The following is a 57671-nucleotide window of genomic DNA, read 5'->3' on the forward strand; positions in this document are numbered from 1 at the left end:
CATTGACTGTTGCCGTTACCGTGCTTGAACCCACTTGTGTACTTGTTAACGTCGTAGTAGCGACCCCGGAATTATCTGTCATCACTTTGCTATTAATCACTTTAGCGGTGTTATCAGCACTAAAGACGACCTCAACACCTGGTACTACGTTGCCATAAGCATCAGTGACTATTGCCTGAACTTTGTTGGTTTTAACACCATCAGCAACTGCACTATTGTTTACAACTGTTAACGCCTTGCTCGCTATTCCCGCAGTGCTGCTGTCAGGTATAAAGGTGATGTCAGCGGTGCTGCTCTTACCGTTGACCAATGCAGTAACTTCATAGCTGCCAGCTTTGGTACTAGTCATGGTGCTAGTCGCAATACCAGACTCGTTAGTGGTGGCTTCCGCCGTCCCTACTTTCACATCTTTAGACGTACTGAAGCTTACCGCAACATTTGGCACCGGATTTCCGTTGGCATCAGTCACAATGACCTGAACTGCATTGGTGGCAGTACCATTGGCAATTTCATTGTTGGTGGTAACCGTAAACGCGCCGCTGGCGATTTCCGCCGTGCTGCTGTCAGGCATAAAGGTAATATCAGCGGTGCTGCTCTTACCGTTGACCAACGCGGTAACTTCATAGCTGCCAGCTTTGGTACTAGTCATGGTGCTAGTCGCAATACCAGACTCGTTAGTGGTGGCTTCCGCCGTCCCTACTTTCACATCTTTAGACGTACTGAAGCTTACCGCAACATTTGGCACCGGATTTCCGTTGGCATCAGTCACAATGACCTGAACCTCATTGGGCGCTGAGCCATTGGCAGCGGCATCATTAGTTGTGACCGTAAACGCACCGCTGGCAATTTCCGCCGTACTGCTGTCAGGTATAAAGGTAATGTCAGCGGTGCTGCTCTTACCGTTGACCAATGCAGTGACTTCATAGCTGCCAGCTTTGGTACTACTCATGGTGCTAGTCGCAATACCAAACTCGTTAGTGGTGGCCTGCGCCGTACCTACTATCACATCTTTAGACGTACTGAAGCTTACCGCAACATTTGACACCGGATTTCCGTTGGCATCAGTCACGACAACCTGCACCTCATTGGTGGCAGTACCATTGGCAATTTCATTGTTGGTAGTCACCGTAAACGCGCCGCTGGCGATTTCCGCCGTGCTGCTGTCAGGTATAAAGGTAATATCAGCCGTGCTGTTCTTACCGTTGACCAACGCGGTGACTTCATAGCTGCCAGCTTTGGTACTAGTCATGGTGCTAGTCGCAATACCAGACTCGTTAGTGGTGGCTTCCGCCGTCCCTACTTTCACATCTTTAGACGTACTGAAGCTTACCGCAACATTTGGCACCGGATTTCCGTTGGCATCAGTCACAATGACCTGAACTGCATTGGTGGCAGTACCATTGGCAATTTCATTGTTGGTGGTAACCGTAAACGCACCGCTGGCGATTTCCGCCGTGCTGCTGTCAGGTATAAAGGTAATGTCAGCAGTGCTGCTCTTACCGTTGACCAACGCAGTGACTTCATAGCTGCCAGCTTTGGTAGTAGTCATGGTGCTAGTCGCAATACCAGACTCGTTAGTGGTGGCCTGCGCCGTACCTACCATCACATCTTTAGACGTAGTAAAGCTTACCGCAACATTCGGCACCGGATTTCCGTTGGCGTCGGTCACGATAACCTGCACCGCATTGGTTGCTGAGCCATTGGCAGCGGCATCATTAGTCGTGACCGTAAACGCGCCGCTGGCGATCTCCGCCGTGCTGCTGTCAGGCATAAAGGTCACCTCGGCTTTGCTGCTCTTACCGTTGACCTGCGCCATGATCTCATAGCTGCCCGACTTAGTGCTGCTCATGGTACTGGTCGCAATACCGGACTCGTTAGTGGTACCTGTTGCGGTGATCACTTTCACGTCTCCCGGGGCACTGAAGCTTACCACGGCATTCGGCACCGGGTTCCCGTTAGCATCGGTCACGATAACCTGTACCGTGTTAGTGGCTGACCCGTTGGCAACGGCATCGTTGCTGGTGACCGTGAAAGCACCACTGGCGATTTCTGCCGTGCTGCTGTCAGGCATAAAGGTAATATCAGCGGTGCTGCTCTTACCGTTGACCAACGCGGTAACTTCATAGCTGCCAGCTTTGGTACTAGTCATGGTGCTAGTCGCAATACCAGACTCGTTAGTGGTGGCTTCCGCCGTCCCTACTTTCACATCTTTAGACGTACTGAAGCTTACCGCAACATTTGGCACCGGATTTCCGTTGGCATCAGTCACAATGACCTGAACCTCATTGGGCGCTGAGCCATTGGCAGCGGCATCATTAGTTGTGACCGTAAACGCACCGCTGGCAATTTCCGCCGTACTGCTGTCAGGTATAAAGGTAATGTCAGCGGTGCTGCTCTTACCGTTGACCAATGCAGTGACTTCATAGCTGCCAGCTTTGGTACTACTCATGGTGCTAGTCGCAATACCGGACTCGTTAGTAGTCGTTGCTGTAGTGATCACTTTCACGCCTTCCGACGCACTGAACTTCACCGCGATATTTGGTACTGGATTTCCGTTGGCATCAGTCACGATGACCTGAACTGCATTGGTCGCTGAGCCATTGGCAGCAGAGTCATTAGTTGTGACCGTAAACGCGCCGCTGGCGATTTCCGCCGTGCTGCTGTCAGGCATAAAGGTAACATCGGCTTTGCTGCTCTTACCGTTGACCTGCGCCGTGACCTCATAGCTGCCCGACTTAGTGCTGCTCATGGTGCTGGTTGCAATACCGGACTCGTTAGTGGTGCCTGTTGCGGTGATCACCTTCACGTCTCCTGGGGCACTGAAGTTTACCGCGGCATTCGGCACCGGATTCCCGTTGGCATCGGTCACAATAACCTGCACGCCGTTGGTGGCCGTCCCGTTAGCGGGCGCATCGTTGGTGGTCACCGTAAACGCACCACTAGCGATCCCAGCCGTGTTGCTGTCAGGAATAAAGGTGATATCAGCTTTGCTGTTTGCACCGTTAACCTGAGCGCTCACCGTGTAACTACCGGCCTGAGTGCTAGTCATGGTGCTAACAGCAATGCCGGCCTCATTAGTAGTGGCTTCTGCAGTTCCGACCTTTACGGCTCCCGGTGCACTGAACTTCACCGCAACATTCGGCACTGGGTTTCCATTGGCGTCGGTCACGACGACCTGAACCGCATTAGTCGCTGAGCCATTGGCAGCTGCGTCATTAGTCGTGACTGTAAACGCGCCGCTGGCGATTTCTGCCGTACTGCTGTCAGGAATAAAGGTGATATCGGCAGTACTACTCACACCGTTCACCAAAGCGGTAACCGTGTAACTACCGGCCTGAGTGCTGGTCATGGTGCTTGTAGCAATACCAGTTTCGTTGGTCGTTGTTTCCAACGTACCGACCTTCACATCTCCCGGCGCACTGAACTTCACCGCGACATTCGGTACAGGATTCCCGTGAGCGTCGGTCACCACAACCTGCACCGCATTGGTGGCAGATCCATTGGCGGCCGCATCGTTAACGGTCACTTTAAATGCACCGTTAGCAATATTTGCCGTGCTGCTATCTGGTACAAAATTCACCTGAGTTGTCTGGCTGGTATTGTTGATAGTCGCCGTGACTGTTGAGCTACCAGACTTGGTACTACTTAACGTCGTCGTAGCGATACCATCCCCATTTGTAGTCGCTTGGATGGATGTAACAATGGCACCATTAGTAGCACTGAAGGTGACAATTTCATTAGCAACAGGTTTACCAAAAGCATTGGTCACAATCGCCTGAACTTCGTTAGTGGCAACACCATTAGCTACTGCATCATTGTTAATAGTGGTAAGAGCGCCTTTAGCAATCGTGGACATTTTCCCGATAATTGCTGTAGCTGGGGAGATTTTTACGTTTTGAATCATTGGCGTCAGTGAGAATACGCCAATTTGCGTGCCGGCGGTCAACGTGGCTAAATAGGTTCCAGGGTGCGCTGAGTCAGCTCTAAATGAGCTGACTTTCACATCCGGTAGTGAACGCGAGGATTGGGTGATATTCATGGTAATTTCATCCGCAACCCCCACTACCGGCTGACCTTTATTGTCTTGCAAAACAAGCGTTAACTGTGCCGTAGATTGACCATCATTAGGCAACACAATTTCAGTTGGTGTTAATAAGCTATTGATGGCACTTACCGCAGCTGACGCCACGATTACCACGCTTTCTGCTTTAGGTGATGCGTTACCCGATTTATCATAGGCAACACCGCTAACCACATAGCTGTTGTTCGCATCGCTGCCATATTGGTATTCAGGAATAATGATGTTGAACTGCTGCTCAGAAACCTGAACAATCTGCCCGCCCTGACTCAGCAGTTCAGGTGCTGTCCACTCAATGCGTTCAACCCCGTTGGTACTATTAACAGACACACCCAGCGATTTGCTTTCACCGCTGTAGCCGCTGATTTGCGAGGCCAACCGGAGGCTAATGGTGTCTTTTTTGCGGTATTCCAACACGATGTTGTTGTTACGATCGACGAAGTCATAGCGATTTGCAGCCAGACTGCGGCTTGCGGCGAGCATACCGCTATCCAACTGCTGGCTGAGCGGTGCGCCAAGGACGTAGTTCAGATCGATGCCAAAGCGGGTATCGTTTTGGTTGCTTTTGCCCATGCGGTGATCGATGTTGAACTTCATCAGCGGGAAAGGTGAATAGTTAACGCCAGCCGTTACCGCAACCGGATCTTTTTGCTGATTATCTTTGCCAAACAGTCCGACGCGGTCGCCATAATACTGTTCATACACCAGCTTGCCGCCGATGCCCGGATAGGCAGGTAAATAGCCTTCTGTACGAATATCCCAACCGTTAGCCGGGCGTTCTTCGTAGTTGTCAAAATCCGGTGAGTTTTTCCAGTTGGTCAGACGCATGTAAGCGTTAGCAGCCACTTTGAGGAAATCGCGCTGATATTCTGCGCCGAGGCCTAAACGCGAGTGACTACGCGACCAGTCGTGATCAAAAAAGGTATTCGCCCCCAACATATAGGTACCTTCAAAATAACGGTACCCCAGCCCTAAGTTAGACTGGTTTCGGCTGTCGGTATGATGCACGGAACCCTGGGTAAAGATCTGATGGGCATTGTTTTCCCACAGCGGATACAACACATCTAGCTCAGAATTTTTTAATGAGAAATCACGGTCGGCATCCAATTTTACCCGTGCTTTTCCCTTACCGTTCAGCCAACTGGCAACTTCTTGATTCGCTTTGCTGTTCGCTGCACCCAACGCTTGGCCGCGCGCCAAATCTTTCGCGCTGTCAGCGCTGTGGTTGTTTTGTAGAAAATTACCAGCTTGCTGGGCGCGTTGAGCCAGCTCGGCGCTATTATCACTGCCGGCATCAGTAGCAATACTTTTGGATTGAGCTGGAACGTCAATCTCATCCCCAGCGCTCACTGATTCAAAACCGTGGGCAAAGGTTCGATATTGATTCAGCGTTTTAAGCTGTGCCACGGTGAGATGATGCTTCTCAGCCACCAGCGCAAGCGTATCACCAGGCTGTAAAACATAAGGAATGGTTTTCGCTGCGGCGGCCGCAGTAAAAAACTTTTTTTCTCCGGTCTCGGCTCGAGCAACCATCATCGGGGTAAATGACAGGGCGAGTGGAAATACGATCTGCATTCCGATATTGAGATGCGCAATAGCGCGGATAAAACCTTGGGTCATTTTTATTTGACCGGTAGTTGGAGGCTTTTTGTTATTCATATATGGCTCTAATAAACAAATGAAAACATACGATGTTTTGATTACGTGGTTTTTGCTGCGATGGCATATAGCCATTGAAAATCAACACTCATCTTTCTGAATGCTTGTAAATAACATTATTAAATAAAACCTAAATACACTTTATATTTGGTATTAAACCTGTTTTTCATCACTCCATTAGAATGTTTAAGGATTAAATGAAAGAAAAATCTTTCGAATGACGAAGGTAACAATAGAAATTAATATATCGACCCACTTGTCAATAATTGAGAACGACTTTCATTTCTTAAATACACTAATTGTAAAAGCTGAATTTGCTTAACTAGAGACATAGGAAGAATCAACGATAGAGACTGTTGATCCGATAGCACAGCAATATAATTTCTAGGTATCGCTTACCGTTCTAGCGCACAGAAGTTTTTCAAAAACCCCATAAACACTTAAAAAAGGTGCTCAAAAAATCGCCACAACCGCAACATTCTCGCCTAAATTTCATCGTCAAACCCAGATTAATTAGATCATTATACCAATTTTGATAAAAACGCGATCATATAATCCAAATAAACATAAAAAACAGCATTAAATTCTAATTAGTTATTTTTTATTCAACTAGCAAGCGTTTTATATGAAAAAATAAGTAAGTTTTGGATTATTTATATCGAATTTATTTTTAACGCTATTTGTTTCACTTGCGTTTAGATTACTTAATTCCGTTTAAAAAAATCAAAACAGATTAAATAAAATGAGATAAAACAATACTGAAATTGATTTCGTTTAGTTTTCATTTAAAATAAAAGCATTTTAAAATGATGATAAACAATATCTCCACTGCAACTTTAATCATGCATACGTAATTAAAAAGATGTACTTTAAATACTGAGATAACATTCAACGCTAATTATTTAGTGCGTAACAAATAAGTTGACGAGTAAGATACAGGCAATTTCAACATCATTTATAGTATCCATTGCTATATTTAGAGTATATAGGACACTTCCTCAGCAAGTGGAGTCCAAAGCCTACACATGTAGGATTCCATCTATTATCTCAGACTTGATAATCACCGCCGTTAATATAGTAAGCAGCCCATTTTGTTTAACATAAATAGAAGATGGATATTTGTTTTTTAAAATAGAGTCAACGAGAAGATTCATCCCTAATACTAAACAGGAGGATAATTAGCGTGCGTGGAATTTCAATAAGATCGACAATTGGATAAGAACAATATTCTTGAATATCTGAGGGGGATGGTATGAGCCTCCCTCATCAGATAAGAGAGGCTAGAAAGGAGAATTGGCGGATTACTTGTAAATACGAACCTTGCAGTTTTTCCCTTTGATCTTGCCTTCCTGAAGCTGCTTATAGGCTTTCTTAGCTGATGCTTTGCGGATAGCTACGTAGGCATGAATCGGGAACATATCGATTTTACCCACATCGGCGGCGGTAAGGCCTGCGTCTCCGGTCAACGCGCCCAGAATATCGCCAGGGCGGATCTTGGCTTTACGACCACCGTCGATGCACAACGTCACCATTTCAGCTTCCAACGGCTGCATCGGTGATGCCATCATTTTATCCGCAGACAACCAAGTCGGTTTCAGGCCGATATAATCTTCCAGCGCATGAGCACGCACCATTTCTGATGGCGCCACAAAGCTCACGGCTAGGCCTTTCTGGCCTGCACGTGCGGTACGGCCAATACGGTGGACGTGAACTTCAGGATCGAAAGAAAGCTCGTAGTTCACAACCATTTCCAACTCTTTGATATCTAACCCACGCGCGGCGACGTCGGTTGCCACCAGCACGCGGCAGCTGCGATTGGAGAAACGTACCAGCACCTGATCGCGTTCACGCTGTTCTAAATCACCGTGCAGAGCCAGCACGCTAATATTCTGCCCAGACAACGCCTCGTAGACGTCTTGGCAATCGCGTTTGGTATTACAGAACACCACGCATGATGCCGGTTGCAGATTGCTCAGCAGCGCTTGGAGCAACGCTAATTTTTCACCGCGTGAGGTTTCATAAAACTGTTGCTCGATATCTGGCAGCGCAGAAACATCGCCGGTCTCAATATTCATAGGCTCACGTTGAATACGCGCGCTGATGCGTTCAATACCCTGCGGATAGGTCGCAGAGAATAAAAGAGTTTGGCGTGAAGTTGGGGTGTAGCTGATCACATCGTCAATCGCATCGGCAAAGCCCATGTCCAACATGCGGTCAGCTTCGTCCAACACCAGCACTTTCATCGCATCCAAACTAACGCTTTTCTTGCGCAAATGTTCCTGAATACGGCCCGGTGTACCCACCACAATATGTGGCGCATGTACCAAAGAATCCAACTGATGGCTAATTGGCTGGCCGCCACACAGTGTCAAAATTTTGATGTTCTGGGTGAAACGCGCTAAACGGCGCAGTTCTTTGCTGACCTGATCCGCCAGCTCGCGCGTTGGACACAGCACCAGCGCCTGAGTCGTAAACTGGGTAACGTCAATCTGCTGTAGCAGACCGATACCAAAAGCGGCTGTTTTACCGCTGCCGGTTTTGGCCTGCGCCCGAACGTCACGCCCTTCTAAAATGGCAGGCAATGCAGCAGCCTGCACAGGGGTCATTGAGGCATAGCCAAGTTCAGCGAGGTTTTCTAGCTGCGCCGCTGGCAGCGTCAGGGAAGCAAAAGATTGGGTCACAACGGTTACTCTAATCAGACAAAAAATAAGGGGGAGCAAGTTTGCTGTTGAACGCGATTATAGACTCGTAGCGCCAGCGGACTTGTACTCATAGGCGCACATAATAACAGAGAAGCGGTAGGTCGAGCAGAAGTAAAAATAGCCAACATGATGAGAGAAGAAATGCGGGGAAAATCCCCGCTTGATAATCCGCGTCGTACAGTCTTGGGCTATTTATATACTTCCGCAATAGCGCTAATTTTACCGTGTTCACGGCCAGCGATAATCACGTAATATTTACCGCCTTTCTCATCTGCCAGCTTAGACAAAACTTCTTTGGCATCCATTGGCGATGTGGTTTCTGCCGTGGTGCTTACGGTACCAATTTTCGTATATTTTGCGGCTTCTTCTTTAGTGATTTCCTCTGCTGCCAAAGCGCCAAAAGATACTGAACTCACCAGAATCGCTGCGGTAATAGCTTTAATTGCTTTCATAAATCACTCCTTGTTGTTTGTCATTGGATAGAACAACTACAGGATTAAAGGTAGTACAGATTCATGAACACCGCAGGAAATGCCATTTTTTTAGTCAGAATTAAGAAATATCTCCCCTAAAAGGGGAGATAAAAAGGGAGGAATAATCAGTCCAGCACTAGAGCTCATCACCGTTTGAGCGGATCACTTTTTGGTACCATTCAAAACTCAGCTTCTTCTTGCGCGCCAAGTTATTTTCACGGTCGATATACACAAAGCCGTACTGTTTTTGGTAGCCATTGAGCCAAGACAGCAAATCAATAAATGACCAAGGATAGAATCCACGCACATCGGCGCCCTGCTCAATAGCACGACCAACAGCGCGAATATGCTCACTTAGATAGTCAATGCGTGGCTGATCTAAAACCGCACCGTCAACAATCGGATCCTTCGCGCCTAAACCGTTTTCAGTAATATAAATAGGCACTTCACCGTAGCGATGACGAATGCGGCCAATCGCGTCGGTCAGGCCTTCTGGGTAGATTTCCCAATCCCAATCGGTGTACACGCCGTTTGGATTTTTTACGATCTTGAATAAGCCTTTGAAGCCCATTCCACCGCCGCTGCCTTTCTGACCCGAGGTGTTAAGATCGAAACCTTGTACGTCATCGTTACGTGCCACCATTTCACGTTTGTAGTAATTCAGGCCGATGAAATCTACGATGTTTTCTTTCAGTAATTCGGCATCACCAGGGTGGAACTCAGGTACGCCAAATGCGGCCTGTGCCATTTCGAGCATGTCGCGCGGATATTCGCCTTTTAGCACAGGATCATACAGCCAGTGGGTGTAAATCCCTTCGGCAATCTCCCACGCGCGCAGATCTTCTGGTTCTTGGCTGATCGGATCGTTAGGTTGCAGTACGTTAACAAAACCAATTTGGCCCTTGATCCCCATTTCACGAAAACTTTTCACCGCACGGGCATTGGACAAGAAAACATGATGGCAGGCCTGAATGCCCAACTTAGGATCTTTCAGCTTCGGTGGATGCTGGCCGGTGAAATACCCCATACCAATAAAAACGATGGTTTCGTTAAACGTTGACCACAGGTCAACGCGATCGCCGAAGCGTTGATAGCAAAGACGGGCATATTCATCAAAGGCATCAACGATTTCACGCCCTGCCCAACCGCCAAATTTATCCTGCAAAGCCTGAGGGAGATCCCAGTGATACAGCGTGATCATTGGGCGAATATTGTGGCGCAAAAGCTCATCGATCAAATCGCTATAAAATTTGATTCCGGCTTCGTTCACTTCACCGGTGCCGTTCGGCAACACGCGTGGCCACGAAATAGAAAAACGATATGAGGTCATCCCCAATTCGGCCATCAACGCCACATCTTCTTTAAAACGATGATAGTGATCGGCTGCGACGTCGCCGTTTGTTCCTTCGTGCGTGGTGCCCGGCAAATGAGAGAACACGTCCCAAACAGATAACCCTTTACCATCAGCGTCATGTGCACCTTCCACCTGATACGCTGCCGTTGCGGCTCCCCAGAGAAAATCTTTTGGAAACTGGCTCATATTTTATCGCTCCGTTCATTCTGCAAATTATGCGTGATATACAGAGTATAAGATGCCATTTTCATTTACTGCAACCGGTTTCAGTAACCGGTTTCATTATTAACTTAGAGTGTGAAGGCGATCGAAAAAATCGAAGAATACGCATGCTTAAATCACGCGCACCGAAGTTTCGTAACTGTTTTCCCAATATTGGTCATCAAGGCGGGAAGTCGTTACCCCCATACTCTTTGATGCATGGATGAACTGACCATTACCCACATACACCCCAACATGTCGCGTCTCCGGCGAGGTTTTAAAGAAAACCAAATCACCGATTTTAAGCTGCTGCTTAGCAATGTGGTTGCCTGAATGAATTTGCTCTGAGGTCGTTCGCGGCAGGTTAACCGAGAGTTCGCCGAGCACACGGCGCGTAAATGCAGAGCAATCGATGCCATACTTAGAATCGCCGCCCCAAAGATATTTCACCCCCTGCCAGCGCCGATAATCCTGCAAAATCACCTGTTTGATATTGGCCTGTTGAGGATCGTTAAGGCTTTTGCTGTTGAGTGCTCCCTGATAGGAAGCTCGGTAAGAAGAGAGCGCTGAGCGGTGTTTTGCATGCAGGTTTTCATTCATCTTATCGGATTTAAAATATGTGGGTAATTCAAACGCCGATGAAGGCTGAACCACAAACGCGCCGGAGCAAAATACAACAGCTGAGATAAGTTTTCGAAATAACATTTTGAGATCATCGTAGAGGGAAAAGAGCGTCCTTAAGAGGCATAGCGACTGGCCTCAACATCAAGGGCTTCACGCTGAATCACATCCATTGCAGGGTGAAAACTACACAGCTATTCGCCCAGTCTCCACTGAATCAATCTTGAAGTTATACTTACGAGTTAATTATATGTTTTATGAATTTATGTTTTGCTTGGTGAACCATAGCGTTAAAACCAGAAGGGAATGTTAATAAGAAAATTTGTCAGGAATAAAAATTAAAAAAACCGCCAAAGAATGGCGGTCTAGACCCAAAATAGTTCAGGGGGTTTGAAAGTGTGACGGGGGCTAAATCCGCTATTTTCCCTGCCCATAATAGGCCGTTGCACCGTGTTTACGCAGGTAGTGTTTATCCAATAAAGCACGCTGCATCGAGTCAATTTCTGGCATCAGTTGGCGGGAGAAAATGCCCATGTAAGCGCACTCTTCTAGCACCACGGCATTATGCACCGCATCTGCGGCATCACTGCCCCACGCAAAGGGCCCATGCGAATGCACTAACACGGCGGGAACCTGCATAGGGTCAATATCACGCTGGGTGAAGGTTTCAATAATCACTTCGCCGGTTTCATGCTCATAGTCGCCTTCAATTTCATCTTTATTCATCAGGCGCGTACACGGAATGGTGCCATAAAAATAGTCTGCGTGCGTGGTGCCCCAAGCAGGCAAATCGAGTCCAGCCTGTGACCAAATGGTGGCATGGCGCGAATGGGTATGAACAATGCCACCAATGTGCGGAAAAGCGCGATACAGCGCGAGATGGGTGGCCGTATCCGACGATGGCTTTTTATTTCCCTCCACCACATGGCCGCTGGCTAAATCTACCACCACCATATCTTCTGCCTGCATTCCGTCATATTCGACGCCAGAGGGCTTAATCACTACCCGCCCAGATTCACGATCGATCGCACTCACATTTCCCCAGGTAAACGTGACTAAGTGATGCTTAGGCAGAGCCAGATTGGCATCTAAAACCTGCTGTTTTAATTGCTCTAACATAACAAACCTCCTTCCAGCATCTTTGCTTCGATCCACTGCCGCGCTTTAATGATTTCCAACACCGGCTCCGGTGATTTTTCCGTCCACATTTCGATCAAGAATGAACCACGATAGTTCAGCCGTTTTAGCGTTTGGAACACGCCGACGAAATCGACGCAGCCATCACCGAATGGCACATCGCGAAACTGCCCTTGGCTGGTTGCCGTCACCGGATAGGTATCTTTCAAATGAATCGCCGCAATGCTATCGATACCAAGCTCCAGTTCGGCGGTCACATCATTGCCCCACGCGCTCAGATTTCCCACGTCGGGATAAACGCTAAACCACGGCGATGAAAGCAAACGATCCCATTTTTTCCACTTGGTAATGGAGTTCATGAATTCGGTATCCATAATCTCAACGGCCAGCATCACCTGCGCACCCGCGGCCTGCTCCACCGCCCACGCCAGACCCTCGGTAAAACGCCGCTGAGTTCCCTCATCTTGCTCTTCGTAATACACGTCGTAGCCCGCAAGCTGAATAGTTCTGATGCCTAAGTCGCGCGCCAGATGAATCGCTTTCGTCATAATGTTGCGCGCCTGCTGGCGCACATTTTCATCATGACTACCAAACGGAAAACGCCGATGCGCCGATAGGCACATAGAAGGAATAGAGACCCCACTTTCCAGCATTGCCCCCACCAGCGAGGTTCGCTGAGCAACGCTCCAGTCTAAACGGCTGAGCCTTTCGTCCGTTTCATCCACCGACATTTCAACAAAGTCGAACCCACAGCTCTTCGCCAACGCTAAGCGCTCTGGCCAGCTTAAGGTTTTTGGCAGGGCTTTTTCATAAATGCCAAGTGGATGACGTCGTTTGATGATATTCATCGTGATGCCCCCCAAATTTCATCGATCTGCTGATGAAAGGCCTGTGCAACCTCTTGCGAATGTTCTGCTTCAGACAATGCACGGCCAGCGATAAACGCTCTGACGGAGATATCTTTAAACAGCGCGAGATCCTGTGGCGTGATCCCTCCGGTGATCGACAGCTCCAACCCCAGGTCGGAAAGCTGCTTCATTCGATCCAGATCCTGCTGGCTCCAAGATTGCCCGCTAGCCTGAGCATCGCGCCCACGATGATAAATCGCCTGACGCACTCCGGCTGCTCGCCAGGCTTTCGCATCGTCGAGCGTCCAGTTACCAAATAGCTCAATTTGAATTTCACCACCGCGAGACTGAGCTACCTGATGCGCTTTTATCACCGTCGCCAACGGCGCTGCACAGATCACCGTCATCCAGTTCGCACCGGCATCGAAGGCCTCGGTTGCCAACGTTTCTCCGGCATCTGCCACCTTAAGGTCGGCAACAATAATGCTATCAGGGCACATCTGACGCAGCGCCCGCACGGCCTGCAATCCTTCACTGATACATAAAATCGTACCGGCTTCGATGATATCCACGTGGTTTCGCAGCGCACTCACGCTTTGCAAAGCCTGATTCAGGCTCGTGTGATCCAGCGCGAGCTGGAGCAAAGGTCGGTTCATAATGAATAGCTCCTCAAGACTTGGACAACGATGAGCAGCGCACGTGATAGCCATGCAATGCTTCAATCAAATATTGGTAACGGGTAAATTTATGCTGATAGGCAGACCACGCCGCGCTATCGGGTTCAATGCGTTGAATGGCGTGGTTAAGCTGGCACTGCGCCTGTTTGACGCTGGAGTACACACCGCTGCCTACCAGCGCCACCAAGGCCGCGCCCAAACAGCCCGTTTCTTCAACCTGTGGTAATTCAACGGGCAAGCCGCTGACATCAGCCAGCATTTGCATCCAGACTTTTGAGCGCCCAGGCCCGCCGGTAACGCGCAGTTTGCGTACCTGCGTAAAACGTTCACGCATACGGTTAAGATGAGTCATGTGGCTAAACACCACGCCTTCGTAAACCGCCTGTAAAAGATGCTCGCGCCGATGCAACGATTGCAGGCCATAAAAACCGGCGGTCATATCCAAACCGGCATTGCTGCCATACAGAAACGGCAAAAACATCACGTCGCTGCCGGCCTTCGGCAAGGCGCCTACCGACTGGTTAATCACATCAAAACTGATGCCGCCGCACTGTTGGGTCAGCCATTCCAAATTGGCGGAAGAGGTCGGGCTGGCCTCATGCACGATGTAATTATTCTCATCATCACTCGGCGTATTGGCATAACGCCCATAGACATAGGGATAGGGTTCGTTCGGGGAAATATTTTTGGCTACGCCGCTGGTTACCGCCCAGGTTCCCATCACGGCATTAAGCGTGAATTCATCCTGAAGGCCCGCACAGATCGCGGTGGAGACCACATCAAACAATCCTCCTACTACGGGCGTTCCCGCGCATAGCCCAGTAACTTCAGCCACCTCATGCGTTACTTTTCCGCAAATTTCAGTGGAGCCCACAATCGGTGGCAGAGCACCAGAAACCTCGGAAATCCCAAGCCACTGCGTGAGCTGGGGGTCATATTCGCCCTGCATCATGTTGTAGAGATTGGATTCAGAAATGTTCGTCTCTTCGCAACCGCGTTCTCCCGTCAGGCAGAAACGCAGATAGTCATGCGCCATCATCACGGAGCCAATTTTTTGATAACGTTCTGGCTGATGCTGTTTAACCCAGCGCAATAAAGACACCGGATGGCCAGTCCACAGAGTTTGTCGTGTGAGCGGATAGAGCATTTCAGGCAGCCCATCACGCTGCCACTGCGACACTACGTCAATCGCTCGCCGATCCGATGACAACATGGCATTGCCCAACGGCCTGTTTTCCTTATCCAAAAGAAACAGTCCCTTGCCCTGAGCCGATATCCCGATAGCCTGCACCTGCTGACCATTTACACCGCTTTGACGCAACAGCGTGGAGATTGTTTCTATGCAGGCTTTCCAGAGCAGAGACATGTCGCGTTCGGCCCAGCCCGGATGCTCGCTGATTACCGGCAACGCTTGGCGGCTAATACACAATTCCGCGCCCTGCCTATCGTATAGCCCAGCCTTGAGATAGGTGCCGCCGCAGTCGATACCCAGCCAATATTCCGTGGATGTCGTACTCATAGTCATTCCTGTTATTTGCATTGATTGCCCCACCAGTCCCCCTCCCAGCCTCCCCCTTGTCAGGGGGAGGAGCCTATCGAGATCCTCACAAACTACGCCGAACGGTTCCCTCCCCTGCGAAGGGGAGGGTTAGGGTGGGGTCTATTTACGCCGCCGTGCGTTTGCCTTCTGGCAGTTGCGCACCAGACTGCGTTGGCACATCACATTTGGCTGGCAGCAACAGCGCCAGCAGCGCAGCTATCGCCAGCGACAGCGCAAGGCAATAAACACCGGCATCTTTGTTGTAATAAGTAATCAGCAACCCAACGGCATACGGACCACAAAATCCGCCAAGATTACCGAGCGCGTTAATCACCCCACGCGCGCCTCCCGCCATTTCGGCACTGAATAGCTTGGCGGGAATGGTCCAAAATACGCCCGCGGCCGACTGTAGAAATACGCCACAGCCCACTAGCATCGCGTACGACCACCACACATGGTTTTTCAACGTCACAGACAGGAACATGCACGCGGCGAAACCCAGCAGCGGTAAGAACACGAACAGCTTGCGTTTGCCGGTGCGGTCAGAGAGTGAAGAAAAGAGGAACATGCCGGCCATCGCACCGACATAAGGGAGAATGGCCAACATGCCCACCTGACCCATCGAGGTATGCGTCAGCTCTTTGAGGATGGTCGGCAGCCATAGGGTGTAGCCGTAAATACCGGTTTGATAAAAGAAGTTCAGCGCGATCAACTGCCACATAGTTTTATCGGACAGCACCGCACTCAGAGAGGCGTTTTTCACCTCTTTTCCGGCAATCGCACGCTGCTCTTCGGCTAAGGTTGCGATCAGCCAGTTTTTCTCTTTTTCCGAGATCCAGCGCGCCTCTTGTGGTCGGTCACACACCGCCATAACCCACAGAACCAGCACCGCCACCGACATCAAACCTTCAATGATGAACAGCCAGCGCCAGTCAAGCGCAGTAATAATCCAGCCCGAAAGCGGTGCCGTGATAATGCCGGCAATCGGCACAAACATAATCACAATCGCATTGGCGCGTCCGCGTTCAGCGTCGGGAAACCAGTTGCTGATCATGGTGAGCACAACGGGCAGCATTCCTCCTTCCGCCACCCCAAGAGCAAAGCGCAGAAACAGGAGTTGATAATGATTCGTCACCAAGCCGGTTAAAATGGAAATCACTACCCACGCAACCAGTGACCAGCCAATGAATTTTTTCCCACTGCCATGCACGGCAATTTTTCCACCGGGAACTTGCAGGAATAAATAACCAATAAAGAAGATGCCGCCGGCTAAGCCTGCCATGGATGCCGTAATACCGAGATCCGCATCCATGCCTCCTGGCATCGCGAAGGCGATATTCACCCTATCCATATAGGAAATAATGCAGGCAATTAAGATCGGAGGAATTATTCTTAGCCACCGCTGGCGTGGAATATCATTCGGTATATTATTTTTATGTAGAGTATCAGAGTTAGAGTTCATAACTTCACGCCTTAATCATTATTGATACGGCCCGTACATTAGGATGCACAGATTTCCCCATTGATATGGGTTTATTTGGTGAAGACTTAATGCATTTAATCCATTAAATAATTTAAAGTATTACTACTAATCTCGTGTCGCGATATTTAAAGCATTAATTCCATCGCGCAATATATCAATACGATGTGCAACGCTAGCTTTAGGATCAATTTCTAATAATTTAATTCCAGCAAAACTTAATGATTCCAATGGCGCTAGCTTAAACATTTCAGACGCCAGTTCTACGGTCATTAAACTTTCAGCACAGTTAACCCGTGCGCTTGCGAACGGCGCAAAAGGCGCGTGTAAATCTTGCCAATCACCGTACGCGCCACCCGCCGCTGTACCAGAAAACATCAATGCCTTAAGCACTCCGGCCTGCTGGCTTTGTTGCAGATGCTGTAAGGGCAATGTCGTGTTGCGTCCTTCAATCGCTGAACGAGCCCAGTTAATGGCTATCCCAACGTCTTGTTCCAGCGCTTGTATCGCCGCAATTTCCTGCTCTAAAGGCAAAAAGCCTTTGCGTGAATCAGGTTTATTCATTGCGTCGCAGTGTTCAATTACCAGTTCGCACGGCCAGTCCCAGCGCGCAATCTGCTGCATTGACTCAGCAAAAAATTCTGCCGCCAGCGCAACATCATCAGAACCTGCCAATGGCGCAGATTGAATCTCCAAGGCGAGGATTTTCTTCATACCAAAGCGATCGTTGGCACGGTTAATTTTATTCAAAATATGGCGATAGTATTCAACGCAGGCCAAGCGCTGCTCTTTGTCTGCCGAAGCTAAGCCAAAGCCTCCATTCCCTGCACGACGGCGCATCGTTTCCATGACCGCGGTAACAACAATCTGCCAATCCGCAGGGATCTGCTGAAATAAATAGTCATCGCCGTATGGATGAAGGTTTTCCAAACAAGGCTGTTCAATTCCACTAATTCCCTCAACGTCCGCAAGGCCACGCCAGAACGCCGTCTCTTGATCGCGGTCGAGTTGATGAAATGAAGGTGCGCAGGGGTATGCCCCGACGATAAAGCCGTGATTACGATTCATTGAAAATTATCCCTTGGTGGTGGAAATAATTAAGGTTTTAAATAATCTCACTCAGCGCGACTTTTACGACTACTTTACGAATTGACGTCGCTTTATTTTTTATACATCCAGGGCGATGAACATCTTGTGGGAAGAAAATAGCATAGCTTCCCTCGGTCATCGTTAATTCTGATTCATCATTCACATCGTGATAAAAAATAATATCTCGCTCAGCTAACATTGATTCAGATATTTTATTACTTCCGCGTTCCGCCGCGACGAAGATAATTTCTTCACCTTTGGCTAAAAATTGAATATCAATATAGCGACGATGAACTTCTGGGCGATTATCTTTTTTAGGTCGAGTTGTCATATCAATAATCTGCGCATAGATATTGCGCCCATCGATTTCGACTTCCCCAACCTTTTGCTGGCTAAAATCCGTGGTACGTAAAAAATTAAGTGCTCTTTGGATCGCCGTTGGCAATACACACGGGTCTTCATTGCTAATATGGCCGAATATCATGATATTGCGTCCTTAAAGTGCCTGAATTTTTGCCCATACGCTGTCGTCAATGGTGATGCCATTGCGGCGATTTTCGGCCAGCAGTTGAGTAAACTCATGTCCCGGCAAGCGAATCGCCACCTCAGGATTAGCGCGCTCCGCCCCTTTCACATAATCCATAATGCGCTGTAGCTTGGCATCGCGAGTCGCACCTTCAATTAAGCGATCGACTTCAATGGCGATAAAAATTTGTGAAATCCCATATTCGTCAGAGTTGTCCTCTGTCACTTCAGCAACCGATGCACCATCCGACAACAGCGTCGCAATCATATCTAACACGATGGATAAGCCAGATCCTTTCCAGTATCCCATCGGTAAAATGCGGCGATTTTTCTCTATCACGCCCGGTTCACGAGTGAGATTACCCTCATCATCGAAGCCGCCGTCAACGGGCAATTCACGTCCTGCTAAGCGGTTCACCTCCAACATGCCGTAAGAGAACATCGACATCGACATATCTACCATGGTGATAGGGTTTCCCGGAATTGCCACGATCAACGGGTTCGTACCAATGCGGCACTCTTTCGCTCCCCACGGCGGCATAACGGCAATCGAATTCGTCCAGCAAATTCCAATATAGCCCTTCTCAGCGGCCTGCCATCCGTAACTTCCGCCACGCATCCAGTGGTTGGCGTTGCGCACCGCAATTAAGCCAATGCCGTGGTCTGAGGCCAAAGACATCGCGCGATCCATCATTTTTTTGGCCGTGAGATTGCCGATAGAACGCTGCGCATCCCATTGTTCAATCGCCCCCAATGCTAAAACGCGTTTTGCCTGTGCATCAGGAATAATATCTCCCGCCTCAAGCTGTTGGATAAAACGAGGAAAACGGTTCACCCCGTGAGAATACACGCCGGACTCCGTGGTTTGGGCAAACATGGTCGCGCACTCACTGGCGGTTTCAGCCTGAACGCCATGTGCCAATAGCACACGTTCAAACTCCTGTTTTAACTGGTCAAAACTCACTCGCATACCGCTCTCCTCGTGATTCAAACAATCTATCTGTTGGTTTTTAAATCTTTAAATTTCACTATGTGAAACCTGATTCCAAAAAATAATACCGCTCAAATTTTAACAAGTCAAAGCACTGACGTTTTTTAAAAATCATTAAAATCAATCAGTTGTTTTTTATCATTCAAGAACGTGACGTAAAACACACTTCGGGCAGGGAGAAGATTGGAAGGGAAATAATGCAAAGGAATAGCAAAAAATGGCGATAAATTGGGTTAACATCACTGCAGTGTGATTTGACTGGAAAGATTAAAGGCGAATGAAAACAAAAGAGAAAGAAACCGAGATCGAGCCAAGCAAAGAAAAACCAGTAGGAAGCCAAAGTCTGTTTCGCGGCCTTCAGCTTATTGAGATCCTGAGCAACTACCCTAACGGCTGCCCGTTAGCGCATCTTTCTGAGCTAGCACAATTAAACAAAAGCACCGTGCACCGCTTATTACAGGGCCTGCAATCCTGCGGCTATGTCACTCCGGCTCCGGCAGCAGGCAGCTATCGTTTAACCACCAAGTTTATTGCCGTTGGGCAAAAAGCACTGTCTTCGTTAAACATCATCCATGTGGCTGCCCCTCATTTAGAGGCGCTGAATATTGCCACCGGAGAAACCATTAACTTCTCCAGCCGCGAAGACGATCACGCTATTTTGATTTATAAATTAGAACCAACAACTGGCATGCTGCGAACACGCGCCTATATCGGCCAGCACATGCCTCTATATTGTTCAGCGATGGGGAAAATCTACATGGCCTATGGCCATCACGACTATGTAGAGCCTTACTGGAAGAGCCATCAAGATGAGATCCAGCCGCTTACGCGCAATACTATTATTCAGCTAGATCAGATGTACCAAGAGTTAGAGCAGATTCGCCAGCAGGGAATGGCGATGGACAGAGAAGAAAACGAGCTGGGCGTATCCTGTATTGCGGTCCCCGTCTTTGATATTCATCACCGCGTGAGTTATTCGGTCTCCATTTCCCTTTCAACCGCCAAGTTGGGCATGATTGGTGAGCAGAATTTGTTAAAGCCACTCAAAGAGACCGCAGCGGCGATATCGCGCGAGCTGGGTCTCAATACCTACGAATAAAACCGCTATTTTGCCTACCGTTGCCGCCTAAGCGGCAACGCCTTCGCTGGCTACTCTCGTCATTAATTCATCAAACATCTGCATAACGTTCAATAACTGCTGGCGCTGATCGTGATGCAGCTTTTGATAACGACGCTCCACTGGAACCTGACTAATCACCTCTGACGCCGCGTAGTGCTCGATTTCGAGCCACCACTGGCCTTGTTCCGCACGCAGATTCAGATGGCGAAAATGCAAGTTTTCCAGAGCAGCAAAAATATGCGGATAACAATTCAACACCGCTAACAAACGTTGGCTATCGTCATTTTTATCTTTGCAACGAAACTGCACGCCACCGCGCCCTAAAATATTGCCATTACGCGCCTTTAGCCTGACGGGCTGCTGCAATCCAGTCGTTCCCTGAAGATGAAAATGGCTACACACCACAAATGAGCGAAATAGCGCCGTCGCTTTTTCCCGTATTTCGATCGTTAATCCCTGCGGCAAAGCGACCGTTAAACTACACGGTGAGGTGCGCTCACAGGCATAAGGGCGAAAATCACGCGCCACCAGATTTAACATCTGCCCAGGTCGATAGCCCACAGGTTCACGCGACGTCATCAACCAATGCCACGCACGACTCAGTAACGGAACTGCGCTGTTCACCACTCACTCTCCATCGACAAGATTCATATTGTTGCGTTAGCCAAGCACGGCCAACAGGCGGCGTAATATACACAATCCGCAGACTGATGCAAAAGCACTCATGTGGATGAGGTTTAGAGAGTTTGGGGAGGGGTATTTTGATGTGAGATTACTATTTATTTACATTTTTGCAACTTAATCATAATTAAAATAATGCACACGCGACCGACCAAGCCACGTATGCATTGTTACATTACTTATTTAGGAAAACATTATCTCTATGAAACTCAAGATAAACGCTTTGCTCGTCGTTGAAGGAACCCACATTTTGCTCGCTGATATTTTTTAATCCTAGCTTGTTCAGCTCATCCTCAGACAGATTTGGAGATACTAAGACCTCACCAGAATCAGCAAAACTGATCAAACCTTTATCAAATAACCAGTCAATATGAGGGGCAAGCAATAAACCATTATTTCCATCGAGTCTTTCATTGCCACTTTCACAGCAGCGCCACGGTTTTATATGACTTGCAATGAGGAGACTAGGGGTATCAATTTGGGTGATGCGGCACGATGGCTCTACTTCCTGTAGATTACGACGAAAATCACCTTGGCCTCGTCTTGCTTTGATCAGTTGCTCTTTAATGGTGTCGTTTAAATCAACATCAGCAATAACTTGTTTTTCAACTTCATCATCAAGTTTCTTTCTCAGATCCGTCGGCTCTGTATCGATATCTTTAACCACCAAATGCTCTATGGTTTTGCCTGCGTTCACAACAATGTTAAAAACATCCTCACCGACTTCCGTTAGATAAATATGCTGATATCCATGAGCATTATCGGGTCGTATGGGGGAATGGATATTTGCTTTTGATAAATGCGGACGAAGGTCATCAAGAATATCGAACGGGCTTACAGGGTTGGAGAATTTCTGCCAATCGACGGGGAGTAACCAACCGTCATTACCCCACAGCTTACCCGCAGCCCCGAATTCTGGCTTTGACGCACTGATGGCAAAATCAGTCACTACGCCAACATAGGCAACTTTTTTATTCGCATAAGAAAGCACCTTATCGCCCGGTGCCGCAATACAGAGATTGTCATAATAGCGATTTTTAATATTTCCCTTTTTAGTCTTCGGAGACCACAGAAAACCGCCATTGACCTCATGCTTAACTGTTTGCTTATGGTTAACCCACCAATATCTCATCGCAGCCTCAAAGATGTCTTAATGATTTTTTATCTATCAATTAAAACAATCTAAAGAATAAGTTAATGGCTAACAATGATATTAGATAACTCACTAATAGCTAAATTTTTGCGAGGACGATTCCAATACCCGCTACAACTTAGATGTAAATATGCTTGGCCGCTTTTCTCCCGTCAAACTCAACGATATAGTCCTCATCGCTGCAATTTTACAGACGAAAATTGCAACCGGAATTGGCGTTCCGAAAATACCATGATAACAACCAGAGGTTTAAAACCGCTGAATTACCCATTTTTATCATGAGAAAACACAATGACCGACTACACCTCCACCCCAGCCAGCTCTATCACCATCTTCCGTGAACTTGTCTCCGAACTTGATAGCCAGCAATTGAGTGATATTCAACACATTGATTTATCTGCAGTCGCAGAGGAAACCATTGAAGGGTTGTGTCATGGATTGATGTTCATCAGCGAGGCTTTTATCAGCGATAGCACATTCACGAATGAAAGCCTTAAACAGGTCGGTGCATTTCTTAGCGCCGCAGCGCATCTGATCCCTGCATTGACCGTGCTTGGTGAATATCCACCAAGCGCGTACTGAGTCTCTATAAACAACAACCCCAACATCAAACTCATTCAATGTTGGGGTCGTAGATAAGGCTTAGATTTAGATAAAGAGGAATTAAGCCGCCACACCTTGCACCGTCACGCGATCCATCAGTTTTTGGAACATCTGCATCACGTCCAACATCAGATGACGCTGCGCGTAAGGTAAGCGTTGATAGCCGCTACATACCGGACGCGGGCCTACCAATTCGGTTGCGGCAAATAGCTCAATTTCAAGCTGCCACAGCCCTGCTTCAGAACGCAGATTCAAACGGCGGAAATTAAGGCAATCTAACGCATCAGTAATTTCAGGGTAGCAGTCCAACACGGCCATCAAACGACGGCTATCGTCATTGCTGGTTTTAGCACTAAAACGGGTATCTCCACGGCCAAGAATATCGGTGTTTTTGGCCTGAATGTGGATCGGTTGCTGCAAGCCCGTCTCGCCACGCAGATGGAAATGGCAGGTTATGCTATAGCTTCTGAAGCTGGTCACAACGCGCTCTTCAACTTCCACTTCCAATCCTTGCGGACACACAACGTGGAGCACGCGATCGGACAGGCGTTTGCATTCAAATGGCTGTAGGTTTTTTTCAACCAGATGCAATACTCTTCCTGGCTGATAACCGATAGGATCACGCTGGCCGCTCAACCAACGCCATAAATTATTCACGACCTGAACTTCACTGTTCATATCATTATCTCCCGTGCTCACAAAAATGAATCAAAACCAAACTTTGGCTGCTGTTGTTACGTTTTTATCCTGCTGTTAGGCCATTCATTACAGCACTATTAAGTTTGGATAAATCGTTATTGGCGTACTCTACTTCTCTCGGGCTCTTCTCGGATTTTTCTCTCTACTCTGAATTTAGAGTGAGGGGATCCACATAAATTTCGCATATGAATGCAATTGATTTATGTTTTAGTGAATAGCTGAGTGGGTAATCACGACCTTGTTATTCATAAATGCCAGCTTGCCGCGACAAATACAACAGAGATAATCATCTTTAATAGTGAGGTTATTGTCAGAAGTAATAGTAATAATTTCAGTGACTAATATAGTTAGGCAGAAATAAAGCCATTTTATTCATTTTTATATCGGCTATTTTTGCTGATAAAATCGCGCTACTGGGATACTGCCAAAACGAAATAAATTGCTACGCGAACAATAGGATACTTACCCATGGATACCGGCTGGTTAGAAGACTTTTTAGCACTGGCTGAATTGCGTAATTTCTCGCGAGCCGCGCAGTTACGCAACATCACTCAGCCCGCTTTTGGCCGTCATATACGCGCATTGGAAGAAAGTATCGGTCAGAAATTAGTCGACAGAAGTTCATCGCCGGTAACGCTCACGCCTGCTGGATATCAGTTTCGTTTAATTGCCCACAGCATGGTAAATCAGCTTAAAGAAGGTATTCAGAAGATAAATGGCTTACCGTCCGAGATGATTAATCCCGTTCGTTTTAGTGCTCCTCATTCTCTTTCATCCCCTTTTTTGCTCGATTTAATTGAACGCATTGATCCCACAACGCCATTTTCCGTTGATATTCTGCGCGTAGATTTTGCCGTTGAATCGTTAATTGAAGGCGCCAGCGATTTTCTTTTAGCCTTTGACACCCACGCCTTGCTTCAGCCGCCTTTCACCAATTTACTCTTAGGGAAAGGCAATCTTCTGCTGGTCAGCGCCGCAGATGAGCAAGGCCAGCCATTATTTATTCCTGACGAAAACCACCAGCAGCCAGTACCCTATTTACGTTATTCGCCGGACTCTTACAGCGCGAGGATGGTGGAGCGGCTCATGCCGCAGCAGCCTTTTGCCTGTCAGCCGGTGTTTGAATCTTCGCTGTGTGACTTGCATCGGCAAATGGCCTTGCGCGCTAAGGGATTGGCTTGGTTACCCGACTGCCAGATTGAAAACGAACTGGCAGAGGGTAAGCTGGTTGCCGTCAACCGCAGCCGCTGGCACATTCCCTATCAAATTCGCCTGTATCGCAATCAAGCGCAGCTTCACCAGCGTGCAGAAACATTCTGGCATTGCCTGTCTCAGCAAATAGCGCAGGGCATCTCTTATTGGCCGCCGACGCAAGACTAGGCGTCTCATACGAAATCACTCACCACTCACCATTCACATAGTGCCTAAACGTACCCGCCAATGCCGGAATAGCATTTCACCACTTCGGCCGCTTTATTTATGATGGCGTTTTCTTTTTTATCGATGAGCGCCGTTAATGATGCAGGATACGCAAACGATTACGTTGCCAGAGTTTTTCGCCACATTCCCTAAAGTGGATCTCCATTACCATCTGCTTGGCGGAGTTCGTCTCACCACCATGCTGGCGTTAGCAGAGAAATACGGGGTGCCGCTCACTGAATCCGAAGCTAAAAGTTACTATCGCCGTTATCAGCATGAAACCAGCGTAGTAAAAGGCGGGATTGCAGCGCTTAACTTTTTGTATCCGCTGATGCGCAGCGCCGAAGATTATTTCCGAGTGACCTATGAAGTCGCACAAGACGCCGCGGCAACCGGTATTCGCCATCTGGAGCTATTTTGGAATCCCTCTGATACCGAACTGTCCTATGTCGAAGTCACCGATGCGATGAGCAGCGCAATGGCGAAAGCAGCTGAGGAATGGGATATTCGTGCGCTCTTTATTCCCTCCATCAACCGTGAAAAATCGCCCGAAGAAGCCGTGGCGATGGTGGATGCCGTGCTGGATTATCCACACCCTTTAGTACCCGGGATTGGCATTGACTACAAAGAAAATGACGCTCCTATCGAGCATTTTTGGAAAGCCTATCGCAAAGCAAAACTCGGTGGATTACGCCTTACGGGGCACTGTTCAGAGTTTGGTTTGCATTGGCGTAACGTAGAAACGGGCTTAGATTTGATTCATCTGGAGCGTATCGATCACGGCTATACCGTATTGGATAACCCAGAACTTACCGCCCGCTGCGCCCGCGAAGGTATTCCATTCACCGTCGTACCCAGCAATACCTATTACCTCAAAAAATGGCCGGATGCAGACCAGTGGCGTAAGCATCATCCCATCCGCCAAATGGCGCTGGCAGGCATGAATATCATCCCAGCCACCGATGATTGGCACATGCACAACACCAACGGCGCCGAATGCTATCGCGTTATGGTGGAAGAATTCGGTTTCGATCTTGATGGCGTGCGCCAACTGATGCTCAACGGCATCAATGCCTGCTGGCAGCCTGAAGAAATCAAACAACAATGGCGACAGGCGTGGGCCGCCGAATTTGACGCTCTACGCAGCAAACTGGCGCACGAACCGCAGATCGATCCGGCTCAGCATATTTCCTATCATCGTTCCCAAACGGCATAGCATCGAGAACCCCATGTTGACCTTAACTCTTGGCGTAATAATTCTGCTGTTAACCATCATCCTGCTGATTAAAAAGCAGGACACCCGCACCGTTCTGCTGTTTTCCGGCATGTTGATGTGCCTAATCTCATTAGAACCGATGGCCGCGATGAACAGCTTTGCGGAAAAGATGGTGTCTGAAGGGCTGATCCAAGCCATTCTGTCGGCCATTGGATTTGCGACCGTCATGAAATTCACCGGCTGCGATCGTCATTTAGTCCGCCTATTAAGCGCCCCGCTTAAACACGTTGGGCTCTTTCTCATTCCGGGCACTATTTTGCTCACCACCTTCGTGCAATTGGCTCTGCCAAGCGCGGCAGGTGCTGCGGCAGCCGCGGGGATAACCATGATCCCATTACAGCTGGCTGCGGGGATCCATCCCGTGATGGCGGCAGCATCGGTATTAGCCGGAACCTTCGGCGCGAGCTTACTTAACCCAGGTAGCCCGCACATGGCGCTGGTGGCGAAAATCGTGGGTGGCGACGTCATGACAATCATCAGTGACCGCGTGATGACCGTCGTTTGGCTAGGTCTTATCATCATGATTGGCATGACGATCACCGCTGTGCTGCGTAAAGAACACAAAGGCTATCATTCACGCCTTGACGCTGAAGATCCGCAAGAAGGCCCGATCAATATTTTAGCCGCGCTGATGCCGCTGGTGCCTATTGCGCTGCTGATGCTGGGTGCATTTGGCGGCGTAAGCTGGTTAAAAATGGGTGTTCCCCAAGCCGTTATGTGGGGCGTTCTTGCCACACTCGCCGTCACCCGTACGCATCCCGGCAAAGTGGTTCCCGCCTTCTTTGACGGAATGGGCAAAGCCTACAGCGACGTATTCGGCATTATCATCTGCGCCGGTGTATTTGTGGCGGGGTTAACCTCGGTCGGGCTTATCGATGCGGCGAAAAGCGCACTGATTGATTTCCCTGAAGCCGCCCGTTTTGGCGGTACCGTAGGGCCATTTCTGATGGCCATCGTGATTGGTTCTGGCGATGCAACCGCCTATGCGTTCAATGAAGCCATCACGCCACATGCCGCTGAATTTGGCATGAACCCCACGAATCTTGGAACTGCCGCCGCTTTTGCCAGCTACTTAGGCCGAACGGCTTCCCCACTTTCGGCTGCGGCCATTGTGGTTGCGGGTATGGCCGGTGTTTCTCCTATCGACCTGATTAAACGAACCGCTCCCGTTATGCTGATTGGTTTAATTCTGCTGATTGTGCTTATTTAACTGACGTAGAATTACCCCTACAGAAAATATGTTTTGATTTATTAAAGCGTCCGATAAATATCGGACGCTTTAATTCTTTCTTTTATTCGCTGTTTTATTCATTATTTACACTGGCCGTTTAGATAACGTTCAGACTCAATCCGCTATAATCATCGGCGTTATAAATTGAATACCTACGTTATCTACACCAACCTAAGGAAATAGCATGGACAACGACAGACCGAGATCGCGTGTTTTTCTCAGCTGATCGCATGATGTGATAATGTCCCCCTTCACATCCTGCATAGACAAAGGATGTGGTGCTATTCTCCGTTTACCACCGCAGTTTCATTGTTAAGGCTTACGCTATTTAGCGTAAACAGCCTCGTTGAATTAACACGCCTCAATCTCACAATCATGTAGTTATTAATCAGATTTATTTCTGATGAATTGCTGCTATTTATTTTTCTGTTTATTCGCAACGGAAATAACGTTCTTCATCCTTTGTTGCGCCAGATATTGCGACAAATTAATGATGACGGAAGTTTCGTGGCATCGCCACGGGCAAAATATGCCTATTTTCGTTACTAAAAAGCAGAGCCCAATTTCTGAGGCTTATTACATGAACTTCACTCTGCATTACGAAACATTTTCTATTTTATTGGTCGCATTTTTACTCGGCGCCATCATTGGCTACGAGCGCCAATATCGCCAGCGTACTGCTGGACTGCGCACCAATACGCTGGTTGCCACCAGTGCCGCTATTTTTGTCCATTTGGCAATGAGCATCGATACGCCTAGCGGTGCTGTACGGGTGATCTCTTATGTGGTTTCTGGCGTCGGTTTTCTCGGCGCGGGAACCATCATGAAAGAAGGATTAAACATCCGCGGACTTAATACCGCAGCTACATTGTGGGGCTCCGCCGCCGTAGGTGCCTGCGCAGGTGCAGGAATGATTGCCGATGCCTGTATGGCGACGTTTTTTGTCGTGGCATCCAATACCTTGCTGCGCCCAATGGTCAACATTATCAACCGCCAGCCGCTCACCGACGAGCGTGGTGACGCCACTTACGAGATTTGCGTTATCGCGTTAGAAAACGATCAGCGCGAAGCGCTGACGCTGGTGAAACAAACGTTAAAAGCGGAAAACTGCTTTATGTCGCACCTCGACGTTGAGCCTTTCGGTGATGATGACGTGGAGATCACCGTCGCACTGATCCCTGCATCGGTTTCCGCCGATGATTTGGATAATCTGGTTAATGTGTTGCTCGATGAAAGCCTCGTCAAACAGGCCTACTACAGCCGAATTGGCGGCAGCTCGAGCTAGAGTGGGAATGATGAGGGCATCACTGCAACTCGACGCTAAGTGGTATAGGATGAAATATCGGTGCTTATCCTATACCCAATAACGAGCGAGCGACTATGAACAACAGCCCAACTCCCCTACAGCGCATCACGTCCCGTATTAAAGACGTTGGCGGGATCCCCGTTTCGCGCGCCATTCCGGTTAAGGAACGTCGTTTGATTGGCGCATGGTGTTTTCTCGATCACGCGGGTCCATCGGTGCTTAAGCAAGACAACGGTGGATTCCGTGTTGCCCCTCACCCACATACCTGTTTGCAGACGTTCACATGGATGCTAGAGGGCGAGGTTTTACATCGCGACAGCCTTGGTTACGAACAAATCATCCGTCCTGGTCAGGTGAATCTAATGACGGCCGGACACGGCATTGCTCATACCGAGGAGTCGGTGCCAGGTTTCCCTCGCCTCCACGCGGCTCAACTATGGATAGCCTTGCCCGCAGCGGTTAAAGATATGCCGCCGCGTTTTGATCACTATCCAACGCTGCCCGTTTGGGATGCTGATGGCATCCGCCACACGCTTCTAGCCGGAGATTACGCCAGCTACCATGCACCAACCCTGTGTTTCTCCGACTTACTGGGCGTCGATCTCTATACGCCCGATGGCTCAAACACCCAGTTAACGCTGCAACCCGATTTTGAATATGGCCTGTTTGTACTGGAAGGTGAGATCAATATTGAAGGCGAACGTTTTGCGGAAAATGAGCTGGCCTATATTGGCACGCAAAATACGCAACTCAACATCACGCTCGCACCTAAAACACGGGTGTTATTCCTCGGCGGTGAGCCTTTAGGTGAGCAGGTGCTGATGTGGTGGAATTTCGTGGGCCGCAGCAAAGAAGAATTACGCCAATCCATTGCCGATTGGAACCAAGACACGGGCCGCTTTGGCACCGTTCACGGCTTTAAAGGTGAACGCACACCGTCGCCAGAAATGCCATAGGCGTGTATGGCTTCGCCAAAACGGGAAGCCATTTGCTCGCATAGTACAATAGAATCAATGTGGGGTGTTTAGGACTCTTACAGGGATTTGATTTCTTATACCTTTCTTAAGGTAAGACGCTGACGACTTAAAATCATATAGTCTCCCAGTGACATTGACCGTAACTTCGCCCGACGCATCCCCCCATGTAAACCGATCGCTATTACTCACAATAAAGGGCTCTTCATGGCTTAATTGAATATCGATAGATCGCGGGTCGATTTCTTCCCCTATGTAGTACCGATAAGTCATTGGCACGGTTGCGCCGCCGTTATTTGTTTGAGTGACGTATAGATATAAATCATTACCAATAGGCTGTACTGCGGCAATCGTTACGTTCGGCACTGTGGGCTTTCCAACCGGAGAAAAGTATAGCGCTGCAAAAACAATAAGCCCGGCGATGATAACTGTACTAATAACCGTGCTTTTTCGCATAGTCGATTCCCTGCTTTATCCAGAATGGGTCATGCGGATCATCCCCGCATGAGAAGCCGCCGAAATAGTTGGTTCATTCTGAGAGAGACCTTTCTCGAGCTTTAATTTACCCGAGTAGTTGAATTAAACAGTGCTCAAAATATCAATATTAAGAAACTGATCCTAATCGGATAATACTATTCATTTAAGTCTGATTTTAGGGGGAGCACACCGATGGGGTCGTAGCGGCGTAAGCCGCCGGAGCGCCCCACGGTGTGGTAGACCCGTGTATCTCGCTCTCATAAACGATTGGCATCCCCACTAGGATGACTTTAAACAAAAGCTCACACCCCTAACCTAAGCCATCGAGCTAATGGTTTTACGGAATCGGCTCAGGGCAAAACCAAAGAACGCCATACCAATCACCAGCAACGTAGCAAACTGCGGCCATACGATGCTGAAATCGGCGCCCCGATACAGTATTGCCTGCGCAAGGCTGACAAAGTGCGTGGTTGGCATAGTTTGCATAATGTCCTGCACCAGCTGCGGCATGCTTTCTCGCGGAGTTGAGCCACCCGAAAGCATCTGCAACGGGATCAGCACCAGTATCATCAGCAGGCCAAGCTGCGGCATTGATCGGGCGATGGTGCCCATAAAAATCCCGATGGAGGTGGTGGCAAACAAACTAAGCGCCACGCCCAGCATAAACAGCGGAATCGAGCCTTCAATCGGCACATGCAGCACGCCCTGCACCATAAAGATCAGCGACAGCCCCGATGCTACCAGCACCACCAGCCCCATCGACCATACCTTCGCCAGCATGATTTCAAACGGCGTAATTGGCATCACCAGCAGGTGCTCAATGGTGCCGTGCTCGCGTTCACGGATCAGCGCCGAACCCGTCAGAATAATCGCCAGCATGGTGATATTGTTGATAATTGCCATCACCGCACCAAACCACGACTGATCGAGATTCGGGTTAAATCGCGCCCTAACTTCTAAATCAACGGGTAATGTACTCCCCGCCCGATAGCGCGCCATAAACTCGCTGACTTCGTCATTCACAATATTCTGAATATAGCTGTTACCCAGAAATGCCTGACTCATGCGCGTGGCGTCAACGTTGAGCTGGATCGCGGGCTGACGGCCAGCCAATACATCGCGCTGAAAATTCGGCGGAATATCCAAAGCGAAGGTGTAGGTTCCCGCATCCAACAGCGGATCGATTTGATTCGAATCGATCATCGCCGGAGGCATAAAATAGGGCGCGTAAAAACTATTCACGATACGGGTAGAAAGCTGGGATTGATCCTGATCGGCAATCGCAATCGGTGCCATGTGCAGAGAACCCGGCGTTACGGTTGCCGAGGAGTAGATCGATAGCGTGAACGAAAACACGATCAGCGCCAGCATGGCTTTGTCGCCGAGTAAGGTGCGTAGCTCTTTGATCCCCAAATTAAAGATATTGCGTAAGCTGCGCATTAGCCCTCCTGCTTTTTCAATAGAAGAACGCTGAGCCCAATAACCACCGGCACGGCAATCAGCAACGGGATAAACGAAGCTTGCAGATCAAACAGGTTGAGCGCCTTTGAGAAGGTGCCGCGAGTAATAGTTAAGAAATGGGAGGTTGGATAAATATTACCGATCCACCGTCCGATCCCTTCTAACGACGAAACCGGATCGATCATGCCGGAGAACTGCGTCGCGGGAATTAAGGTGATGATCGCAGTGCCGAAGATCGCGGCGATCTGGCTTTTCATAAAGGTCGAGATCAGCAGGCCCATTCCGGTGGCGATAATGATGTACAGCAGCGCCGCCAGCGTCAGCGTGAGGAAACTGCCCTTATGCTCAACACCAAACAAAAAGACCGATAACGCACACAGCAGTAAAAAGTTAAACATGCCCAATACGATATAAGGCAGTTGCTTGCCGATCAGGAATTCGGCTTTAGTTACCGGCGTCACATACAGATTAATGATTGAACCCAACTCTTTTTCACGCACCACGCTTAACGCACTAAGCATCGCGGGGATCATCATCAAAAGCAGCGGGATCACCGCAGGTACAATGGCAGGCAAGCTTTTTACATCAGGGTTGTAACGATAGCGGGTTTCAATATCCATCAGGATATTCCCCATATTGGCCGTTGGTTGGCGCGAGGCCATATCACTTAGCCACGCCAAGTGCATCGCCTGCACATAGCCACGCACGGTTTCAGCCCGATTCGGCATCGCCCCATCAACCCAAACACCAATTTTCACCGTATGCCCACGCGCAATATCACGGCCAAAGTTAGGCGGTATCTCAATTGCAACGGCGAGTTCACCATCACGCATTCGGCGTTCTAACTGCTGATAATCAGTAATCGGCGGCTGCTCGATAAAATAGCGCGAGCCCGACAGATTGAGCGTATAGGCTTGGCTGGTGCCGGTCTGATCGCGGTCTATCACCGCAAAACGCAGGTTTTCCACATCCATACTGATGCCGTAGCCCATGATGAACATCAGGATCACCGTCCCCAGCAAAGCCAAGGTCGAACGAATGGGATCGCGTCGCAGTTCCAACGCCTCTCGACGGCTATAGCTAAACATCCGCGTGAAGCTAAAGTGATTGCTAATGGCAGGCGTTGTCGTTTCGACCAGAGGCGTCTCGGGCATCTGCTCCGACGGAGCACCGCTATCACCAGAAGCTTCACTTAAGTAGGCAATAAACGTGGCCTCAAGCGTGCCTAAACCACGCTGCTTCACCAGCGCCTCAGGCGTATCGCTGGCCAGTATTTTTCCCGCATGCATCAGGGATATGCGGTCACAGCGCTCCGCTTCATTCATAAAATGCGTTGAAATAAAGATGGTCACGCCATCGCGCCGTGACAAATCCACCATCAAATTCCAAAACATATCGCGCGCGACCGGATCGACTCCCGACGTTGGCTCATCCAAGATAAGCATTTCAGGTTTATGAATCACCGCAACGGCAAGAGATAAACGCTGACGAATGCCCAACGGCAGCGCCTCTGGCAGCATATCTTCTACATCGCTCAGCATGAACCGCTGCTTCATCTCTTCAACGCGTGCAGGAATATCCTCTTCGGAAAGATGAAAAAGACGCGCGTGCAGTTCAAGGTTTTGCCGCACCGTAAGTTCGCTATACAACGAAAAAGCCTGCGACATATAGCCCACTCGACGGCGGGTTTCGATATCTTTGGGATCGACCTCCTGCCCAAATAACCATGCTTTCCCTTCGCTGGCGGGCAGTAATCCGGTCAGCATCTTCATGGTGGTCGATTTGCCGCAGCCGTTAGAACCGAGGAAACCAAAAATTTCGCCGCGTGGTATGCGTAAATTCACATCGTTAACGGCAACAAAATCGCCAAAGCGCATAGTCAGCCCCTGCGCTTCAATAGCTACCACGTCATCCTGCGAAGTATCACGCGGTGGAATAACCACCTTTTGATGCGCGTTGCGTTTCTCTTCCGGCAACAGGGCAATAAAAGCCTCCTCCAGCGTTGCGCTGCCGGTACTTTCACGTAGTTCCTGTCCGCTGCCGGTAGCGAGTACCTGTCCCGCATCCATCGCAACCAGCCAGTCAAAACGTTCGGCTTCTTCCATATAGGCGGTAGCCACCAACACGCTCATCTTGGTTTGCCGCTCACGAATACGATCGATCAGCTCCCAAAATTGGGCGCGAGACAGCGGATCGACGCCGGTCGTCGGTTCATCAAGGATCAACAGTTCAGGATCGTGGATCAGTGCGCAGCACAGACCCAGCTTCTGCTTCATACCGCCAGACAATTTGCCCGCCGGACGATCGCGAAACGGTGCTAATCCAGTGCTTTGCAGTAAGTCATTGATACGCTGCTCTCGTTCTTGGGCGCCTTGCCCAAACAGTCGGCCAAAGAAATCGACGTTTTCATAGACCGACAGCGTGTGATAGAGGTTTTTCCCCAAACCCTGCGGCATATAAGCCACCTTCGGGCATACCTTGCGTCGATGATCGGCGTTCGCCATATCACCACCCAGAACGTTAACGCTCCCCGACTGAATAACGCGCGCACCCGCAATCAACGATAACAGACTGGATTTTCCTACGCCGTCAGGCCCAATCAGCCCCACCATTTTTCGCGCCGGTATATCCAACGTTATCTGCTGTAATGCCTGAGTATCACCATAGTGCTGGCTAACCTGCTCAAGCCGAACGATGGGTGCCGCCAGCGGGTCTTTATTAGCACCTAATGGCCTCATTGCGGCAACCTCACATCCAGATCTTCTGGCCAGCTTTTATTGTTATCCAAACGCACATAGGCCATACCTGGCAGGCCTGTTTTTACATATTCGAGGTATTTTTCCAGCAGTTCAGGGGAAATTCGCGCTTTTACGCGGAACATCAGTTTAAGGCGCTCGTTATCGGTCTCGACCGTTTTTGGCGTGAACTGCGCCACGCTGGCCACAAAGGTGGCTTTTGCTGGAAGACGCAGCGTTGGCGCGGCATCAAGAACAACATGCACGTCGCTACCGATGGCTACCCTGCCCGCCTGTTCGGTTGGCAGGAAGAACGTCATGTAAACATCGCTGAGATCGACCATATTCAGCACGCGACCACCCGCGGCTAGAACCTCCCCCGGTTCAGCCACGCGATACTGGATCCGCCCATCACGCGGTGCTTTCAAGGCGCTGTCTTCAATGTCAGCGGTAATACGACGTTCGGTGGCTTTAGCCGCTTCCACGCGTGTATCAGCCTGAATGATGCCCGCCTGTGCGGATTCGATGGCCGCCTGCGCGGCTGAAACCTGAGCCTTAGCAGATTCCAACGCCGCGCGAGCGCTTTGTGCCGCTGCCATATCGTCATCAAGCTGCTGCGCCGACACCGCCCCGCGCTTAGACAGCGCTTGTGAACGGGCATAGCGTTTATTCGCCGAGTTCAATTCAGCTTCACGCTGTTTCACCACCGCCTGCGCCGCCAGTTTTTCACTTTGCCGCTGCGCCAGTAATGACTTCGCCGTAGCTACCGCGCTTTGTGTTTCGCGAATTTGCGCTTCGGCTTCGATACGCTGCTCGTTCAAAACGCGCGTATCCATGTGTGCTAGCACTTCACCCTGCTTCACAAAGTCGCCTTCGCGCACCACGATTTTATCGATACGCCCCGCCACTTTGGTCGAAATATCGATTTCCGTGGCTTCAATGCGCCCATTGCTGCTGGCGAATCCGTCAGGCAAACCGGGCGCACGCAGGCTCCACCACGCGGCAAAGGCCACCACGGCGGCGATGATAATGATTGAGTAAAAAGTGAGACGTTTTCTATTTTTGATATCCATAAATACTCGCTGTGTTCCATGCTAGTAAAAACAAAAAGCGCGGCACTCGGCTACAGACGCAGCTAATCCGCTCTGTGGTGAAGAGTTTGAGTCAATTGAACAAGGTAAAAATAGGGGAAAAAATGCGTGAAAACAGATATCTGCCGATCTAAATCGCAGACATCAACGCTGATTGGGGTAATGCCAAAAATGGATGTTTTCATAACAAGACGTCCTATCTTTGTATGAATGAAACAAACACATCAATAGCTTTTGCTTATATATACTAACATGAGTAACCCTATTGTCTACGTGACTATCCCCGCGGTAGAGAACCGTTTAAGCGCATTGCCCCCCTCTGTCATATCCCGCCAATCGAATGTCAGGCACAGCAAAAAGATAAAACTATCCTTGTTATAGACTCATGAGGTGATGACTGGTTTTGTCACTCCACGACAACGCCATTCTGCTAATCCATTTTTCGACCGACGGGAGGGCTTATGCCCGACAACACAGTAGCAATCCTCGACAGCGTTACGCGTTTTCTTGACCGTCAGCACGGACTTTATATTGATGGGAAATGGTGCGACTCCTCGTCGGATGCGCGCTTAGCAATTTATAACCCTGCGAACGGCGAACAGATCGCCTCTTCCGCTGACGCCAACCCCGAAGACGTTTCCCGCGCGGTCACGTCTGCTCATCAGGCTTTTTGTGCCGGTGTGTGGTCACAGCGTTTGCCCGCCGAGCGCGAGCGAATTTTGCTGCGCTACGCTGACCTCGTAGAACAACACGCAGAAGAACTGGCGCAGCTAGAAACCTTGGAACAAGGCAAATCGATTAATATTTCCCGCGCTTTCGAAGTGGGCTGTACGCTGAATTGGATGCGCTATACCGCCGGTCTCACCACCAAAATCACCGGGCAAACTATGGATGTATCGATACCGATGCCCGCCGGTGCGAAATATATGGCTTACACCCGCAAAGAACCGATCGGCGTAGTAGCCGGCATTGTGCCCTGGAACTTCCCGCTGATGATTGGGATTTGGAAGGTGATGCCAGCACTGGCGGCGGGATGTTCTATCGTTATCAAACCATCTGAAACTACGCCACTAACGCTGCTACGCATGGCCGAACTTGCCAGCGAGGCGGGAGTTCCCGATGGCGTATTTAATATCGTCACCGGCAAAGGCTCTGTATGCGGCAAAGCCTTAACTGAACATCCGCTGGTGGCGAAAGTCAGCTTTACCGGCTCAACGCCGGTCGGCAAGGGCATTGCCCGCGCCGCTGCCGACCGCTTAACGCGAATCACTCTGGAACTGGGCGGTAAAAATCCGGCCATCGTGCTGAAAGATGCCGATCAGCAACAGGTGATTGAAGGCCTGATGGCGGGAAGTTTCCTCAACCAAGGACAGGTCTGCGCCGCCAGCTCACGTATCTATATCGAAGCACCGATTTTCGACAATCTGGTGGCCGGTTTTGAACAAGCGGTAAAATCGCTTTCCGTCGGCCCTGGTATGGACGCCACTACCCAAATTAATCCACTCGTTTCACGCCAGCATCGCGACAAAGTCGCGTCTTATCTGCAAGATGCTAAAGCCAAAAATGCCGAGCTGATCAGCGGAGCCACAGGGCCTGATGCGCAGGGCTTTTATATTCCTCCGACGCTGGTGATTAACCCTGATGCGGCGCTGAATTTATCGCGGGAAGAAGTTTTCGGCCCCGTCGTTAACCTCATTCGGGTAAAAGACGCCGAAGATGCGCTGCATCAGGCCAACGATACTGATTTTGGCCTCACCGCCAGCCTATGGACCACCAGCCTGCAAACCGCGATGGCCTATACTCCGCGCATTCAAGCAGGCACCGTGTGGGTGAATAGTCATACGCTGATTGATGCGAATATGCCGTTTGGCGGCGTAAAACAGTCAGGAACCGGACGTGATTTTGGCACTGATTGGCTGGATGCGTATACCGAAACCAAAACGGTGTGCGTGCGGTATTAACAACGGCGTTTTCCTCAGCAACCCCCTCCCAGCCTCCCCCTTCGCAGGGGGAGGAGCAGCTCGAGCGCTTAATCAACATCAAAGCTCATTCGACTCCCTCCCCAGCGAGGGGGAGGGTTGGGGTGGGGGCAAAAAAGGTGAGGGGGTCACAGCCGAAGAATTAATTACTCCCCTACTCCCCCTTCTTCCCATTCAAATCCAACGTTGGCGTTTCACTGAAGAAGTTCCACGGTTTCAGCAATGCATGCACCCACTCCGTTGGCATAATCGGCCACTCTTCCGCGCGCGCCACGTGCGTGGTGCCTGTGGTCAGCCACACCACGTTATCCGTATTCTCAATCGACTGGTTGTCTGACGAATACTGCCCCAGACCGGTATCGTGAATAGAACGGTTTGGATATTTCCCCTCAGGATAGCGTTCTTCTGGGCTATAGCGCGTCACCCACAGCTGTTTGTCCATAAAGCTCAGGCGGTGATAAATCCACTCGTCTTTACCAAAATTTGCCCCTTTGGCAATGGGGTGAGTTCCGCCCGCGTAAGGGATCAACTGATAAGAAACCGGATTGCCCATTTTGTTGGTAATGTTAGCGTTGCTCAGCAAGCGGATAGTGGAAGGATCAAACTTCTGTGCAGCCTCTTTTTCGGTTTTCACATCGACCTGATCCACCTGCATGGTGCTGGTGCGTGGACCGCTACGATCGTTTGGCTTCACATCAGGATTCAGCTCAACCAAGCTATTGTTCTCACCGTCGATGTCCATATCCAAACGGAAATTGTAGATATGCTGATGCGTGGTTCCGACGATGTTGTGATCGATAAGGGTGCCGTATTTGGTATCTTCTTTGGCGGTTGGATCTTGCATGGTGCGCGCTTTCACGCCTTTCACCGCTTCGATCCCCGTTGCGCCCGCGTCGATGCCAATCGTACCGTTTTGATGGAATACCCAGTCAAAAATATAGTCATAGTTGCCCACGGTGCTGATCCAGCGCACCACCAGCTCACGGCGCTCGGCGCTCACGTTGGGCTGTCCCATTTCCTGATGCTTATATTCTGGCCCTGCGTAGCGTTCGAAGATGGCTATCGCACGCAGAATAGTCATCGGCTGGCCGGTGTAATCCGCGATCGTTTGATCGATCAGCACCGCATTCGACGGCGCATCTTTGCCACGGGCAATCGGCGAAGTTAACGTGCCCATGCCGTAATCGCCTGAATCAAGATAGGCTTTGAAGTACCAGCCAATATCCGGATCGCCATAAGGCACGATCATGCCGCCTAACGATCCTTCATACATGATCTTGCGCTTTTTACCCTGATCGTTGTAAGTCACCGTCGAAATGATCGGGCCAACGCGGGAGTTCAACCCCACGTGGAAATCCCAGTTTTGCCAGTGGATCGTATTGCCTGTAATAGTGTAGTTTTTTCCTTCCGGCTCAACGATTTCCAGCGGTTTAATGTCTGGCGCTTTACGGTCGCGCCCATCATACGGGCGCAGAGCCATCGGCACGGGGATCACTGGCCCCTCTTCTATTTTGATGATTTTTTTCTGTTCAAGATCGACCACTGCCACAAGGTTTTCGATCGGATGCGCCCAATAGTTGCCGTCACCCACGTCCAGATAGCTGATCACTTTGAGCAAGCGCTGATCCTGCGTTAGCCCATCTTTACCATCAAAATAACCCACGGTCAGCGGCGTGGTGATCACCTTGCTTGGATCGGTGATTCCACGCTTTTTCAGTACGGCGGCAAAATCTGTGCTGGCGCTGATCACCGACTGAACGGTGGCAAAATCATCTAATAGCACCATGCCCTGCGCATCTTTGATTGGGGTCCACGACACCACTTTTTTATCGGTTAAATCCACCACGCTTTCCACAACGTGCTTGCCATCCAACACGGTGACATTAGCCTGACGCGGCTGCTCAACGGTTTTTCCGCTCAACACAAACTGCCAAACCTCATCTTTTGGCGGCTCACGCAGAGAGATTTCCGTAAAGCGGAAATTATCGTGATAGTTATCTGAAGCCTTAATCGCCTCTACCGCCGTTTTGATTTCATCTGCGCTCAGCGGATTAAGCGGATGCGCGCGTTTTTCAACGGCGAAAGTCTGATCTAAGCCAGATTGAAAAACTTCATTGATAAAGTCTTCCGACATATAGGCAACTTTGTCGCGAAACACCACCGGCACCGCCAGTTTCAACGGCTTGCCATTCACGATGGCTTCGTTGGTATCAGGTTTAACCTTGATATAAGCGCCGTCTTTAGCAATGGTGAACATGCGGGCATAATCATCCCACTGCACATCCGCCCCAAATTCAGCCAGCGTTTTCTCCATCGGCACCATATGCGCCGCCGCACCATGTGCCTGCGCGCTGTTTTGCCAACCCGCAGACGTCAACAGCCCGAGCGCCAGCGCAATCGCAACCGGCAGGCGTTTTTTCATCATTGTTTTGCGAGTCAGTTTTTTATAGGACTGGGTGTTATGAAATAGGGTGTTATGAAACATGGTGTTATGAAACATAGCTTTATTACCTCACCGCTAAAAGTTGGCATTCATGTCAGTGAATCAGTGCGCGGGATAATCTCGACCTGGTATACGAGCGTGCTGTTGAAATCGGTTCCTCAAGAGATCTTTTAGAGACTTTTTTGGTGTCTTATTGTTGGTCTGCCGCCACGCGCTGCTACGGTTATGCAGGGCCAGTGTCGACTGACCCAGCTCAAACATAGCAATTCGTCGGGGGGATTAATTTGTTGTGTATGCCATCAGCTTTGTCGCAGGTGACAAACTCACGAAGATGAGACTAACGATACTGTTTGCGGTATTCGCCCGGCGTAATGCCGAAACGCGTTTTGAACGCGGTAGAGAAATGGCTGTGGTCGGCAAAGCCCCACGAGTAGCCAATATCTGACAGTTTTTGCCGCACTGGCGCACTGCGCAAAGCGTTAGCGCAGAGATCAAGGCGGCGATTTTTGATGTATTGCGCTACCACCAACCCTTTGCGCGCAAACATGCGATACAGGCTACGCACCGAAACGCCCACTTCGCTGGCAATCCACTCTGGCCGCAGCGATTCCGACTGAATGTGTTTATCGATAAAAGTCAGCGTGCGGCTAAATACTTTATCCTGTGGCGCATCGTCATCACGCGCAATCAGCGCCGGACGCAGCAAGGTAACCACCGCATCTAAAACCGCTTCACTTTCCTGCTGATCTAACGCGCTATTACGCATACTCTCTTGCACCAGCTGTTGGCTAAGCCGCACCATCGGCGCGCCCGCGGCCAATCGTTGCGCACAGCGCAAATCGGCAAACTGCAAATTACGTTCAAGATAGCCGCGCGGCAGCAGCAATGAAATTTGTCTAGAGGTGTCGCTGAAGGTAAAAGTGCTCGGTTTGGCGGCATCAATCAGGGTGATATCCCCCGCCGAAAGCAACGCTCGCTGCCCCTCTTGCTCCATTTCAGAATGACCACTGAGCTGAAATACGGTGTAAAAGTAAGAACCGTCGCTCTGGGCAATTTCCTTTGGCGTTCGGTAAAGCTTGGTTTGCGCAATATCTACCATGCTCAAACGCAGAGCACCGGTGCGAAACTCCTGCACCGAACCACTAAATCCTTCCCCCAGCGTTTTGGCAGCAAAACGCCCACAGGCCTGATTAATGCTGGCCAGCCAGCCTTCAAAATCAGCGTCTTTCAGCGGGTTGGATGTCGTCATGCTCTACCTCACACAGATATCTTGTTGCAAATCGACGGTGGTAAAAGCGTCCAATAATAGACGCCTTTTGACGATAACAATTGATTAACAGGTGAGCAACAAAGATAAGTGTAAGATGCGAAGCACCGCGCAATTATTAACGCGCCTTGGCCATGCACTTCTGCCAGCGCCCATCGACACGTTTGGCAAACCATGCGGTGGTCAGTTGGCGGGTAATCTTAGGGCTTTCCAACGTGATCCCCGGCAGGATCTCACGCGGCAGCTTTTTACCGCTCGATTTATCGGCCAGCGCATATACCTGTTTATAGAGCGACGTTTTCTCGAAATCGATGCTATCCCCTTTCTCTAACGCTCGGCGGATAGTGGAATCACTCATATCTAAACGCTTACCCAGCGAACGCACGGCCAGCTCAGTTGAACCGGGTTTATCAGTGCCGTAGTTAATCAAATCGCCATCCAGCGCGAGTTTAATTCCGCTTACACGGCTGACTGCGCTTTGAAACGCCGCATTCCGGCTGGCATACCATCCGGCATTGAAATCAGCAAAACGATAGATAGGCTGTGGGTAATTTGCCGGATATCCAAGCAAATGCAGGGTGCCGAAATAAACACCGCCGCGTCGGCTGAAGACTTCACGACGAATCGTCCCGTCGATTTTATACGGATAGTCTTTGGCGTGCGCTTCGGCAAACGCAATGCTGACCTGCATCGGGCCGCCGGTACGTACCGGATTCAAGCTGCCAAACAGTTTTTGCCCCATGGGCACCATATCGATAAAGTCATCAAAAATCGCGCTGAGCTCTTTCTCGCTGCGCACCTTATCTAAGCGTTCGCTATAGCTTTTCCCGTTGGGGGATTTGATCAACAACGCGGTGTGCACCAAAAAATTGGGGATGTGCATCTGATCGGCACGGCGATCGATCTCTTTCCATGCAATTTTCCCTAGCCCCGGCACCTGTGGATCGGCTTGAAAGGTCGACTCCTGCTCGGTCACGGCTAGCACCGAACACAAATTTTCTGCGGTTGGTGCAATATCCTGTGCGGTAAATGCGGCAGCAATATCCGTCGCCCAGCCCTGACGATCGCGCACGTTACTCGGCATCAGCTTAACCAACTGTGACTTCACATCGGCCGGTCGCGGCGCAGGTGTTTGGCTGGTTTTGGTTGAGCAGCCAGCCAAGACCAATAGGGCTAATAAACCGATGGGACGTAACGCTACAGCGTGAAAATTTGGCATTTTTCTCGAATTATCATAGGGACGGGAGATAAGGAACGGTAACGCAGATAGCAAGACGGGTCTAGGGTTTGCAACGGTGCATGGGTCATATCGGTCATTTATTCGAGGTGGATTCCAATTTAGAATCAGGCAAAGATATAGACTTTGTAAACCAATGCTTTTACGCCAAGCATACCGTCACCCACGCAGAGTATGACAAGCTAACGAGGCAATACCGGGAGATAAAAGAATGATTTTAGAACCGACCAAAGCGCTAGAGGCCGCAAAAGTATTGGCCGATGCCGTGCCTTTTTTAGGAGGTAATACGTCTGAGGAGGCCTATCGCGATGCGCTAGCTATGGTTGATTATCTTATCGAGCACGATGACGAAAGCCCGCTAATAGATTTTCTCGCGTTAAAAATTGCTGAATATGAAAATAACAATGAGCGATTTAAAGCCTTCAATCAGGCCGTGACTGATATGCCCACTGGCGTGGCCGCACTACGGGTTCTTATCGAACAACATCAGCTTTCCTACACAGATTTAGCCTCGGAAATCGGTTCAAAAAGCCTCGTCAGCATGATTTTATCCGGCAAGCGCTCATTAACCATTGAGCATATCAAAGCACTCTCCAAGCGCTTTAACGTTAGGCCAGATCTGTTTTTCTAATGCGATTCGGTCGGTATCAATATGTGTAAAAAAAGCCACGTTAAACGTGGCTTTTTATTCATGAATATCGGGTCAAATCTCCAACCTAAAAAATCCCTTTCTGACGAATTTTTTTCATTTTTTCGGTCGGTGGTGCGATGTCAGCCAGATCGACTTCTTCCGCGTTGCCGTTACGGATTGGCTCTACGGCAGCAGGGGCTCGCTGGCTAAGACGCAGCTGCTGGAGCTGTAAATTTTGCTGCTCGAGCAGTTTGCTCATCCTCGCAAGCTCGCTGCGCAGATGCGTAAACTCAGCCTGTTGCTCAGCGCTAATCCCTTCGGTTTGTAACGTTTCACTCACCGCGGAAGGCGCTGGCTCAGCGGTTTTGACTTCAGGGATCGACTGTTCAAACACCTGACGCAGTTGCTCTAGCTGCTGTGCCGAGAAATCATTATTTTGCGCTGAAGGCGCCGCCGGAATCTCTACCGGTAAAAGCTCGCAGCGCACCAGTTCTTCAGCCAGCTCGGGCAGCGTTAGGTGTTCACGGCCAATCGATTCTGCCACATGATGACAGAGCTGTGGGTTGAGCTGATGCAGCTGTAAACCCGCCAGATACACATTACGATGAAAAGTACGGGTTTCCATATTCACATCGTTGCGATCGCTACCGCTCTGTTTTAGCTGACGGTGCAGCTGTTGCAACACCGTCATGGTACGTAAATCGGCCTGAGACTGAGCGGGGCTGAGATAAAGCGAGAAGTTAACTCGGCTCGTCTGCCCTTTACTCATTTTCCTCTACCTCAAGCATCAAAGGCTCTGCCAGCGCATCGGCCCCAGACTCTGAATGATACAGGCAAATTTCACGCGACAGCGCGCTCTGCGGGTTATCAATAGTGATAATTCGATCGCCCAGCGTGGAATAGGCTTCACGGATCGCGTCTTCCACCAGCGTGGCGCCGCCGCCCACCAGATAAACGCGGTTCGGGTTTTTAGCAAACTTCTTCGCTTCATAAGCCACCTGATCGCCTAGCTCGCGAATCTTGGTTTCAATGCGCTGCAAGATGTCTGGAATACGTGTTTCGTCATTCACCACGCTACGCACGAAAGCCATATCGTGACGGCGTTTAATCAGCTCATTCGCCACTAAATAGCTTGAATCGCTGTCGGCAGAAGCCAGCGCTTTACGAATGGCATCCGTCACCATCGCCACACCGATTTCGTTATTGCCGTAAATCGCAGACACGTCGTCAAATTCACCGACGATGACGCCCATATCCAACGTTGTACCGCCGCAGTCGACGACTAAAGAACGGGTGAATTCGCTGGTTTCAGAATTCAATAAATGCGAAAGCACCGCTGGCAAACTTTCAGGCATCACCTCAACGCCAACGATTTTGAACAGCTCGCCTTTGTTCAGCGAGATTTCACGCATCAGGTTGCGGCGCTTGGCTTCAATTTTATCTTCGTTGCGCTGACAGTCATCTGGGTTATAGAACTGGGTAATTGGCAGCGTCACCACTACGTCAACTTCACACGGCTCAAGACCGCTTTGCAGCAGGGCATGGTGCACCGCCAGCAGGTTTAAATCGTCATACTGATATTCAATATGCGTGGTCGATAATGCTTTATCGGAGGTCGCATCGTAGGTGTATTTGGTGGTGCCAATGGTGTAGTTGAATACCTTTTGCCCGCGCAGCAGTGCCGCACTTTTCCAGTCTTTACGGAATGAGTTAGGGGAAACAACGGTTTTTAGCGTGCCGTTCTCAATCCAACTGATTTTGACGTTGGTAGAGCCATCATCGATGGCAAATTTCATGCGGGCTTGGGTGGTCATAGCGTTTGTCTCAATAGCATATTGTATGGGCAAAGCCAGCCATAGCAGAGCGCTTCGATGGGGCTTTGTCTAAAATTTTTAAAACCAATAAACAGGATATTGGGAGAGGGGATATCGACAGCGATATCTAAGCGAATACATCAATGCGAATGAATCAATGTGAATAAATCAATTGCAGAATATTGCTTCATCTCCCCGCCATCAGCAGAGATATCCTTAGAAGGTTAAGCGAATTGTATCTTATGCCAGCGACGTATTGAGGAAATGATAACCGCATTATGATGCATGTCAGAAAGGTGAGATCTTTAAAAAATAATATTTAAGTTCTGTATTTAGTGTGTCGCTATCGATCTTCTATTGCTTCAGCGGCATGTTTTATATAGCGTTCAAAATTAAAGCAGCGGCCATATTTCTGACCGCTTTGACAATCCTATCGCGCTGTTATCCCACGCATGAAGAGACATTTTTCTTGCACCTTGGGCACCACGTTTGGCACTGATTCAGCATGCTGTAAAGCTGGCCTCTAATTCGCTGTTGGCAGACCGGACACGTCACGTAGCGTGACCCCAGCAAACTTTGCATACCCGCATTGTTTGCTAAGTTGCTTGCTGAGTTGTTTGCTGTACCGGCACTCTGCTGCTGTCTCTCCGGCTTACACGCCATGAAACTAGCGCCCTTTCCAGACCGGTTCACGTTTTTCCGCAAAGGCGGTTGGCCCTTCCAGCGCATCTTCAGAATGCAATACCGATGGATAGTGTTTTAGCTTGCCGCTGCGTGCATGACGATAGCCTTCCTCAACCGCCAGCTCGCTGGTTTCACGATAAATTTCTTTAATCGCTGCAACGGCAAGCGGTGCATTAGCCGCAATTTGCGCCGCCAGTTCACGGGCATGTGGCATAAGCTGTTCGCTCTCCACCACCGCATTCACCACGCCCCAGCGCAGCGCTTCCTCCGCGTCCATGCTGCGACCCGTCATCATCATTTCCATCGCAATCGCTGGCGGCAGAATCTTCGGCAAACGCAGCATTCCACCGCTGTCTGGCACAATTCCTAACTTCGCTTCTGGCACCGAGAAGCTGGCATTGCGCGAGCAGATAATCATATCGGCAGCCAGCGCCAACTCGAACCCACCACCAAAGGCATAGCCATTGACCGCCGCGATCACCGGCTTATCCAAATTAAACAGCTCGGTGAGGCCAGCAAAACCGCCGGGGCCGAAATCAGCATCGGGCGCTTCACCCTCGGCGGCGGCTTTTAAATCCCAACCCGCAGAGAAGAAGCGCTCGCCCGCGCCGGTGATAATAGCGACACGTAGCTCAGGATCGTCACGAAAAGCGATAAAAGCTTCGCCCATCGCAAAACTTGTTTTGGCATCAATCGCATTGGCTTTCGGTCTGTCTAACGTAATTTCTAGAATGTAGCCATTACGCTTAATATGTAATTCACTCATGCTAAGACCTCATCTTAATAAGAAACTTCAACCAGGCTTTTTTTAATCACTTTTCCCGAGCAGCTTCTAGGTAGACTCGTTCTTATTTCAAAGAAAGAGGGAACCTTGAATTTTGCCATGTTATTTTCACAGAATTTGAAGAACTCTTTTTCCGTCATAAACTCACCGTCATTTAAAACGACAACGGCTTTTATCGCTTCATCTCGGATCGAGTCTTTTAAACCAATCACTGCCACGTCCATAATTTTTGGATGCGTAGAGATAATATTTTCTATTTCAACGCAGGAGATATTTTCCCCGCTGCGCTTAATCATGTTGCAGCTGCGCTCAACAAAATAGAAATACCCGTCATCATCCATATAGCCGTAATCACCGGTGCGCAGCCATCCGTCGGTGTTCAGGGTTCGCGCACTTTCCTGAGGCAGTTTGTAATACTCTTTGAACAGCGTTTTTCCCGGAATGCCTTTTATCCAAATTTCACCCGTTTGGCCCACCGGCATTTCATTGCCTTGTGCATCGCTGATTTGAGCTTCATAGCCCATACCAACCCGCCCAATCGACGGCCAGCGACGTTTATCTCCGGGTCTGTCGCCAATGGCGCCCACGATGGTTTCGGTCATGCCATACGATGTGAGTAACCGCACGCCAAAGCGCTGAATAAATTCGTCTTTTTCTTGCTCAGACAAATTAAGATAAAACAGCACCTCGCGCAGGTTATGCTGCTTTTCCCACGGCATAGGCGGCTGCATCATCAGCGTTTTTATCATCAGAGGAATACATTCCGTCACGGTGGCGCGGTATTGGCATACCTGCCCCCAAAAGGCTCGCGCGCTGTATTTTTCTAGCAGAATAAAGGTGGCTCCCGCCGTAAATGTCGGCATCGCGGCGGTACACTGACAGTCAATATGGAAGGCTGGCATCGGCGTTAAATAAACGTCATCTGCCCGCAATGCGCATTGCCAAGCCGTGTAGTAGCCCGCAAATAACAAATTGTGGTGGGTGATCACCACGCCTTTCGGGCTAGAGGTGGTTCCTGAGGTAAAAAGAATTTCAGCGACATCATCGCTATCAAGCTCAACCGAATAAATAAGCGTATCAGGTTGGGACTTTTGCAATGGGTGAAAATAAATAACGTCGCGGGAATTATGAGGCTCTACGTCACCATCAATTAATATAATGGGATACAAAGAAGACGAATTCTGTGACGTGAGGTCGGCGTAAATAGAATAAAATTCCGTGGAGGTCACCACCATTTTGGCCTCACACTGATGAATAATATACGCGCTTTCCTCACGTAATAGATTGGCATTGATAGGCACAACGATTGCACCGATTTTCGCTAAGCCGAACCAGCAAAATATAAATTCAGCACAGTTATTTAGATGCAGAGCAACTTTATCACCCTTACTCACACCCAATGAATGAAATAGATTAGCCGTACGATTAATTTCTTTATTTAACTCAATATAACTATATTGAGAAACCTGCCTTGCCTGATCTTCGAAGACAAGCGCCGTTTTATCGCCATGCATATCCGCTAAATCATCCCAAGCCTGACGCAAGCTTCGTTTGCCTATCATATCCATATCTATCTACCCAAATAATTACAGTGCCTAATCAGCCTTGGCTAAACCTTTAGCCACCAGCGTTTCAATGTCGGCATCAGAATAACCAATGCTGGCAAGAATGGCCGCGGTATCCATGCCATGCGTTGGCATTCCACGCCAAATTTGGCCTGGGTTATTCTTAAACTTCGGCATGACATTTGGCCCTTTGTAGGTGCGGCCATCGATGGTGTTCCACGTAGTGAGAGATTCGCGGGCGATATACTGTGGATTGCTTTCTAACTCAGGAATAGTCAGCACTTTTGCCGAGGCAATATTGAGTTCAGCAAAGCGCGCCAGTGCCTGTTCATACGGCTTCGTCGCCAAATATTCATCCAGCTTGGCTTCAACCAGTTCGCCAAACGGACATTCAACGCGATGGATTAACTGTGTGCCGACAGGGATTTCTGGCGTGCCCAGCAGGTGCGCAATGCCCATATCCTCAAACATTCCCTGCATTTGGTTAACGCCAACCAGTTCCATCACAATGTAACCATCTTGGCATTTGTACAGACCACAGCCCGCGTAGTACGGATCTTTGCCTTTGGTCATACGTGGGCACACTTCGCCACCGTTAAAGTAGTCCATCATGAAGTACTGCCCCATGCGCAGCATCACTTCATACATCGCCACATCAATACTTTCGCCCACGCCCGTTTGCTGCATTTTATACAATGCAGCCAGCGCCGAAGTGGTCGCCGTCAGGCCGGAGAAATAATCCGCGGTATATGGGAATGCAGGCATCGGCTGATCTTTATCACCGTTTTGGATGAGGTATCCGCTGAACGCCTGAGCAATAGTGTTGTAAGCCGCCAGATTGGTGTATTCCGGCGTGCCGTACTGACCAAAACCTGAAAGATGCACAATGATCAGCTTGGGATTTATTTCCCAAAGCACTTCATCGCTAATACCACGGCGCGCAAAGGCAGGGCCTTTACTGGCTTCAATAAATATATCGGTGGTTTCCATCAGCTTTAAGAAAGCTTCACGCCCTTCGTCTTTAAAGATATTCAGCGACAGCGCGTGTAAATTGCGGCGTGAAAGCTGAGGATAGTTTGGCTGAATGCGGATCGTATCGCCGTAGGCGACATTTTCGATCCAGATAACTTCAGCGCCCCACTCGGCAAACATTTGCCCTGCAAAAGGGCCTGCGATTTCAATTCCTGAAAAGACCACGCGTAAACCCGCCAGCGGGCCAAATGTTGGCATAGACATAAAATATTCCTTCACAATGAGAGATGGTGTAGTCACGACAACACCGCCTTTTAACCCGAGATACCCGGGCATAGCGCACCGCGGGGCGCTCCGGCGGGCAAGCCCGCTACGACCCCATCGGTACGCTCTCCCTAATATCTGACTTACTCTGTTGTCTATTACCGATACTGTTTCAGCACCGCACGACCCAGCGTTAGGATCTGCATTTCATCCGAACCACCGGAAACGCGATCCACGCGCAGATCGCGCCAGAAACGGGTGATGCGATGATCGCCTGCGATCCCCACTCCGCCGAGCACCTGCATCGCCGAGTCCACCACTTCAAAAGCGGCGTTAGCGCAGAAGTATTTGCACATCGCGGCATCGCCGGAGGTCATCAAACCGTTATCGCTTTTCCATGCTGCTTCAAACAGCATGTTTTTCATTGAATTCAGTTTGATAGCCATATGTGCAAACTTTTCTTGGATCAGTTGGAAACGCCCAATGGCCTCGCCAAACTGAACGCGCTGGTTGGCATAACGCGCGGCATCTTCAAAAGCACAGAATGCGGTGCCGTAGTTGGTCAGTGCGACGATGAAACGTTCATGATCGAACTCTTCTTTCACGCGATTGAAGCCGTTGCCTTCACGCCCGAACATGTCTTTTTCTTCGAGCTCAACGTTATCGAACAGGATCTCGCAGCAGCTATCCATGCGCAGGCCCAGTTTTTCCAGCTTGTTGACCTTCACGCCCGGTTTGCTCATATCGACAAACCATTCAGAGAAAATCGCTTTATCCGGTGACGCCGCATCACGCGCCATCACCACGATGTAAGGCGTATGCGCGCTGCTGGTGATGAAGCATTTGCTGCCGTTGAGGTAAACTTTACCGTTTTTACGGGTATACGACGTTTGCATGCTGCCCACGTCAGAACCCGCGCCAGGTTCAGTAATTGCTGAGTTCCACATCTGTTTGCCGGTGCCGCGGAAAGCCATAATCTTATCGATTTGCTCCGCCGTTCCTTCACGCAGCACCGTGTTAAATCCGCCCGGCAGCTGATACAGCACATAGGTTGGCGCACCAAGGCGTCCAAGCTCGGCCCACACGGCGGCTAAGGTGACAAAACCCGCATCCAGACCGCCGTGCTCTTCCGGCAACAGCAGGCTATCGATCCCCATGTCGGCCAGTTCTTTGACGAACCGCTCTGGATATTCGCTATTACGGTCACATTCCGCGAAGTACGCTTCCCAGTTTTCTTGCGCCATCAGGTCGCGGATACCGGAAACAAATAACTCTTGTTCGTCAGACAGTGCAAAATTCATAAATCAGGCCTCTTGGTGGTTAATATCGTTCGAATTCAAACAGGGTAAAACGCTTAGTATTTCCAGTGCGTAGCCTTGGCATCTTTTAAGAAAGATATGGTTATCAGTATGTTGACGAAGAAAAGTGGACATCCTCCGGCAATGATCGCGGTTTGAATCGGTTTCAGCCCACCGAGCGCCAGCAGAATGATGCCGATAACGCCCACCAGCACAGACCAGCCAACGCGAACCCAAATCGGCGGTTCGTCATAGCCGTTTGCGCCTTTACAGGTCGACATGGCCAGCGTGTAGGAACAGGCGTTAATGAGCGTTACAGTGGCGAGGAAACATAGAATAAAGAACGCCCACATCGTGATGGTGCTGAGCGGCAATGTGGCCCAGGTTTCAATGATGGCGCGCGCCACCCCATGTTGTTCGATGATCTGCGGGATGTTGATTTTGCCGTTGTTGATCAGCGAGAGCGTATTGCTGCCCAAGATGGTCCATAGCAACCACGTTGAAGCCGTTAACCCACCGACCATCCCCAAGCAGAGCTGACGAACGGTACGGCCTTTAGAAATACGTGCTAAGAAGATGCACATCTGGATGCCGTAAACGATCCACCATGCCCAATAGAACACCGTCCACGCCTGCGGGAATCCACTCTTGCCGACGGCGTCGGTGTAGAACAGCATACGGGTGAAGTTAGAGAGCAGAATGCCGACAGAATCAGTGAAATAGTTGATGGTGAAGCTGCTCGCGCCGATGATGAATACCCACGCCAGCAGGATCAGGCTGAGATAGTTTCGAACGTCGCTGGCAACCTTAACCCCGCGCTGCAAGCCAAAGGCAACGCACACGGCGTTAAACACCACCCAACAAGAGATAATCAGCGCATCCAGCTCTAACGTGTGCGGCACCCCGAACAGATACTGAATACATTCGGTCACCAGCGGCGTTGCTAGCCCAAGGCTGGTTCCCATCGCCAAAATCAGCGCCACCAAATACAGATTGTCGATGATGGTGCCAATAATTCCGTTGCAGCGCTTTTCACCAAAAAGCGGCACCAGCGTTCCGCTTGGACGCACCACGTCGATTTTCTTCACATACAGGAAGTAGCCGAACGCCACGGCGAGGAAGCTGTAGGTTGCCCACGGTAAAGGTCCCCAGTGAAACAGGCTATAAGCTAAGCCAAGATCTTTAGCTGGGTTTGAAAATGGCGTTAAGCCAAACGGCGGTGAGGAAACGTAGTAGTAGATCTCAATCGATCCCCAAAACAGCACAGCGGCTGAGGTACAGGAGGCGAACATCATGAAGATCCAGCTTACGGTACTGAATTCAGGGGCTTCTTCACCGAGACGTCGCTGGGCAAAAGGGCCAAAGATCAGCCAGAACCAACCCGCAAACATCACGACCATATACCACTCAAACGCCCATCCCCACTGCGTTGTGATGTAGTTGAATACCGAATTAATCACGATATTAGAGGCGTTCAGATCACGGATAGTTAAATAACAAAGTAGTGCGACAATTATCAATGACGGGAAAAAAACCTTCGGTTCTATCCCTATTTTCCGTTTGCTCGTTTCTGTCTTCATTTACACATTTCCCTCATGGAAAGGAGTTCCTTGCCATAACAACTTGAGATGCAATATTCAGAATAAACGTCAGAATTTCTGCTATGAAAAAGCAGAACACCAACACTAATTTTGCAGGTAAATTTTCAATTAATGGTAGATCTAGTTATTACGAGTTATTTAGCTTGCCAAAAACATCTGTTAAAAAGTCTGTTAAAAATAGTTAAAGGTATTTGATTGAATGTGTGTCGCCTTTACCGCTTAATGCCGAGATATAATGAGTTTTGACTGTTCAATAATCCGTGATCTTAATCAAACTATTTTCTGACACCCCATGCACGCCTTAGAGCCACGATCTTGAGAACGAAATTAAACCCTTTAAAATCATCAAAATAACAAAATTAAAACATTATTAGCGAAGGTTTTTTGCCCTTGAGTCGTTCAATATTGGTGATCTAGGTATTATTTTGGTCTGGTGAATCATGGTATTTCTATTATCGTGATAACAAGGCACGAATAACAACTTACAGGGATACCTTTATTAGATATCAATTATTTTATTCCATTCTTTATTATAGTAATTTTAATTACACCACTAATAGCGTTTAAACCAGCTATGGCGTGCACACATTTATATATATAGCGAACCTTCGCTTTCGTTATTTTTATTTATCTTTGCCTAGCATTTCTCGCTGCATAAATAATTACACCTGTCATTACGGGCATCATCTTATGTACAGGGTATTACGGATATTGTATTGCCTATCGAAATCGGAGAAGTGATGAAAATTATTGCATGTTACAAACTCATCCCCGAGGAGCAGGATATCACCGTCAATAGTGATGGCTCTCTGAATCTCAGCAAAGCGGATGCCAAAATTAGTCAATTCGATCTCAACGCAATCGAAGCGGCTATCGGCTTGAAATCGCTTAATGACACCATCCAGATTACGGCGATGAGCGTGGGTGGCGAAGCGCTGTCCAACGCTAAAGGCCGCAAAGACGTGCTGTCTCGCGGCCCCGATGAGTTAGTTGTCGTTTCCAGTGCAGGTTTGGAGAAGATGCTTCCTCACCAAACGTCTGCCCTGCTGGCGGCCGCGGCACGGAAAACCGGTTTTGATTTAATTCTTTGTGGTGACGGCTCAGCCGATCTTTATGCACAGCAGGTAGGCTTGCTGCTCGGCGAGGCGCTAGGCGTCGCATCCATCAACGGGGTGAGCCGGATCGTATCCCTCAGTGACGACAGCATTCAGGTTGAACGCACGCTAGAAGACGAAGTTGAAACCTTAACCATTCCGCTGCCTGCGGTGATTTCGGTATCCACTGATATCAATACGCCTCAAATCCCCTCCATGAAAGCCATTCTCGGCGCGGCTAAAAAGCCGGTAACCGCGTGGCAGCCTGTCGATCTTGAACTGCCAGAGATCACGCCATACACCGAGTTGCTGAGCGTACAGGCTCCACAGCAGAAAGCGCGTGGGCGGGTCATTATCGAAGGCGATAGCGACGATCAAATTTCAGAATTCGCAGAGCATCTGCGCAAAGTCATTAGCTAATTGGGGGCAATATGAGCAAGTTTGCAACAGTATGGGTGTTCAGTGACACCCACTCACATCTACCCGAGCTGATTGGCGGTGCACACGAGCTGGGTGAAATTATTCACGTCATCGGCCACAGCGCTGAGCAATCAGCCTTGGCTTTCCGCCTCGGCGCTAACGCCGTTTACCATATTGGCGAACAGCCCGCCGACCGTATCATTGAAGATTATGCCGATACTCTGGCTCAGGCGATCAAGGCACATAGCCATAGCTCGCGCGCTTTATTGCTGCTGCCCGCAACCCGTCGCGGCAAAACTTTGGCAGCACGCTTAGGCGCTCGCCTCAACGCTGGCGTAGTTAACGATGCCGCTGAGCTGAGCCTCGAAGAGGGTTACCCAGTTGCCACGCACATGGTTTACGGCGGTTTAGCCTTCGGTAAAGAGAAAATCACCACCGACTACGCCGTCATCACGCTCGCCAGCGGCGTATTCCCTGCCGTGTCAGAAGACAGTGCCTTAGTAGGCAATGCCGAAACGTTGGCCTTTATCCCACCCGCCCATGCGATTTCCTGCGTATCACGTCGAGCCAAGCAAGGCGAAAGCGTCGATCTGGGCAAAGCACGTTTGGTAGTGAGCGTTGGGCGCGGCATCGGTTCACAGGAAAACATTGCCATTGCGGCGGCGTTAAGCAATGCCATTGGCGCAGAGCTGGGATGTTCACGTCCAGTCGCCGAAAACGAAAAATGGATGGATCGTGAACGCTATGTGGGTATTTCGGGGATCATGATCAAACCAGAACTCTATCTGGCGCTGGGAATTTCTGGCCAGATCCAGCACATGGTGGGCGCCAACGGCGCACAGATCCTGATGGCCATCAACAAAGATAAAAACGCCCCGATCTTCCAATACGCGGATTACGGGATCGTCGGCGATCTGATGAAGATCGTCCCTGCTCTGACAGAAAAACTAAAACGATAAAATATCGGCGGAGTACGGATTAGCGTATGGCTTCCGTGCTCCATCGAATTTGGAGAGCCTATGTCTGAAGATGTCTTTGACGCCATTATTGTTGGCGCTGGCCTGTCTGGCTGCGTTGCGGCGCTGGTGCTCGCCCGAGAAGGCGCTAACGTATTGGTTATCGAGCGCGGTAATCATGCGGGAGCCAAAAACGTCACCGGTGGTCGCCTGTATGGGCACAGCTTAGAACGCATCATTCCTGATTTTGCGGCTCATGCGCCCGTTGAGCGCCGCATTACCCGCGAAAAAATATCGTTTCTTACCGACGACAGTGCGGTCACGTTAGATTACCACCACGCCAATGCGGCCGAACCGGCGCAGGATTCCTATTCAGTTTTGCGCAGTAAATTCGATCCTTGGTTGATGGAACAGGCTGAAGCCGCCGGTGCGCAATTCGTTCCTGGGATCCGCGTAGATAAGCTGATTCAGCGCGATGGCAAAGTGATCGGCGTTGAAGCCGATGGCGATATTTTAGAAGCCAACGTGGTGATCCTCGCCGAAGGGGTTAACGCGCTGTTGGCCGAACAGCTTGGCATGGTGCAGAAACAGGTTTCAGCCAAGCATGTGGCCGTTGGGGTGAAAGAGCTGATTGAACTGCCTCGTGAACTGCTCGAAGCGCGCTTTAGCCTAACCGAGAACGAAGGTGCCGCATGGCTGTTTGCCGGAACGCCGTCTAACGGCCTGATGGGCGGTGGCTTTTTGTATACCAACGGTGATTCATTGTCTTTAGGTATCGTTGTTGGCCTCAGTCATATTGCTGATGCGGGAAAATCGGTGCCGCAAATGCTGGAAGATTTCAAACAGCATCCAACCGTTCGCCCATTAATCGCCGGTGGCAAAACCGTGGAGTACGCCGCCCACGTAGTGCCTGAAGCCGGAATTAATATGCAGCCCAAACTGGTGGGTAACGGCGTGCTTATCGCCGGTGATGCCGCAGGCATGTGCATGAATCTGGGATTCACTATCCGTGGAATGGATATGGCTATTGCCTCTGGTGAAGCGGCCGCACGCGCCGTACTTCAGGCCAAAGAATCCAATAACTTCAGCGAGCAGGGATTGAACGGTTATCTCACGTTGCTAGAAGAATTACCGGTTATGAAGGATTTACGTCACTACCGCAAAGTCCCCGCCATGCTGGAAAACCCGCGCATGTTTACCCAATACCCACAGATGGTCGCCGACATCATGGCGGATATGTTTACCGTCAACGGCCAGCCGCCGCAGCCAATCCGCAAAATGGTGATGCGTCATTGCAAGAAAATTGGCTATCTGAACCTGTTGAAAGACGGCATTAAAGGAGTGACCGCGCTATGACTGAACCCGTCAAATCCGCCAATTCCCCCGTCAATGAGCCCGTTAACGTTGATGTGAAATTAGGCATTAACAAGTTTCACGTTGATGAAGGGCATCCTCATATCATCATTCGCGAACATCCTGATATGGAAGCGTTTCATACCCTCACGCTGGCCTGTCCGGCGGGGCTATACAAGCTTCAGCCTGATGGAACGATCCGCTTTGACTACGCGGGCTGTTTAGAATGCGGCACCTGCCGGATCCTGTGCCGCGATTCCGTTTTAGATGAGTGGAACTACCCGCGTGGCACCTTTGGCGTTGAATATCGCTACGGTTAAAACCGATATTCTGGCCTGCCCGTCTCTGTCACTTTTTTTACCCACTATAGCCACTTAGCTCTGCGATACATGTCAGAGCTAAGCAGCTATCAGGCTGATTAAAACCATCATTATGGAAAAATCCAAAAGGTTTGATGACATCAGTTTTACCCCGATCCACCGCAAAATCATGCTGTGGGGAAGCGGTGGCCCTTTTCTCGATGGCTACGTGCTGGTCATCATCGGTATTGCACTCGAACAGCTGACTCCAGTGTTACAGCTCGACGCTCGCTGGGTGGGGTTAGTCGGGATCGCAACGCTGGTTGGGCTGTTTATCGGCACGTCATTGTTTGGCTACATCGCCGATGTGCTTGGCCGCCGGTTGATGTTTCTGATTGATATTATTGCCATCGGCGTTATCTCAGCCGCGACCATGTTTGTTACATCGCCGCTGGAGCTGGTGATCCTGCGTTTTCTGATAGGCATTGTGATCGGCGCAGATTACCCCATCGCTACCTCGATGATTGCCGAATTTTCTACCACGCGTCAGCGCGCTTTCACCATGGGGTTTATCGCCGCGATGTGGTACATCGGTGCAACCGCCGCCGACGTTGTGGGCTATCTGTTATATGACGTCGAAAACGGCTGGCGCTGGATGTTAGGCAGCGCAGTTATTCCCTGCATTATCATTTTGTTAGGGCGTTTTGAACTGCCCGAATCTCCTCGCTGGCTGATTCGCAAAGGGCGTGTTGAAGAGTGCCGTGCGCTGATGTTTAAGCTGTTTGGCGAACACGTAGTATTCGATGACGAAGCCCCGCAGGAGACGCGTTATAGCCAGATTTTCACCCGCAGGCACCTAACATCGATTTTGTTTGTCGCCATCATTTGGACCTGTCAGGTGATACCGATGTTTGGCATCTATACCTTCGGCCCGCAAATCATCAGCCTGCTGGGGCTCAACGAAGGTAAAGAGGCCGTGCTCGGCAACGTGGTAATTAGCCTGTTCTTTTTGATTGGCTGCTTGCCAGCAATGTATTGGCTCAACAGCATCGGGCGCCGGCCGTTGTTAATCGGCAGCTTTGCCATTATGACGCTCGCGTTAGCGGTATTAGGGATTGTTCCAGATCCTAGCATTACGCTGATTGTGTCAGCCTTTGCGCTTTATGCATTTTTCTCGGGCGGCCCTGGCATTTTGCAATGGCTCTATCCAAACGAGCTTTTCCCCACTCACATTCGTGCTTCCGCCGTGGGCGCAGCGATGTCGCTCAGCCGAATCGGCACTGTGGTGTCAACGTATGCGCTTCCGCTGTTTATGCAACAGCATGGGATCGCAATGACCATGTTAGCCGGTGCGGGGATTTCACTTTTTGGCATGGTCGTATCGATATTCCTAGCGCCCGAAACACGCA

At 49.7% G+C, this 57671-nt stretch carries 44 protein-coding genes and 1 pseudogene (2 of these 45 cut by a window edge); 15 read left to right on the forward strand and 30 right to left on the reverse strand.

Going from position 1 to position 57671, the window contains the following annotated elements:
* The 13 genes from RSC70_RS11925 to yiaK form a co-directional block, all read right to left on the reverse strand.
* Positions 1–5737: the 5' portion of an Ig-like domain-containing protein gene (locus RSC70_RS11925; RefSeq protein ID WP_332542513.1), read on the reverse strand. 644 nt of this gene lie to the left of the window's left edge; 5737 of the gene's 6381 nt are visible here — the first part of the coding sequence; its start codon is at positions 5735–5737; the stop codon falls past the left edge of the window.
* Between the two features lie 1301 nt (positions 5738–7038).
* Complete coding sequence (gene dbpA, locus RSC70_RS11930) at positions 7039–8418, reverse strand: ATP-dependent RNA helicase DbpA (protein ID WP_432707154.1); 1380 nt, start codon at positions 8416–8418, stop codon at positions 7039–7041.
* 209 nt (positions 8419–8627) lie between these two features.
* Positions 8628–8891, reverse strand: a complete 264-nt coding sequence (locus RSC70_RS11935; protein WP_040046064.1) for a YdgH/BhsA/McbA-like domain containing protein — start codon at positions 8889–8891, stop codon at positions 8628–8630.
* Positions 8892–9048: 157 nt separating this feature from the next.
* Positions 9049–10452: a GH1 family beta-glucosidase gene (locus tag RSC70_RS11940; protein ID WP_130970226.1), complete on the reverse strand. Its 1404-nt coding sequence runs from the start codon at positions 10450–10452 to the stop codon at positions 9049–9051.
* A 147-nt stretch (positions 10453–10599) separates the two neighbouring features.
* Positions 10600–11172: a C40 family peptidase gene (locus tag RSC70_RS11945; protein ID WP_234619676.1), complete on the reverse strand. Its 573-nt coding sequence runs from the start codon at positions 11170–11172 to the stop codon at positions 10600–10602.
* Between the two features lie 333 nt (positions 11173–11505).
* The gene (gene araD, locus RSC70_RS11950) at positions 11506–12207 is read right to left on the reverse strand and encodes an L-ribulose-5-phosphate 4-epimerase (RefSeq protein WP_130998913.1); all 702 of its coding nucleotides are present in this window, start codon (positions 12205–12207) and stop codon (positions 11506–11508) included.
* Positions 12201–13073, reverse strand: coding sequence for an L-ribulose-5-phosphate 3-epimerase (locus RSC70_RS11955; RefSeq protein ID WP_130998920.1), 873 nt, complete (start codon positions 13071–13073; stop codon positions 12201–12203). Before RSC70_RS11955 ends, araD begins: the two co-directional genes overlap by 7 nt.
* Entirely contained in the window at positions 13070–13729 is a 660-nt protein-coding gene (gene ulaD, locus RSC70_RS11960; RefSeq protein ID WP_332542517.1) for a 3-keto-L-gulonate-6-phosphate decarboxylase UlaD, read from the reverse strand. Before ulaD ends, RSC70_RS11955 begins: the two co-directional genes overlap by 4 nt.
* Before the next feature lie 13 nt (positions 13730–13742).
* Positions 13743–15269: an FGGY-family carbohydrate kinase gene (locus tag RSC70_RS11965; protein WP_332542518.1), complete on the reverse strand. Its 1527-nt coding sequence runs from the start codon at positions 15267–15269 to the stop codon at positions 13743–13745.
* A 145-nt stretch (positions 15270–15414) separates the two neighbouring features.
* Positions 15415–16752 (reverse strand): MFS transporter, encoded by a 1338-nt coding sequence (locus RSC70_RS11970; RefSeq protein ID WP_115104561.1) that lies wholly within the window; start codon positions 16750–16752, stop codon positions 15415–15417.
* Positions 16753–16878: 126 nt separating this feature from the next.
* Positions 16879–17838, reverse strand: a complete 960-nt coding sequence (locus RSC70_RS11975; protein ID WP_332542519.1) for a DUF4862 family protein — start codon at positions 17836–17838, stop codon at positions 16879–16881.
* Between the two features lie 37 nt (positions 17839–17875).
* On the reverse strand, positions 17876–18343 hold the full coding sequence (locus tag RSC70_RS11980) for a YhcH/YjgK/YiaL family protein (RefSeq protein ID WP_332542520.1): 468 nt from the start codon (positions 18341–18343) through the stop codon (positions 17876–17878).
* Positions 18344–18355: 12 nt separating this feature from the next.
* Positions 18356–19354, reverse strand: coding sequence for a 3-dehydro-L-gulonate 2-dehydrogenase (gene yiaK / locus RSC70_RS11985; protein WP_234619682.1), 999 nt, complete (start codon positions 19352–19354; stop codon positions 18356–18358).
* Positions 19355–19652: 298 nt separating this feature from the next.
* Here yiaK and RSC70_RS11990 point away from each other — a divergent pair, with 298 nt between their 5' ends.
* On the forward strand, positions 19653–20474 hold the full coding sequence (locus tag RSC70_RS11990; RefSeq protein ID WP_332542522.1) for an IclR family transcriptional regulator: 822 nt from the start codon (positions 19653–19655) through the stop codon (positions 20472–20474).
* 27 nt (positions 20475–20501) lie between these two features.
* Here the strand turns inward: RSC70_RS11990 and RSC70_RS11995 are convergent, their stop codons facing one another.
* Both RSC70_RS11995 and RSC70_RS12000 read right to left on the reverse strand, forming a co-directional pair.
* Positions 20502–21122 (reverse strand): DUF3156 family protein, encoded by a 621-nt coding sequence (locus tag RSC70_RS11995; protein WP_227741661.1) that lies wholly within the window; start codon positions 21120–21122, stop codon positions 20502–20504.
* A 229-nt stretch (positions 21123–21351) separates the two neighbouring features.
* The gene (locus RSC70_RS12000; RefSeq protein WP_332542523.1) at positions 21352–22308 is read right to left on the reverse strand and encodes an HNH endonuclease; all 957 of its coding nucleotides are present in this window, start codon (positions 22306–22308) and stop codon (positions 21352–21354) included.
* 312 nt (positions 22309–22620) lie between these two features.
* Between RSC70_RS12000 and RSC70_RS12005 the strand changes: the two genes are divergently transcribed.
* A complete protein-coding gene (locus RSC70_RS12005; protein ID WP_332542524.1) occupies positions 22621–22911 on the forward strand; it encodes a hypothetical protein in 291 nt (96 codons plus the stop codon).
* 81 nt (positions 22912–22992) lie between these two features.
* Here the strand turns inward: RSC70_RS12005 and RSC70_RS12010 are convergent, their stop codons facing one another.
* Positions 22993–23610 carry a DUF3156 family protein gene (locus RSC70_RS12010; protein ID WP_304187879.1) on the reverse strand — a complete coding sequence of 206 codons (618 nt, stop codon included), beginning with the start codon at positions 23608–23610 and terminating at the stop codon, positions 22993–22995.
* 489 nt (positions 23611–24099) lie between these two features.
* On the opposite strand from RSC70_RS12010, the gene RSC70_RS12015 reads away from it, so the two are divergent.
* The 5 genes from RSC70_RS12015 (at position 24100) to RSC70_RS12035 (ending at position 29819) form a co-directional block, all read left to right on the forward strand.
* Positions 24100–25011: a LysR family transcriptional regulator gene (locus RSC70_RS12015; protein WP_332542525.1), complete on the forward strand. Its 912-nt coding sequence runs from the start codon at positions 24100–24102 to the stop codon at positions 25009–25011.
* A gap of 136 nt (positions 25012–25147) precedes the next feature.
* The gene (locus tag RSC70_RS12020; protein WP_193764767.1) at positions 25148–26266 is read left to right on the forward strand and encodes an adenosine deaminase family protein; all 1119 of its coding nucleotides are present in this window, start codon (positions 25148–25150) and stop codon (positions 26264–26266) included.
* A 13-nt stretch (positions 26267–26279) separates the two neighbouring features.
* A complete protein-coding gene (dcuC, locus tag RSC70_RS12025; protein ID WP_332542526.1) occupies positions 26280–27536 on the forward strand; it encodes a C4-dicarboxylate transporter DcuC in 1257 nt (418 codons plus the stop codon).
* Positions 27537–28047: 511 nt separating this feature from the next.
* Positions 28048–28842: an MgtC/SapB family protein gene (locus RSC70_RS12030; RefSeq protein WP_258802008.1), complete on the forward strand. Its 795-nt coding sequence runs from the start codon at positions 28048–28050 to the stop codon at positions 28840–28842.
* Positions 28843–28937: 95 nt separating this feature from the next.
* Positions 28938–29819, forward strand: a complete 882-nt coding sequence (locus RSC70_RS12035) for a pirin family protein (protein WP_332542527.1) — start codon at positions 28938–28940, stop codon at positions 29817–29819.
* A gap of 54 nt (positions 29820–29873) precedes the next feature.
* On the opposite strand, the gene RSC70_RS12040 is transcribed toward RSC70_RS12035, so the two are convergent.
* From RSC70_RS12040 to RSC70_RS12055, 4 genes are all read right to left on the reverse strand, one after another.
* Complete coding sequence (locus RSC70_RS12040) at positions 29874–30293, reverse strand: hypothetical protein (protein ID WP_332542528.1); 420 nt, start codon at positions 30291–30293, stop codon at positions 29874–29876.
* A gap of 336 nt (positions 30294–30629) precedes the next feature.
* On the reverse strand, positions 30630–31754 hold the full coding sequence (locus RSC70_RS12045; protein WP_166493633.1) for an ABC transporter permease: 1125 nt from the start codon (positions 31752–31754) through the stop codon (positions 30630–30632).
* The gene (gene rbbA, locus RSC70_RS12050; RefSeq protein ID WP_332542529.1) at positions 31754–34513 is read right to left on the reverse strand and encodes a ribosome-associated ATPase/putative transporter RbbA; all 2760 of its coding nucleotides are present in this window, start codon (positions 34511–34513) and stop codon (positions 31754–31756) included. The genes RSC70_RS12045 and rbbA overlap by 1 nt, the downstream gene beginning before the upstream one ends.
* Complete coding sequence (locus RSC70_RS12055; protein WP_332542530.1) at positions 34510–35583, reverse strand: HlyD family secretion protein; 1074 nt, start codon at positions 35581–35583, stop codon at positions 34510–34512. The genes rbbA and RSC70_RS12055 overlap by 4 nt, the downstream gene beginning before the upstream one ends.
* A 479-nt stretch (positions 35584–36062) precedes the next feature.
* Between RSC70_RS12055 and RSC70_RS12060 the strand changes: the two genes are divergently transcribed.
* Positions 36063–37562, forward strand: a complete 1500-nt coding sequence (locus tag RSC70_RS12060) for an aldehyde dehydrogenase family protein (protein ID WP_130998901.1) — start codon at positions 36063–36065, stop codon at positions 37560–37562.
* Between the two features lie 172 nt (positions 37563–37734).
* On the opposite strand, the gene tynA is transcribed toward RSC70_RS12060, so the two are convergent.
* From tynA to RSC70_RS12075, 3 genes are all read right to left on the reverse strand, one after another.
* Positions 37735–40002, reverse strand: a complete 2268-nt coding sequence (gene tynA / locus RSC70_RS12065; protein WP_282807907.1) for a primary-amine oxidase — start codon at positions 40000–40002, stop codon at positions 37735–37737.
* Between the two features lie 358 nt (positions 40003–40360).
* Entirely contained in the window at positions 40361–41272 is a 912-nt protein-coding gene (feaR, locus tag RSC70_RS12070; protein ID WP_130998900.1) for a transcriptional regulator FeaR, read from the reverse strand.
* Between the two features lie 136 nt (positions 41273–41408).
* On the reverse strand, positions 41409–42509 hold the full coding sequence (locus RSC70_RS12075) for a DUF1615 domain-containing protein (RefSeq protein ID WP_282807795.1): 1101 nt from the start codon (positions 42507–42509) through the stop codon (positions 41409–41411).
* Positions 42510–42646: 137 nt separating this feature from the next.
* Between RSC70_RS12075 and RSC70_RS12080 the strand changes: the two are divergent.
* Both RSC70_RS12080 and RSC70_RS12085 read left to right on the forward strand, forming a co-directional pair.
* Positions 42647–42742 (forward strand): annotated as a pseudogene (locus RSC70_RS12080) (type II toxin-antitoxin system HigB family toxin); the annotation flags it as partial.
* Complete coding sequence (locus RSC70_RS12085) at positions 42739–43158, forward strand: helix-turn-helix domain-containing protein (RefSeq protein WP_282807796.1); 420 nt, start codon at positions 42739–42741, stop codon at positions 43156–43158. The pseudogene RSC70_RS12080 and the gene RSC70_RS12085, both read left to right, overlap by 4 nt.
* A gap of 85 nt (positions 43159–43243) precedes the next feature.
* On the opposite strand, the gene RSC70_RS12090 is transcribed toward RSC70_RS12085, so the two are convergent.
* The 7 genes from RSC70_RS12090 to caiT form a co-directional block, all read right to left on the reverse strand.
* The gene (locus tag RSC70_RS12090; protein ID WP_332542532.1) at positions 43244–43927 is read right to left on the reverse strand and encodes a hypothetical protein; all 684 of its coding nucleotides are present in this window, start codon (positions 43925–43927) and stop codon (positions 43244–43246) included.
* On the reverse strand, positions 43920–44972 hold the full coding sequence (gene parM, locus RSC70_RS12095) for a plasmid segregation protein ParM domain-containing protein (RefSeq protein WP_332542534.1): 1053 nt from the start codon (positions 44970–44972) through the stop codon (positions 43920–43922). The genes RSC70_RS12090 and parM overlap by 8 nt, the downstream gene beginning before the upstream one ends.
* Positions 44973–45639: 667 nt before the next feature.
* Positions 45640–46422 (reverse strand): crotonobetainyl-CoA hydratase, encoded by a 783-nt coding sequence (caiD, locus tag RSC70_RS12100; protein WP_025798280.1) that lies wholly within the window; start codon positions 46420–46422, stop codon positions 45640–45642.
* A gap of 14 nt (positions 46423–46436) precedes the next feature.
* On the reverse strand, positions 46437–48008 hold the full coding sequence (caiC, locus tag RSC70_RS12105) for a crotonobetaine/carnitine-CoA ligase (RefSeq protein WP_332542535.1): 1572 nt from the start codon (positions 48006–48008) through the stop codon (positions 46437–46439).
* 27 nt (positions 48009–48035) lie between these two features.
* Positions 48036–49241, reverse strand: a complete 1206-nt coding sequence (gene caiB / locus RSC70_RS12110) for an L-carnitine CoA-transferase (RefSeq protein ID WP_279157441.1) — start codon at positions 49239–49241, stop codon at positions 48036–48038.
* Positions 49242–49399: 158 nt separating this feature from the next.
* Complete coding sequence (gene caiA / locus RSC70_RS12115; protein WP_040046094.1) at positions 49400–50542, reverse strand: crotonobetainyl-CoA dehydrogenase; 1143 nt, start codon at positions 50540–50542, stop codon at positions 49400–49402.
* Positions 50543–50595: 53 nt separating this feature from the next.
* On the reverse strand, positions 50596–52119 hold the full coding sequence (gene caiT, locus RSC70_RS12120; RefSeq protein ID WP_040046095.1) for an L-carnitine/gamma-butyrobetaine antiporter: 1524 nt from the start codon (positions 52117–52119) through the stop codon (positions 50596–50598).
* A 761-nt stretch (positions 52120–52880) separates the two neighbouring features.
* Between caiT and RSC70_RS12125 the strand changes: the two genes are divergently transcribed.
* The 5 genes from RSC70_RS12125 to RSC70_RS12145 form a co-directional block, all read left to right on the forward strand.
* Entirely contained in the window at positions 52881–53654 is a 774-nt protein-coding gene (locus RSC70_RS12125) for an electron transfer flavoprotein (protein ID WP_332542540.1), read from the forward strand.
* A gap of 11 nt (positions 53655–53665) precedes the next feature.
* A complete protein-coding gene (locus RSC70_RS12130) occupies positions 53666–54613 on the forward strand; it encodes an FAD-binding protein (RefSeq protein WP_332542541.1) in 948 nt (315 codons plus the stop codon).
* A 60-nt stretch (positions 54614–54673) separates the two neighbouring features.
* Positions 54674–55966, forward strand: coding sequence for an FAD-dependent oxidoreductase FixC (gene fixC / locus RSC70_RS12135; RefSeq protein WP_130986729.1), 1293 nt, complete (start codon positions 54674–54676; stop codon positions 55964–55966).
* Positions 55963–56283 (forward strand): ferredoxin, encoded by a 321-nt coding sequence (locus RSC70_RS12140; RefSeq protein WP_046359583.1) that lies wholly within the window; start codon positions 55963–55965, stop codon positions 56281–56283. The genes fixC and RSC70_RS12140 overlap by 4 nt, the downstream gene beginning before the upstream one ends.
* A gap of 112 nt (positions 56284–56395) precedes the next feature.
* On the forward strand, positions 56396–57671 hold the 5' portion of the coding sequence (locus RSC70_RS12145) for an MFS transporter (protein ID WP_043489146.1). The gene runs 41 nt beyond the window's last position; the window shows 1276 of its 1317 coding nt (coding positions 1–1276); its start codon is at positions 56396–56398; its stop codon lies beyond the right edge, outside the window.

It is taken from the genome of Hafnia sp. (assembly GCF_036648275.1).
Taxonomy (GTDB): Bacteria; Pseudomonadota; Gammaproteobacteria; order Enterobacterales; family Enterobacteriaceae; genus Hafnia; species Hafnia alvei.

Coding starts and splice junctions, on each gene's coding strand:
- RSC70_RS11935 (WP_040046064.1), bottom strand. CDS start 8,891: ATGAAAGCAATTAAAGCTATTACCGCAGCGATTCTGGTGAGTTCAGTA.
- RSC70_RS11940 (WP_130970226.1), bottom strand. CDS start 10,452: ATGAGCCAGTTTCCAAAAGATTTTCTCTGGGGAGCCGCAACGGCAGCG.
- RSC70_RS11945 (WP_234619676.1), bottom strand. CDS start 11,172: ATGTTATTTCGAAAACTTATCTCAGCTGTTGTATTTTGCTCCGGCGCG.
- araD (WP_130998913.1), bottom strand. CDS start 12,207: ATGTTAGAGCAATTAAAACAGCAGGTTTTAGATGCCAATCTGGCTCTG.
- RSC70_RS11955 (WP_130998920.1), bottom strand. CDS start 13,073: ATGAATATCATCAAACGACGTCATCCACTTGGCATTTATGAAAAAGCC.
- ulaD (WP_332542517.1), bottom strand. CDS start 13,729: ATGAACCGACCTTTGCTCCAGCTCGCGCTGGATCACACGAGCCTGAAT.
- RSC70_RS11965 (WP_332542518.1), bottom strand. CDS start 15,269: ATGAGTACGACATCCACGGAATATTGGCTGGGTATCGACTGCGGCGGC.
- RSC70_RS11970 (WP_115104561.1), bottom strand. CDS start 16,752: ATGAACTCTAACTCTGATACTCTACATAAAAATAATATACCGAATGAT.
- RSC70_RS11975 (WP_332542519.1), bottom strand. CDS start 17,838: ATGAATCGTAATCACGGCTTTATCGTCGGGGCATACCCCTGCGCACCT.
- RSC70_RS11980 (WP_332542520.1), bottom strand. CDS start 18,343: ATGATATTCGGCCATATTAGCAATGAAGACCCGTGTGTATTGCCAACG.
- yiaK (WP_234619682.1), bottom strand. CDS start 19,354: ATGCGAGTGAGTTTTGACCAGTTAAAACAGGAGTTTGAACGTGTGCTA.
- RSC70_RS11990 (WP_332542522.1), top strand. CDS start 19,653: ATGAAAACAAAAGAGAAAGAAACCGAGATCGAGCCAAGCAAAGAAAAA.
- RSC70_RS12000 (WP_332542523.1), bottom strand. CDS start 22,308: ATGAGATATTGGTGGGTTAACCATAAGCAAACAGTTAAGCATGAGGTC.
- RSC70_RS12005 (WP_332542524.1), top strand. CDS start 22,621: ATGACCGACTACACCTCCACCCCAGCCAGCTCTATCACCATCTTCCGT.
- RSC70_RS12010 (WP_304187879.1), bottom strand. CDS start 23,610: ATGAACAGTGAAGTTCAGGTCGTGAATAATTTATGGCGTTGGTTGAGC.
- RSC70_RS12015 (WP_332542525.1), top strand. CDS start 24,100: ATGGATACCGGCTGGTTAGAAGACTTTTTAGCACTGGCTGAATTGCGT.
- RSC70_RS12020 (WP_193764767.1), top strand. CDS start 25,148: ATGATGCAGGATACGCAAACGATTACGTTGCCAGAGTTTTTCGCCACA.
- dcuC (WP_332542526.1), top strand. CDS start 26,280: ATGTTGACCTTAACTCTTGGCGTAATAATTCTGCTGTTAACCATCATC.
- RSC70_RS12030 (WP_258802008.1), top strand. CDS start 28,048: ATGATGACGGAAGTTTCGTGGCATCGCCACGGGCAAAATATGCCTATT.
- RSC70_RS12035 (WP_332542527.1), top strand. CDS start 28,938: ATGAACAACAGCCCAACTCCCCTACAGCGCATCACGTCCCGTATTAAA.
- RSC70_RS12040 (WP_332542528.1), bottom strand. CDS start 30,293: ATGCGAAAAAGCACGGTTATTAGTACAGTTATCATCGCCGGGCTTATT.
- RSC70_RS12045 (WP_166493633.1), bottom strand. CDS start 31,754: ATGCGCAGCTTACGCAATATCTTTAATTTGGGGATCAAAGAGCTACGC.
- rbbA (WP_332542529.1), bottom strand. CDS start 34,513: ATGAGGCCATTAGGTGCTAATAAAGACCCGCTGGCGGCACCCATCGTT.
- RSC70_RS12055 (WP_332542530.1), bottom strand. CDS start 35,583: ATGGATATCAAAAATAGAAAACGTCTCACTTTTTACTCAATCATTATC.
- RSC70_RS12060 (WP_130998901.1), top strand. CDS start 36,063: ATGCCCGACAACACAGTAGCAATCCTCGACAGCGTTACGCGTTTTCTT.
- tynA (WP_282807907.1), bottom strand. CDS start 40,002: ATGAAAAAACGCCTGCCGGTTGCGATTGCGCTGGCGCTCGGGCTGTTG.
- feaR (WP_130998900.1), bottom strand. CDS start 41,272: ATGACGACATCCAACCCGCTGAAAGACGCTGATTTTGAAGGCTGGCTG.
- RSC70_RS12075 (WP_282807795.1), bottom strand. CDS start 42,509: ATGCCAAATTTTCACGCTGTAGCGTTACGTCCCATCGGTTTATTAGCC.
- RSC70_RS12085 (WP_282807796.1), top strand. CDS start 42,739: ATGATTTTAGAACCGACCAAAGCGCTAGAGGCCGCAAAAGTATTGGCC.
- RSC70_RS12090 (WP_332542532.1), bottom strand. CDS start 43,927: ATGAGTAAAGGGCAGACGAGCCGAGTTAACTTCTCGCTTTATCTCAGC.
- parM (WP_332542534.1), bottom strand. CDS start 44,972: ATGACCACCCAAGCCCGCATGAAATTTGCCATCGATGATGGCTCTACC.
- caiD (WP_025798280.1), bottom strand. CDS start 46,422: ATGAGTGAATTACATATTAAGCGTAATGGCTACATTCTAGAAATTACG.
- caiC (WP_332542535.1), bottom strand. CDS start 48,008: ATGGATATGATAGGCAAACGAAGCTTGCGTCAGGCTTGGGATGATTTA.
- caiB (WP_279157441.1), bottom strand. CDS start 49,241: ATGTCTATGCCAACATTTGGCCCGCTGGCGGGTTTACGCGTGGTCTTT.
- caiA (WP_040046094.1), bottom strand. CDS start 50,542: ATGAATTTTGCACTGTCTGACGAACAAGAGTTATTTGTTTCCGGTATC.
- caiT (WP_040046095.1), bottom strand. CDS start 52,119: ATGAAGACAGAAACGAGCAAACGGAAAATAGGGATAGAACCGAAGGTT.
- RSC70_RS12125 (WP_332542540.1), top strand. CDS start 52,881: ATGAAAATTATTGCATGTTACAAACTCATCCCCGAGGAGCAGGATATC.
- RSC70_RS12130 (WP_332542541.1), top strand. CDS start 53,666: ATGAGCAAGTTTGCAACAGTATGGGTGTTCAGTGACACCCACTCACAT.
- fixC (WP_130986729.1), top strand. CDS start 54,674: ATGTCTGAAGATGTCTTTGACGCCATTATTGTTGGCGCTGGCCTGTCT.
- RSC70_RS12140 (WP_046359583.1), top strand. CDS start 55,963: ATGACTGAACCCGTCAAATCCGCCAATTCCCCCGTCAATGAGCCCGTT.